General features: G+C 65.6%; 55 protein-coding genes and 1 tRNA gene (1 of these 56 running past the window's edge). 30 read left to right on the forward strand and 26 right to left on the reverse strand.

Annotation, left to right across the window (positions count from 1 at the left end; translation table 11 throughout):
- Positions 1-750, reverse strand: a 750-nt coding sequence (locus RPS27_RS14740) for an Hpt domain-containing protein (protein ID WP_313754092.1), incomplete at its 3' end; no start/stop codon positions are given.
- Positions 751-946: 196 nt separating this feature from the next.
- Positions 947-1,600, reverse strand: a complete 654-nt coding sequence (chpT, locus tag RPS27_RS14745) for a histidine phosphotransferase ChpT (protein ID WP_028134580.1) — start codon at positions 1,598-1,600, stop codon at positions 947-949.
- 204 nt (positions 1,601-1,804) lie between these two features.
- Between chpT and RPS27_RS14750 the strand changes: the two genes are divergently transcribed.
- Positions 1,805-2,626 (forward strand): 3'(2'),5'-bisphosphate nucleotidase CysQ, encoded by an 822-nt coding sequence (locus tag RPS27_RS14750; RefSeq protein ID WP_313754093.1) that lies wholly within the window; start codon positions 1,805-1,807, stop codon positions 2,624-2,626.
- Positions 2,627-2,635: 9 nt separating this feature from the next.
- Here the strand turns inward: RPS27_RS14750 and RPS27_RS14755 are convergent, their stop codons facing one another.
- On the reverse strand, positions 2,636-3,121 hold the full coding sequence (locus RPS27_RS14755; protein WP_211418335.1) for a YHS domain-containing (seleno)protein: 486 nt from the start codon (positions 3,119-3,121) through the stop codon (positions 2,636-2,638).
- Between the two features lie 139 nt (positions 3,122-3,260).
- Between RPS27_RS14755 and RPS27_RS14760 the strand changes: the two genes are divergently transcribed.
- From RPS27_RS14760 to RPS27_RS14770, 3 genes are all read left to right on the forward strand, one after another.
- The gene (locus tag RPS27_RS14760; RefSeq protein WP_194406285.1) at positions 3,261-3,866 is read left to right on the forward strand and encodes a DUF1134 domain-containing protein; all 606 of its coding nucleotides are present in this window, start codon (positions 3,261-3,263) and stop codon (positions 3,864-3,866) included.
- Positions 3,867-3,985: 119 nt separating this feature from the next.
- On the forward strand, positions 3,986-5,278 hold the full coding sequence (locus RPS27_RS14765; RefSeq protein WP_212068119.1) for a hypothetical protein: 1,293 nt from the start codon (positions 3,986-3,988) through the stop codon (positions 5,276-5,278).
- 161 nt (positions 5,279-5,439) lie between these two features.
- A tRNA-Val gene (locus RPS27_RS14770) sits at positions 5,440-5,514 on the forward strand.
- Positions 5,515-5,692: 178 nt separating this feature from the next.
- On the opposite strand, the gene RPS27_RS14775 is transcribed toward RPS27_RS14770, so the two are convergent.
- Entirely contained in the window at positions 5,693-6,025 is a 333-nt protein-coding gene (locus RPS27_RS14775; RefSeq protein ID WP_212068118.1) for a hypothetical protein, read from the reverse strand.
- A 155-nt stretch (positions 6,026-6,180) separates the two neighbouring features.
- Here RPS27_RS14775 and RPS27_RS14780 point away from each other — a divergent pair, with 155 nt between their 5' ends.
- Positions 6,181-6,954 carry an SDR family NAD(P)-dependent oxidoreductase gene (locus RPS27_RS14780; RefSeq protein ID WP_212068117.1) on the forward strand — a complete coding sequence of 258 codons (774 nt, stop codon included), beginning with the start codon at positions 6,181-6,183 and terminating at the stop codon, positions 6,952-6,954.
- Positions 6,955-6,971: 17 nt separating this feature from the next.
- On the opposite strand, the gene RPS27_RS14785 is transcribed toward RPS27_RS14780, so the two are convergent.
- From RPS27_RS14785 to RPS27_RS14800, 4 genes are all read right to left on the reverse strand, one after another.
- On the reverse strand, positions 6,972-7,649 hold the full coding sequence (locus RPS27_RS14785) for a hypothetical protein (protein ID WP_212068116.1): 678 nt from the start codon (positions 7,647-7,649) through the stop codon (positions 6,972-6,974).
- A gap of 129 nt (positions 7,650-7,778) precedes the next feature.
- On the reverse strand, positions 7,779-8,261 hold the full coding sequence (greA, locus tag RPS27_RS14790) for a transcription elongation factor GreA (RefSeq protein ID WP_212068115.1): 483 nt from the start codon (positions 8,259-8,261) through the stop codon (positions 7,779-7,781).
- A gap of 60 nt (positions 8,262-8,321) precedes the next feature.
- Positions 8,322-8,813 carry a hypothetical protein gene (locus RPS27_RS14795; RefSeq protein ID WP_212068130.1) on the reverse strand — a complete coding sequence of 164 codons (492 nt, stop codon included), beginning with the start codon at positions 8,811-8,813 and terminating at the stop codon, positions 8,322-8,324.
- Between the two features lie 184 nt (positions 8,814-8,997).
- Positions 8,998-9,333 (reverse strand): hypothetical protein, encoded by a 336-nt coding sequence (locus RPS27_RS14800; RefSeq protein WP_212068114.1) that lies wholly within the window; start codon positions 9,331-9,333, stop codon positions 8,998-9,000.
- Between the two features lie 260 nt (positions 9,334-9,593).
- Here RPS27_RS14800 and RPS27_RS14805 point away from each other — a divergent pair, with 260 nt between their 5' ends.
- Complete coding sequence (locus tag RPS27_RS14805; RefSeq protein ID WP_211418839.1) at positions 9,594-9,827, forward strand: DUF3551 domain-containing protein; 234 nt, start codon at positions 9,594-9,596, stop codon at positions 9,825-9,827.
- A 57-nt stretch (positions 9,828-9,884) separates the two neighbouring features.
- Here the strand turns inward: RPS27_RS14805 and RPS27_RS14810 are convergent, their stop codons facing one another.
- Positions 9,885-10,403 (reverse strand): hypothetical protein, encoded by a 519-nt coding sequence (locus tag RPS27_RS14810; protein ID WP_212068113.1) that lies wholly within the window; start codon positions 10,401-10,403, stop codon positions 9,885-9,887.
- Between the two features lie 40 nt (positions 10,404-10,443).
- Positions 10,444-11,991, reverse strand: coding sequence for an acetolactate synthase large subunit (locus RPS27_RS14815; protein WP_212068112.1), 1,548 nt, complete (start codon positions 11,989-11,991; stop codon positions 10,444-10,446).
- A gap of 257 nt (positions 11,992-12,248) precedes the next feature.
- On the opposite strand from RPS27_RS14815, the gene RPS27_RS14820 reads away from it, so the two are divergent.
- Positions 12,249-12,827, forward strand: a complete 579-nt coding sequence (locus RPS27_RS14820) for a L,D-transpeptidase (protein WP_194406276.1) — start codon at positions 12,249-12,251, stop codon at positions 12,825-12,827.
- Between the two features lie 209 nt (positions 12,828-13,036).
- Positions 13,037-13,852: a DUF2927 domain-containing protein gene (locus RPS27_RS14825; RefSeq protein ID WP_212068111.1), complete on the forward strand. Its 816-nt coding sequence runs from the start codon at positions 13,037-13,039 to the stop codon at positions 13,850-13,852.
- 45 nt (positions 13,853-13,897) lie between these two features.
- Here RPS27_RS14825 and RPS27_RS14830 read toward each other — a convergent pair whose 3' ends face one another.
- Both RPS27_RS14830 and RPS27_RS14835 read right to left on the reverse strand, forming a co-directional pair.
- Positions 13,898-14,716, reverse strand: coding sequence for a class I SAM-dependent methyltransferase (locus RPS27_RS14830; protein ID WP_212068110.1), 819 nt, complete (start codon positions 14,714-14,716; stop codon positions 13,898-13,900).
- A 106-nt stretch (positions 14,717-14,822) separates the two neighbouring features.
- Positions 14,823-15,947 carry a threonine synthase gene (locus RPS27_RS14835; RefSeq protein WP_212068109.1) on the reverse strand — a complete coding sequence of 375 codons (1,125 nt, stop codon included), beginning with the start codon at positions 15,945-15,947 and terminating at the stop codon, positions 14,823-14,825.
- Between the two features lie 42 nt (positions 15,948-15,989).
- Here RPS27_RS14835 and RPS27_RS14840 point away from each other — a divergent pair, with 42 nt between their 5' ends.
- From RPS27_RS14840 to upp, 5 genes are all read left to right on the forward strand, one after another.
- Positions 15,990-16,625 carry a hypothetical protein gene (locus RPS27_RS14840; RefSeq protein ID WP_313754094.1) on the forward strand — a complete coding sequence of 212 codons (636 nt, stop codon included), beginning with the start codon at positions 15,990-15,992 and terminating at the stop codon, positions 16,623-16,625.
- A 2-nt stretch (positions 16,626-16,627) separates the two neighbouring features.
- On the forward strand, positions 16,628-17,263 hold the full coding sequence (locus tag RPS27_RS14845) for a VOC family protein (RefSeq protein WP_313754095.1): 636 nt from the start codon (positions 16,628-16,630) through the stop codon (positions 17,261-17,263).
- A gap of 246 nt (positions 17,264-17,509) precedes the next feature.
- A complete protein-coding gene (locus RPS27_RS14850) occupies positions 17,510-18,766 on the forward strand; it encodes a GTP cyclohydrolase II (protein ID WP_212068106.1) in 1,257 nt (418 codons plus the stop codon).
- Between the two features lie 7 nt (positions 18,767-18,773).
- Complete coding sequence (locus tag RPS27_RS14855) at positions 18,774-20,012, forward strand: URC4/urg3 family protein (RefSeq protein ID WP_212068105.1); 1,239 nt, start codon at positions 18,774-18,776, stop codon at positions 20,010-20,012.
- Positions 20,013-20,171: 159 nt separating this feature from the next.
- The gene (gene upp, locus RPS27_RS14860) at positions 20,172-20,801 is read left to right on the forward strand and encodes a uracil phosphoribosyltransferase (protein ID WP_211418349.1); all 630 of its coding nucleotides are present in this window, start codon (positions 20,172-20,174) and stop codon (positions 20,799-20,801) included.
- 224 nt (positions 20,802-21,025) lie between these two features.
- On the opposite strand, the gene RPS27_RS14865 is transcribed toward upp, so the two are convergent.
- Positions 21,026-22,138, reverse strand: a complete 1,113-nt coding sequence (locus RPS27_RS14865) for a M48 family metallopeptidase (RefSeq protein WP_212068104.1) — start codon at positions 22,136-22,138, stop codon at positions 21,026-21,028.
- A 3-nt stretch (positions 22,139-22,141) separates the two neighbouring features.
- Positions 22,142-23,296, reverse strand: a complete 1,155-nt coding sequence (locus RPS27_RS14870; RefSeq protein WP_374762338.1) for a DUF898 family protein — start codon at positions 23,294-23,296, stop codon at positions 22,142-22,144.
- Between the two features lie 293 nt (positions 23,297-23,589).
- On the opposite strand from RPS27_RS14870, the gene RPS27_RS14875 reads away from it, so the two are divergent.
- Positions 23,590-24,855 (forward strand): cytochrome P450, encoded by a 1,266-nt coding sequence (locus RPS27_RS14875; RefSeq protein ID WP_211418351.1) that lies wholly within the window; start codon positions 23,590-23,592, stop codon positions 24,853-24,855.
- 61 nt (positions 24,856-24,916) lie between these two features.
- Complete coding sequence (locus RPS27_RS14880) at positions 24,917-26,191, forward strand: cytochrome P450 (protein ID WP_212068103.1); 1,275 nt, start codon at positions 24,917-24,919, stop codon at positions 26,189-26,191.
- A gap of 233 nt (positions 26,192-26,424) precedes the next feature.
- On the opposite strand, the gene RPS27_RS14885 is transcribed toward RPS27_RS14880, so the two are convergent.
- On the reverse strand, positions 26,425-27,345 hold the full coding sequence (locus RPS27_RS14885; RefSeq protein ID WP_211418353.1) for a LysR substrate-binding domain-containing protein: 921 nt from the start codon (positions 27,343-27,345) through the stop codon (positions 26,425-26,427).
- 125 nt (positions 27,346-27,470) lie between these two features.
- Between RPS27_RS14885 and RPS27_RS14890 the strand changes: the two genes are divergently transcribed.
- From RPS27_RS14890 to mdlC, 4 genes are all read left to right on the forward strand, one after another.
- Positions 27,471-28,640, forward strand: a complete 1,170-nt coding sequence (locus RPS27_RS14890; RefSeq protein ID WP_313754096.1) for an acyl-CoA dehydrogenase family protein — start codon at positions 27,471-27,473, stop codon at positions 28,638-28,640.
- A gap of 9 nt (positions 28,641-28,649) precedes the next feature.
- The gene (locus RPS27_RS14895) at positions 28,650-29,753 is read left to right on the forward strand and encodes a CaiB/BaiF CoA transferase family protein (RefSeq protein WP_212068102.1); all 1,104 of its coding nucleotides are present in this window, start codon (positions 28,650-28,652) and stop codon (positions 29,751-29,753) included.
- Between the two features lie 14 nt (positions 29,754-29,767).
- The gene (locus RPS27_RS14900) at positions 29,768-30,619 is read left to right on the forward strand and encodes a MaoC family dehydratase N-terminal domain-containing protein (protein ID WP_212068101.1); all 852 of its coding nucleotides are present in this window, start codon (positions 29,768-29,770) and stop codon (positions 30,617-30,619) included.
- A gap of 80 nt (positions 30,620-30,699) precedes the next feature.
- Positions 30,700-32,322 carry a benzoylformate decarboxylase gene (gene mdlC, locus RPS27_RS14905; RefSeq protein WP_212068100.1) on the forward strand — a complete coding sequence of 541 codons (1,623 nt, stop codon included), beginning with the start codon at positions 30,700-30,702 and terminating at the stop codon, positions 32,320-32,322.
- Positions 32,323-32,335: 13 nt separating this feature from the next.
- On the opposite strand, the gene RPS27_RS14910 is transcribed toward mdlC, so the two are convergent.
- On the reverse strand, positions 32,336-33,112 hold the full coding sequence (locus RPS27_RS14910) for an SDR family NAD(P)-dependent oxidoreductase (protein WP_211418358.1): 777 nt from the start codon (positions 33,110-33,112) through the stop codon (positions 32,336-32,338).
- A 78-nt stretch (positions 33,113-33,190) separates the two neighbouring features.
- Between RPS27_RS14910 and RPS27_RS14915 the strand changes: the two genes are divergently transcribed.
- Positions 33,191-33,646 (forward strand): MarR family winged helix-turn-helix transcriptional regulator, encoded by a 456-nt coding sequence (locus RPS27_RS14915; protein ID WP_212068099.1) that lies wholly within the window; start codon positions 33,191-33,193, stop codon positions 33,644-33,646.
- 186 nt (positions 33,647-33,832) lie between these two features.
- On the opposite strand, the gene RPS27_RS14920 is transcribed toward RPS27_RS14915, so the two are convergent.
- A complete protein-coding gene (locus RPS27_RS14920) occupies positions 33,833-34,627 on the reverse strand; it encodes an SDR family oxidoreductase (protein WP_212068098.1) in 795 nt (264 codons plus the stop codon).
- Between the two features lie 66 nt (positions 34,628-34,693).
- Positions 34,694-35,389 carry a PAQR family membrane homeostasis protein TrhA gene (gene trhA, locus RPS27_RS14925; RefSeq protein WP_313754097.1) on the reverse strand — a complete coding sequence of 232 codons (696 nt, stop codon included), beginning with the start codon at positions 35,387-35,389 and terminating at the stop codon, positions 34,694-34,696.
- A gap of 181 nt (positions 35,390-35,570) precedes the next feature.
- Here trhA and RPS27_RS14930 point away from each other — a divergent pair, with 181 nt between their 5' ends.
- A complete protein-coding gene (locus tag RPS27_RS14930) occupies positions 35,571-37,040 on the forward strand; it encodes a YcjX family protein (RefSeq protein WP_212068096.1) in 1,470 nt (489 codons plus the stop codon).
- Positions 37,037-38,065, forward strand: coding sequence for a TIGR01620 family protein (locus RPS27_RS14935; RefSeq protein ID WP_313754098.1), 1,029 nt, complete (start codon positions 37,037-37,039; stop codon positions 38,063-38,065). Before RPS27_RS14930 ends, RPS27_RS14935 begins: the two co-directional genes overlap by 4 nt.
- 65 nt (positions 38,066-38,130) lie before the next feature.
- Here RPS27_RS14935 and RPS27_RS14940 read toward each other — a convergent pair whose 3' ends face one another.
- Entirely contained in the window at positions 38,131-39,660 is a 1,530-nt protein-coding gene (locus tag RPS27_RS14940) for a glycosyltransferase family 39 protein (RefSeq protein ID WP_212068128.1), read from the reverse strand.
- Positions 39,661-39,904: 244 nt separating this feature from the next.
- Here RPS27_RS14940 and RPS27_RS14945 point away from each other — a divergent pair, with 244 nt between their 5' ends.
- The 4 genes from RPS27_RS14945 (at position 39,905) to RPS27_RS14960 (ending at position 43,789) form a co-directional block, all read left to right on the forward strand.
- Entirely contained in the window at positions 39,905-41,641 is a 1,737-nt protein-coding gene (locus tag RPS27_RS14945; RefSeq protein WP_212068094.1) for an adenylate/guanylate cyclase domain-containing protein, read from the forward strand.
- A gap of 218 nt (positions 41,642-41,859) precedes the next feature.
- A complete protein-coding gene (locus tag RPS27_RS14950) occupies positions 41,860-43,059 on the forward strand; it encodes a molybdopterin-dependent oxidoreductase (RefSeq protein ID WP_212068093.1) in 1,200 nt (399 codons plus the stop codon).
- Positions 43,060-43,071: 12 nt separating this feature from the next.
- Positions 43,072-43,380: a cytochrome c gene (locus RPS27_RS14955; RefSeq protein ID WP_194406251.1), complete on the forward strand. Its 309-nt coding sequence runs from the start codon at positions 43,072-43,074 to the stop codon at positions 43,378-43,380.
- 208 nt (positions 43,381-43,588) lie between these two features.
- A complete protein-coding gene (locus RPS27_RS14960; RefSeq protein ID WP_008563500.1) occupies positions 43,589-43,789 on the forward strand; it encodes a cold-shock protein in 201 nt (66 codons plus the stop codon).
- Between the two features lie 173 nt (positions 43,790-43,962).
- Here RPS27_RS14960 and RPS27_RS14965 read toward each other — a convergent pair whose 3' ends face one another.
- The gene (locus tag RPS27_RS14965; protein ID WP_018317238.1) at positions 43,963-44,424 is read right to left on the reverse strand and encodes an Lrp/AsnC ligand binding domain-containing protein; all 462 of its coding nucleotides are present in this window, start codon (positions 44,422-44,424) and stop codon (positions 43,963-43,965) included.
- 114 nt (positions 44,425-44,538) lie between these two features.
- On the opposite strand from RPS27_RS14965, the gene putA reads away from it, so the two are divergent.
- The 3 genes from putA (at position 44,539) to RPS27_RS14980 (ending at position 49,559) form a co-directional block, all read left to right on the forward strand.
- Entirely contained in the window at positions 44,539-47,538 is a 3,000-nt protein-coding gene (gene putA, locus RPS27_RS14970) for a bifunctional proline dehydrogenase/L-glutamate gamma-semialdehyde dehydrogenase PutA (RefSeq protein ID WP_313754099.1), read from the forward strand.
- A gap of 117 nt (positions 47,539-47,655) precedes the next feature.
- On the forward strand, positions 47,656-48,861 hold the full coding sequence (locus RPS27_RS14975; protein WP_212068091.1) for a CaiB/BaiF CoA transferase family protein: 1,206 nt from the start codon (positions 47,656-47,658) through the stop codon (positions 48,859-48,861).
- A 50-nt stretch (positions 48,862-48,911) separates the two neighbouring features.
- Entirely contained in the window at positions 48,912-49,559 is a 648-nt protein-coding gene (locus tag RPS27_RS14980; protein ID WP_313754100.1) for a glutathione S-transferase family protein, read from the forward strand.
- Positions 49,560-49,562: 3 nt separating this feature from the next.
- Here the strand turns inward: RPS27_RS14980 and RPS27_RS14985 are convergent, their stop codons facing one another.
- The 6 genes from RPS27_RS14985 to RPS27_RS15010 form a co-directional block, all read right to left on the reverse strand.
- Positions 49,563-49,727, reverse strand: coding sequence for a hypothetical protein (locus RPS27_RS14985; protein WP_194406246.1), 165 nt, complete (start codon positions 49,725-49,727; stop codon positions 49,563-49,565).
- A gap of 24 nt (positions 49,728-49,751) precedes the next feature.
- Positions 49,752-51,290, reverse strand: coding sequence for a hypothetical protein (locus RPS27_RS14990; protein WP_212068089.1), 1,539 nt, complete (start codon positions 51,288-51,290; stop codon positions 49,752-49,754).
- 93 nt (positions 51,291-51,383) lie between these two features.
- Complete coding sequence (locus RPS27_RS14995) at positions 51,384-52,340, reverse strand: hypothetical protein (RefSeq protein ID WP_212068088.1); 957 nt, start codon at positions 52,338-52,340, stop codon at positions 51,384-51,386.
- A gap of 228 nt (positions 52,341-52,568) precedes the next feature.
- Entirely contained in the window at positions 52,569-53,066 is a 498-nt protein-coding gene (locus RPS27_RS15000; RefSeq protein ID WP_212068087.1) for a TPM domain-containing protein, read from the reverse strand.
- Positions 53,067-53,071: 5 nt separating this feature from the next.
- On the reverse strand, positions 53,072-53,992 hold the full coding sequence (locus RPS27_RS15005) for a TPM domain-containing protein (RefSeq protein WP_212068086.1): 921 nt from the start codon (positions 53,990-53,992) through the stop codon (positions 53,072-53,074).
- 136 nt (positions 53,993-54,128) lie between these two features.
- Positions 54,129-54,737 (reverse strand): LemA family protein, encoded by a 609-nt coding sequence (locus tag RPS27_RS15010; protein WP_063197001.1) that lies wholly within the window; start codon positions 54,735-54,737, stop codon positions 54,129-54,131.
- 175 nt (positions 54,738-54,912) lie between these two features.
- Between RPS27_RS15010 and RPS27_RS15015 the strand changes: the two genes are divergently transcribed.
- Positions 54,913-55,559: the 5' portion of an enoyl-CoA hydratase gene (locus RPS27_RS15015; protein WP_211418375.1), read on the forward strand. It continues 205 nt past the right edge of the window; the window shows 647 of its 852 coding nt (coding positions 1-647); its start codon is at positions 54,913-54,915; the stop codon falls past the right edge of the window.

Here is a 55,559-nt window from a genome sequence, read left to right on the forward strand (position 1 = left end):
GATCGACTGGTTGGCGATGCGGTCGCCTTCGGAGGCGCCCTCGTCGGCCATCGACTTCTTCGGGGCGGCCTTCTCCTTGGCGGGCTTGGCCGCTTCCTTCGCAGCGGGCGCAGGAGCCGGGGCTTCAGCGGCCGGCGCCGGCGCAGCCTCGGCCTTGGCAACAGGCGCGGGCGCTTCGATCGCGGTCTCGCGGAAGGCGCGCTCGAGCTCGTCGAGCGAGACTTCGCCGGGGCGCAGCGGACGCTCCAGGGTCTGGTCGATCAGCGTGCCCGTGGTCATGTCTTTGGCGGGCGCGGCAGCCGCAACAGGTGCCTCCGGCGCGAGCGGCGGGGCCTCGGTGACAGGAGCAGCAGCACCCGCCGCCATTGCGGCCATGCCCTGCTCGACCATCGCTTCCAGCTTGTCGATGAGATCGCGGTCGTTCCCCTCGGGCTCGGCCTCGGTTGCCTCCAGGCCTGCCAAAATCTCCTTGATGCGGTCGATCGAGGACAGGATCACCGTGACCGCCTGGCCCGTCACCGGCATGCCGTCGCGGAATTTGCCCATCAAGGTCTCGCCGGCATGCGCCAGCGCTTCGAGCCGGGGCAGTCCGAGGAAGCCGCACGTGCCCTTGATGGTGTGGACCAGGCGGAAGATGTTATCCAGGATCTTGGCGTTGTTCGGCTCCTGCTCGAACTTCACCAACTGATTGTCCACGGTGTCCAGGCTCTCGCTGGTCTCCGTCAGAAACTCCCGCAACAGATCATCCATGAAAACAGGCCTTCATACAGCGAGGGCGCGCACGAGGCGTGGTGCGCCATTTCGGAATGAGGCCAGCTTCACCGCAAAGCGTTTAATATTGGTTGAGTATGTGCAAAAGAACGGAACCAACAAAGACATAAGGCGCTCCGGACAAGCCGAAGCGCCTCGTAAAGATTCGATTAAGAGGCCGGACGCGACGCGCCGTTTACGAAGCGGTAACGGTGATGGCTTCGCCTTCCGGCGCAAGCTTCACGGTGAGCCCGCAGGCCTGGGCCAGCAGACGCGTATAATAAGGCTGGATCGCGTGCGCATCCGCGGCGGGGCCGCGCTCGCCGCTCAGCAGCTCGGAGATGTTCTGCGGCAGGCGCGCATTGTGGCCGGTCGCGGTGATGCGAAAGCTCATCGTCTCGCCCTCGCCGATCGGGTCGATCGTCAGCATGCCGCCGCGCGGGATCGTGTGCTGGGCGACGACCAGCATGTTGAGCAGCAGCTTGACGCGGTTCTTCGGCAGGAGGAGCCGCGGCAGATTCCAGGTGATCGAGCACTTGCCGTCCTCGATGTGGCCTTTCGCCATGGTCTGGGCATCGCCGAGATCGATCTGCGCACCGGAGGAGCCGGCTGCGCCGAAGGCGAGACGGCAGAACTGCAGCCGGGCGGAGGCGGTCTTGGCGCTCTTGCGGATCAGGTCGAGCGCGAACTCGCGGTCTTCGGGCTTGGGATCGTCGTCGAGCACTTCGAGGCCGTTGACGATGGCGCCGACAGGGCTGATGAGATCGTGGCAGACCCGCGAGCACAACAGCGCGGCGAGTTCGAGCATATCGGGAGCAGTGGCGGTCGCGGGCGACGAGGCGTCAGACATATAAAGGGGTCCTGGAGGGTTCCTGGAATTGCACGGCGCTGGACGCCGCGAATCACGCATGCTTGACGGATGCTGCGGGTTCTAACATTCGCCAGCCCGCGGCAGCTAGCTTGCGATCACGTCCGGGCGGTCATAAGCCCAATCGAATCGTTCGGGGGCGAATCAGTCGAGAAGGAACGAATTGCCGATGATTGAGGCATCCAGGTGAAGCGGATCATCGACAGCGCGGCCGCATCCGGCCTGATGGAGCCGCTGACGGCCCTGGTGGTGAAGGCGGGCGAGGCGATCCTTGCCGTCAACCGCGCGGCGATGCGGGTCGACGGCAAGCAGGACGGCTCGCCGGTAACCGAGGCCGACCTTGCCGCCGACCGCATCATCGCGGAGGGCCTGGCGCAGCTCGCAGGCGACGTGCCGACGCTCTCGGAAGAGCGGACCGAGCTCGCTTCTGCGCCGTTCGAGGGCAGCTTCTTCCTGATCGATCCGCTCGACGGCACCAAGGAGTTCGTCGCCGGCCGCGACGAGTTCACCGTCAATCTCGCCCTCGTGACATCGGGCATGCCGCTGCTGGGCATCGTCAGTGCGCCCGCGCTCGGGGTGCTCTGGCGCGGCATCGTTGGTCGCGGCGCCGAGCGCGTGAGGTTTGACGGCGCGACCATCGGCCCGGCCGAGCCGATCCGCACCCGCAAGCTGCCGGCGCGGGGCGAGCCCTGGATCGCAGCAGTGAGCCGCTCGCATGGCGATTCCAAAAGCGAGGCGTTCATCGATAACAGGCCCAATGCCGTGAGAAAGACCTGCGGCTCGGCCGTGAAATTCGGCCGGATCGCCGAGGGCAGCGCCGACATCTACCCCCGCTTCGGGCCGACCTGTGAATGGGACGTCGGGGCCGGTTCTGCGGTCGTGACCGCGGCCGGCGGCAGGGTGACCGACGGCAAGGGCGGCGAACTCCGCTTCGGCCAGCGGCCCGCCAGTGGCTTCATCATCCCGGAGTTCATCGCCTGGGGAGATCCGCAGGCGGCAGAACTCTGAGGTAAGCCGCTACTGACCGAGCTGCTCCAGAAGCGCCGGCCAGCGCTTGCCCACCTCATAGAGGAACCGTTCGGGGTCGGCGGCGAAGGCGTCACGATTGGCTTCCCGGCTGAACAAATAAAGCCGCTGCGCCGCGATCACGAAGAAACGGGGATTGCCGGCGACGGTGACGCCGCGGGCGATATCGGCGGGATCGTAGCCGCCGAACTGCGGCCCATAGACCTCGGGATGCGCCAGGAAGGAGGCCCGGTTGCCCTCGTTGCGGAAGCGCCAGACCGCGCCCCAGAGGTTCGCCTCGAATTCCGCCGTCCCCTGCACCGCCTCGCCATCGACGAAATAGGCAACGGGGTCGAAGCCCTGGATGGCGACGCCGGTGAAGCGGTTGACGACAACCCGCTCGGTGGTGGCAGCCTCGGCCGGCAACCCCGAGCCCGCGATCCATATACCCGCCAGCAGGCAGACGAGGAGGCGGATCAAGGCAATTCCGGGGCGCAAAGGGCTATCTTCCTGCCGTTGTGCCGTCATAGTTGCTGCGGATAACATCCGAGTCGAGGGGACATCCGGCGCAACCTAGAGCCATGCCTGTTGGCGTCAGGTTAAGGAAGCGACCGGATTCGGTACCAGGGGTTCTTTCATGACTTTCGCATCACGCCTTGCTGCGCTCGCGCTTGCCGCGATGGTCGGCTGGATCGTGCCGGCTTCAGCGCAGACCGCGCCGCCGCCGGACCTGCCGCCGCCGCAGCGGACCCCAACGCCCAACACCTACGGGCCGGACGAACTCGTCGGTGCCGGACACCGCTTCTTCGGCAACGTCTCGCGCGGGCTTGCCTCCATCATCGAGAAGGCGATCAGCCAATGGGGCCTGCCCAATGGCTACATCCTGGGTGAGGAAGGTTCCGGCGCGTTCGTTGCCGGCCTGCGTTACGGCGAAGGCACGCTCTACACCAAGAACGCCGGCGATCTCAGGGTCTACTGGCAGGGCCCCTCGCTCGGCTTCGACTGGGGCGGCGACGGCGCGCGCACCATGACGCTGGTTTACAATTTGCCCGCCACCAACGCGATCTACCAGCGCTTCGCCGGCCTCGACGGCTCGGCCTACATCATCGGCGGCTTCGGCATGACGGCGCTCACCGCCAACAACATCGTGCTGGTGCCGATCCGCTCGGGCTTGGGCTTACGGCTGGGCGCCAATATCGGCTATCTCAAATACACGCCGCGCGCGACCTGGAACCCGTTCTAGGTCTCCTCCTCCCATCCTGTTAGGGATCAAGGTTAACGACAGGCCGGGGCTGGCTTTTTGCCGGCCCGCCATGGCATGGTCGTTGGTGAATTTTTCCTTAAGCTTGGGAGTTCTGCCCCATGGTCGAACCGATCATGTACCTGGCGATCGGTTTCCTGCTCTCGATGCTGTGCGGGCTCGCCATCGTGCCGCTGGTGCATAACCGCGCCGTGCGCCTGACCACGCGCCGGCTCGAAGCCGCAACGCCGCTGTCCATGGCGGAGATCCAGGCCGACAAGGATCAGCTCCGCGCCGAATTCGCCATGTCGGCGCGGCGGCTCGAGATGAGCGTCGATCAGCTCAAGAACAAGACCACGAGCCAGCTCGCCGAGCTCGGCAAGAAGAGCGACGCCATCAACCGCATGAAGATCGAGCTCGGCGAGAAGAACGCCACGATCTTCGCGCTCGAGGCGCGCGAGAAGGCGGTGAAGGAGCAGCTCCGCGCCACCGAAGAGGAATTCAACGCCAAGACCCAAGCCTTGCGCGAAGCCGAGATCGCGCTGACCGACAAGCAGGCCGAGCTCGCCAAGATCAATTCCGAACTGTCCGACCGCTCGATGATGGCGGAGAGCCGCCAGGTCGAGCTGGTCGCCGTGCGCGCGCAGATCGAGGAATTGAAGAATCGCGTCGGCGATGCCGAGAAGGAATTTGCGGCGACGCAGGCGCGCCTCGCGCAGGAGCGTCTGGAATCGGAGACCGCCTCGCGCGAGCTCGGCGATGCCCGCGGCCGGGTCGAGAATCTGAGCCAGCGCGTCACCGAGCTCGATCGCCAGCTGCTGCTGCAGGTCAAGGAAGCCGAGATGCTGTCGGGCCGCGTCGCCGACCTCGAAGGACGCCTCGCCACACAGGGCAAGCTGCTTGCCGAGCGCGACTATGAGAACAACCAGCTTCGCCAGGCCAATGAGGCCAATGAGCGCACCGTGAAGGAGCTGCGTGTCGAGATCGCGGGCCTCAGCGGCGGCAAATCGTCGGCGGCTGCGGAGGCGCTGCGCGCGGAAAAGACCGCGCTGGAAGAGCAGCTGCGCACCGCGCGCGACGAGCGCGCAAAACTGCAGCGTGACCTCAACGCGATCCAGCAGCAGGCCGAGAGCTCATGGGCGACCGAACGCATGGAGAATGCGCTGTTGCGCGAGCGCATCAACGACATTGCCGCCGAGGTGGCCAAGCTCGCGATGCAGCTCGAAGGTCCGAACTCGCCGATCGAGGCACTGCTGGCGGCCGAGGCCGGCCAGCCGCCGAAGCCGGCGCCGCGCCCGGCCAACGACGCCGCCACCAACGGCACGCCGAGCCTGCCCGAAGGCGGCGGAACGCTGGCCGAGCGGATCCGGGCGCTGCAGGCCCACGCCTCCCGCGCCCGCCAGCAGGGCGCGTAAGCGGCCCGAAACCGCCCTTTCCGCCGCGCATGGCGCGGTTGCCGCAAGCTTTTCCAGCTTCGAGCCACCTGGAAACTTGACACCTCAAGCCCGCACTTCTAAATCGCGGGCTCCGATGCGCCGGCCGGCCCACAAGGTCCGGCCGTTGGCATGATGGTCCCGGGCGCATAGCTCAGCGGGAGAGCGTTCCCTTCACACGGGAGAGGTCCAAGGTTCGATCCCTTGTGCGCCCACCATCCATCGTCCTGCTTGATCTGCCAGTTGCCGACGATCTCGCCTGACGGCTGTCGGCGACCGCCCGAACAAGAATCTCGAAAACAACCCCATGCACAGTAGCCGACGTCAGTCGGATCAACGGGTTACGGCTTTGCCGAAGTCATCGGACTCAGGGCCGGCCCATCATTGACGCGCGGCCTAATCCTCGGCCGGTTCGCTCCTCCGCCGGCGCAATCGTCGCGCGACGACTTCGCCCAGGGGACGGTCCGGCGATTTGCGAAAGGCGCTGAGCTTCTTGATCCGGCCTGTGCGCAAGACATCCGACTGCGCTTCGTCGGCGACTTCGTCCCGAACATCGCCCTGCGCAGGGATCAAGGCCTGGCGCACTGCCCGGCGCTCGTCCTGGTGCGAGAGCTGCTTGCTGCGCGGAATGTTCTTCCGGCTGCTTTTCTGATTCTCTCCATAGGTATTGCGCCGGTCGTGCTCATAGCTCAAGCGCTTCTTGTCCTGTGGAGTTTTGACCTTGCTCACACATGCCTCCAGATTGACCTGCCGCTGCGGGCGTTTCGCGGAACGCAGCTCAAGACTAAGTGTTGAGCGCGGTGACCTTGGTTCGATCGCCCAAGGATCGGAAGAGAAAAGCGGCACCAGAGAGCGCGTGCCGAGACATTCGCAAGGAGCAGCCCATGGCGACCATCTTCATCACCGGCAGCACGGATGGGCTCGGCCGGGCGGCGGCGCAATCGCTGCTTGATCAGGGACACCGCGTGGTGCTGCACGCGCGCTCGGCCGATCGTGCCAACGCGCTCGGCGAGCTGAGGTCACGAGCCCAGGGGATCGTGGTCGGCGATCTCAAGAGCGCGGCCGAGACCAAGGACATCGCCGACCAGGTCAACGCGATCGGACGCATGGACGCGATCATCCACAACGCCGGCGTCTACACGCGGCCCGGCCGCGGCACAACGCCGGAGGGCCATGCCGAGACGCTCGCCATCAACACGCTTGCACCGTACATGCTGACGGCGCTGATCGAGCGTCCCGGCCGGCTGGTGTATCTCAGCAGCGGATTGCACAGGGGTGGTGAGGGCTCGCTCGACGATCTCGACTGGACCAGGCGTCCCTGGGATGCCGCCAAGGCCTACGCCGAAAGCAAGCTGCACGTCGTCGCGCTGGCCTTCGCGCTGGCACGGCGCTGGCCCAACGTCCTCTGCAACGCCGTCGATCCCGGATGGGTGCGCACCAGGATGGGCGGCGCGGGCGCACCGGTCGATATCGACACCGGGCAACGGACGCAAACCTGGCTGGCCGCGAGCGAGGAGCCCGCCGCCCTGGTGACGGGGCGCTACTGGCATCATCTCGCGCAGCAGCAGCCGGCGCGTGAAGCGACCGATCCGACATTTCAGGAGGCGCTCATCGGTCAATTGAGCAAGCTGACGGGCGTTGAGCTGCCGGAGGCGTAAGGGCCGATGACGAAGCTTCACACCGCCCGCTGTGGCCGCCAGGCCGCGTAAAGACCGACCAACGTTCCAATGGCGACCAGTGCTGCCGCGAGCAGCACCTGCAATTCGCCGTCATCGGTGGGGCCGACGGACGAGACAAGCCTGGTCACGATGACGAACAGGATGCCGACGGCGGCCGCCGCACCCACGCAGAGATAAGCGAGCTCCCGCGTCAGATTGCGGCCGAGCAGTCCGAGCGCCGTGAAATACATCGCGCAGGCGTTGGGATGCACGAACAAGGCAATGCGCGCGTAAGGGCCGTAGGCGTCGAACAGGGACTCGCATCGGCGCAAGGCCGCCTTCGAGGCGACACGCTGCAGGAACGGCCTGAAGAAACGCGCCTGTCCGTAGCTGAGAACGGCGCCGAGGATGATGGCGAGCCACGCCACGGTGAAGACGGAGCCATCCACCGCCTTCGGATTGAGCGCCACCGACATCAGGATCAGGGCGGTGCCGGGAAAATAGCCGAAATACGGGAACACCGCTTCCAGCAGCACGCAGACGAACATGAAGGCCGGAAACCACGATGAACCGGTCGCGCCCTGAACGATCGCGTTCAGGTCGAACAGGCTCGTCCTGTAGAGAACGAGGTACATGCACATGGCAAGTCCCGCCAGCGCGTAGAACGGCAGCGCTCCCGACAGAAATCGTTTCATTCAACCATCGGGCTTTGTTCGGCGGAGACGACGGCCTCGCGCTGCTGCGGATCATGCTTTAGGCGAATGAGATTGCTCCTGTCGATAGCGCCCTTTGCCACGCGATCCTCGATGCGGCCCTGCGCCTTGCTACGCGATCGACAGGATCTCGATCTCCTGCGCGCCCGCCCCGACGACATCGCCGACCGCCTTGCCCATCAGCGATTTCGCGACCGGCGCGACGAACGAGATCGTCCCCGCCTTCGGGTCGGCTTCGTCCTCGCCGACGATGCGATAGGTCTGCACGCGGCCGTCAGCGCGGCTGAATGTTACCGTGCTGCCGAAGGCGACGACATCATTTGAGGCCGGATCGGGAACGAGCTGCGCGGTGCGCAAGCGCTCCGTCAGATAGCGGGCGTCGCGCAAGGGCACGGCCGATTGCCGGCGCTTCTCGTTGACGTCCTCGATGGCTTGCGCGGCTTCATAGGCCTTGCGGGCCTCCGCAAGCTGCGTTTGCAGCGCCTGCAGGCCGGCTTCCGTCACGAGGTTGGGATGCGGCGAGATCGGGCGATCCGGCAACAGCGTCTCGGACGCGGTCTCGGCGCTTTCTTCCTTGGTAAAGGCGACGCTCAATGCAGAAATCCTGTCGAACTGTTCCGGTTGGCGACGCCAGGCGCCGCCGCTTGTCCCGGATTATATCTCAAGTTCGACGAAACGACGGAGCTTGAAGACAATATCCGGCAGGGCCTGGCGGAACCGCGTTGCGTTCTGGAAATTGGTCGAGAACGGCGCGAAGGTGATCATCGCGTTCCAATGCCGGTAGCCATAGACCGTGACCGAGACGCCGGTTGCCGGAAAATCCTCCCGCTTGCGCAGCTCACCCAGCACGAGATCGGCAATCGCTTCGGCCGGCAGCAGCTGTTTGCCGTCCCGCGTGGTGACGATCTTTGCGGGCTGCTCGACCGGCTCCACGGCGGCCGGTGCAGCGTCGGACGCATCCTCCTGCTCTTGCCTGATCGGCGCTGCCTCGGCGGTCGGCGCCGAAACCGCATCCGCTCCGTTCGAGGGCACTGTCGGCGGCCCCTCGGTGAGCGGCGGTGGGACAACATTCTCTGCGCGCTTGTTGCCACCGAGGATGCTGCTGATCATGGCCACGAGGCCAGCATCCTTCACGTCGTCACTCATCATTCCCCCCACGCTTCGGCCTACTCTAGCATTGCGCTGGCAGACCGCCACCGGGGATCTCTGGCCGGACTCCGTCCGGCAGAGACGGTTCGTCGCAGGCGTTGGACGGAGGCCGCTTCGAGAGCCCGCTCCTCGAAAGCAGCAGCGGCGCGAAGCGGGGCGTCCCGCGCCGCCATGCGATCCGTCACTGCTTATCGAACGGAATATATTGCTGGTACTGCTTGGGCACCGAGCTGCGATAGCGCGCGGGCACGGTGCCGGTGTCGACGGAGTGATCGATTTCCTGCTGCCGCGTCATCTTCTTCTTCGCCGGCTTCTTCGAGGCACTCTTCTTGGAGTCGGTCGGCTGACTGGAACCGTCGGTGGTCGCAGCCGGCGCCGCCGTCGTTGCCGGCGCGGTGGTTGTCGCCGCAGGCGCAGCAGTTCCGCCGGCAGCGGGCGCGGTCTGGGCCAGCGCGAGCGGTGTTTGCATGATGAACGCCAGCGCCGCTGTCGCGGCCAGCAAGTATGACTTTTGCATCAGAACCTCCAAAATTGCCTGATCCGAACGAGGCCAACCTAGGCCCGCGGCATCGACGCGTGCAAGTCTGTCGACGTTAGGTCCGATCCCACGCGAGAACTGTGGCCGAGATCACATTGCTCGCCACCGGCTGCGTCACGATGTACCTCGCCTCGAACGCATCCGGTATCGCGAAAGACCAACACAACATGACCATGCGTCAGACAGGCCACGGGAACGCCAAGGCCCGGCGTTCCACCCCACAATCGAAGGAGACTGAAATGCGTCGCACCATCCTCACGCTTGCATCATTCGCAACCTTGATCGCCGCGTCGTTGTCGGCCGCCCCGGCCCAGGCGGGCAGCGACCGGTACTGCCTGCAAGGCCGCAGCTGGGGCTATCCCGGCAATTGCCAATTCGCCAGCTACCAGCAATGTGCGGCGACGGCCTCCGGCACCTCGGCCTATTGCGGCATCAACCCGCGCTACGCGTATTCGCAGCCGTACTCCTACTGACGACATCGCGGCTGAAGGTATGGCGGCGTGCGCAACGATCGCGCACGCCGCACAGCTCTAGACGGGGCTTCCGAGGCCGATCTCCTCGAGCCGCGACGAGAACCAGCGCGACAGCGCGTCGTCGACGGCGCCGCTGACATAGACCTCCGACATCGTCACCCGCTCCTTGTCCAGCACCAGCAGAACGCCGAGCCAGTAGGGAAACCAGACGTGGACGTCGGTCAGCGCTCGCAGCTTGTGCTGGTCGTGCTCCAGCGGCGTGTGATTGCTCGCCTTGCGGATTTCCACACTGAGCAGATTGTTCGGGATCTCGCGCTGATGCACGACGACATCGGGATAGATCGACTTCCCCAGATGATCGTCGGTCGAGATGATGGTGCCGTGCGGCAGATGCAGCGTGCGCTCGCCGAGCCGGTCGTAATTGCAGTCGACCGACCAGCCGGAGAACTGCTTTTCCAGATGCACGGCGAAGCGGTGCGTGACCGCGCGCTCGCCGATGTCCCTCTCGAACAGGAAGCCTTCGTGGGCGTAGAAGTCCCGGAGCGCCGCAATCACCTTGTTCAGCTCGGTCTGCATCGTGCCTCCGGGCTCTCGGCGCTCCGCGTTGCGTAAACCCTTACATCACGACTTCGATCAGCCGCGGGCCGGGCTCGGCGACGGCTTCGGCCAGCGCCTTGTTGAACTCGTCGGCATTGGTGACGGCGCGGCCGGGCACGCCCATGCCCTTGGCCAGCGCCACGAAATCCAGCGTCGGTCGGTCGAGCCTGAGCATGTCGTTGGCGCGCTGGCCGGGCTCGCCAGCGCCGACATTGTCGAACTCGCCGCGCAGGATCTGGTAGATGCGGTTGGCGAACACAATGGTGACGATGTTGAGGTTCTCGCGCGCCTGAGTCCACAGCGACTGGATCGTGTACATCGCGCTGCCGTCGCCGACCATGGTGATCACCTTGCGGTCCGGACAGGCGATCGCGGCGCCGATCGACAGCGGCGTCGAGAAGCCGATCGAGCCGCCCATGTTCTGCAGCCAGTCGTGCGGCGCGGCGGCCGCCGTCGGCGGGAAGAAGCCGCGGCCGGTGGTCAGCGACTCGTCGACCATGATCGCATTCTCGGGGATCGCACAGGCGATCGCCTGTGCGATCGAGGCGAAGGTGAGCGCGCCGGTCGGCTTGACCAGTTCCTGCAAAGCCTGCGGCTTGACGTCCTTGGCGCTGGCCTTCACCGCGCCGGCGAGCGCTTCCAGCGCTGCGACCGAGTTCTCGCCCCAGGAGGTCATGCGATGGACGTCGCAGCCCTCGGGCTTGAGCATGCTCGGCTTGTTCGGATAGGCGAAGAACGCCACGGGATCGTCAGACTCGACCAGCACGATGTGACGGAACTTGGCCAGCATCGGCAGCGCGTTCTCGATCACGTAATGGATGCGGTCGATCGAGAAGCGGCCGCGGCCGCGCGCCATCCTGGGGCGGAAGGTCGGGCCCATCACGGTGCAGCCGGTCTTGGCGGCGATGCGCTCGGCCAGCGCCAGGCCCTGCTCGCTGAGGGCGCTGCCGGTCATCAGGAGAAGCGTGCCCTCGCCGTCGCCATGCAGGATTTTTGCGGCCTGCTCGACCGCCTGCGGCGAATAGCTCGCGCGCTGCTGCTCGGCCGGAACCTCGGCGATGCCGTCGGCCTCGTTCCAGGCGGTGTCGGCAGGCAGGATCAGGGTCGCGATCTGCCCCGGTGCACTTTTGGCGGCGGCGATCGCCGCGGCGCCGTCAGCGGCAACCGACTTGGAATTCGGTGAGGTCCGGACCCAGGACGACATCGGCCGGGCCAGGCCCTCGATGTCGGAGGTCAGCGGCGCGTTGTAGTCGATGTGGTAGACGGCATGCTGGCCGACGATGTTGACGATGCCGGAATTGGCCTTCTTGGCGTTGTGCAGGTTGGCGAGGCCATTGGCGAGGCCGGGACCGAGATGCAGCAGGGTCGAGGCCGGCGTGCCCTTCATACGGTAATAGCCGTCGGCGGCACCGGTCACCACGCCCTCGAACAGGCCGAGCACGCAGCGCATGCCGGGGACGCGGTCGAGCGCTGCGACAAAATGCATCTCGGAGGTGCCCGGGTTGGAGAAGCAGATGTCCACCCCGCCCTTGACCATCGTCCGCACCAGGCTTTCCGCACCGTTCATCCCAAGCTCCCGCAGCATATCCAGAGTTCCGACCGATCAATCATTGTTCGCGCGTCCGGTCAAAGCAATAGCCGCCATCGCGGCCCTGCCCCGCGCGATGATGCGCCGATTTGGCTAACGCTTTTCGGCAAGCCGGCATGGTTGCCGATTTGATAACGCCTGTGCGGGATGATGTCCCTCACGGGCCCGTGGCTTGCGAAAAGCCCGCAAATATGGCCTGTGGCCTGTGTTGAAGCGATTTTTTGCTGGGGGAAACAATGATCCGGTTTTTTGCCGCGCCGATTGCCGCCATCGCATTGCTGTCGGCCGTTGCGGGCGGCGCGCTCGCCGAAGAGTTCGACTCGCGCGACATCATGGGCGGCGGCCCGAACTTCTTCCGTTCCGGCGCCAATCCCGTCCCCCGCACCACCGTCATGTATAACGGCAATTACGCCCCCGGCACGATCGTGGTGAACACCTCGGAGCGGCGGCTGTATCTGGTGCTCCAGAACGGCCAGGCGCTGCGCTACGGCATCGGCGTCGGCCGCGACGGTTTCCGTTGGGGCGGGGTGCACAGGATCACCGCCAAGAAGGAATGGCCGGACTGGACGCCGCCCTCGCAAATGCTGGCCCGCCGTCCCGATTTGCCGCGCCACATGAAGGGCGGCGTCGACAATCCGCTCGGCGCGCGCGCGATGTATCTCGGCTCGACGCTCTACCGCATCCACGGCTCCAACGAGCCGGAGACGATCGGCCAGGCGGTCTCCTCGGGCTGCTTCCGCATGACCAATGACGACGTCACGGACCTCTATAGCCGCGTTGCGGTCGGTACCACTGTGGTGGTGCTGAACAACTAGGGCGCGACTGCCGTAAGGTGGGCAAAGCCGGAGGATCGCGCGAAGGCGCGGTCCGCAGGCGTGGCCACGATCTTGAGATGGTGGGCACGCTCCGCTTTGCCTACCCTACGATACTGTCGCTCTCCTGCGACAGACAACGCAGGAACCCGCACGCCGCGTGAATCTGCGGCCTTGTGCGCGCCACGTGAATACGGCAGCGTCGCACGACGATGAGCGCATTGAATCCGTCCTCGACTGCCCTTCGCTCCGCCTTGCTGGCGCTCGCCGCGCTCACATGCGTGCCTGACACCGCACCCATCGCCGCCGCGGGCGAACTGCCCGCGATCTCCTCGCGCCAGCGCGCCGAGAAGAAGAGCTTTACCGACGGCGAGATCGTCGACGGCTTCCTGAAGACGGCGTTCGGCGCCGAATATCACCTTGCCGGCCGCGTCGACCGCATCCGCAAGTTCGACGGACCCGTGCGCGTGTACGCCGAGAGCGACCGCGCCGATCGCAAGGCGCAGCTCTCCAAGGTCGTGGCCGACATCGGCAAGCGCGTGCAGCATCTCGACATCGCCATGATCGACAGCAACGAGGCGGCGAATGTGCGCGTCAAGCTGGTGCGCGACCGCGATCTGTTCCGCACCATCTCGAGCTTCTACGGCGCGGAGAAGGCGCGCGAGATCCGCACCTCGCTCGACCCGCAATGCCTGTCCGGCTTCCGCAAGAACGACAATTTCGAGATCGAGCATTCCGACGTGATCCTCACCGTCGACAACGGCGATTTCACGTTCCTCGACTGCGCCTATGAGGAGCTCTTGCAATCGCTCGGGCCCATCAACGACACCGCGAGCGTGCCGTGGACCATGTTCAACGACAACGTCTCGATGGGCTATTTCGACGTCTACGACCAGTACATCCTCAACCTGCTGTACGATCCCCGCATCAGGGCCGGCATGACCGTCCAAGAGGTCAAGGCGGTGCTGCCCGAAGTGCTCGCCGACGTGCGGGCGTGGGTGAAGCAGGTGAATGATCTGAAGGAGTGAAGGCCTTCCTTCTCCCCTTGTGGAAGAAGGAAGAAGCAGTGGCGATTATGCCTTCCTCGCCTTCGTCATCAGGAATTGCTGGCGCATCACGTTGTTGCTTCCGTCTAAATATTCGGAGATCAGCGCCTCGAGCTCACTGCGAAGACTCCGCAGTCTGTCCGGTTCGTCCTTGTACTGGGCGACGAGCTTGATCAAAGGCCCGATCGTGGTTTCCATGGTGCGACGGAAATGCTGCGGGCTGAGCGCGGACGGCGTCATGATGTCCATCTCGAAGGAGATGTCCTTCGCCTTCCCTGCGAGACGTTCGGCGACGATCTTCGGATCGCCCCACGACACTGGCGATGCCACGCCCTCGGGCGGCGGCAGATGGCGGCCGATCAACGCGAACATCCGTCCGACATAGAGATGCGGCGGCCAGGTGGAGAAGGCGATGGTGCCGCCGGGCTTCAGCACGCGCAGCATCTCGCCGATGGCGACCTCCGGACGCGGCGCGAACATGTGGCCGAACTGGCTGAGCACCAGGTCGAACTCGTTGTCGCCATAGGGCAGGCTTTCGGCGTCGCCTTCGGCGAAGTCGACATCGAGGCTCGCCAACTGCGCGTGCTCGCGGGCTCGTTCGATCAAAACCGGAGACAGGTCGAGACCTCTGACCTTCGCACCACGGCGCGCCGCCGTGATCGCAGCGACGCCGGTACCGCATCCGACGTCGAGCAGCGCTTGGCCGGTTGCGACCCCGGCGAAACTTACGAGCTTGGCGGCCGAGGGTGTCGTGAACACCTCCATCGGCGTGAACAGCGACCAGGCTTCCTTCTGGACTGCCTTGAAACCAGCAAACGGGTCCTGCAACGGGGCTTGCGCGGTCATGGAACTCTCCCTTCGCTCGACGTCAGTTTTCATGAGGCTGACGACGAATGCCAAAGGTTCAACGCGGGCTCACGACGGCCACGGCAGCTTCGCAATCCTTGCGGCCCTACTGCACGAGATCGGCCACCGTGGTCGCCGCCTTCAGGCCCGTGCCGGTGAGAACCGCGACCGTGGTCTCATTTGCCTTGATCGCACCGGTCGCGGAGAGCTTGTCCAGCGCCGCGGCCGCGCTGGCGCTGGTCGGCTCGGCGAACAGGCCCTGGCGCGCAAGACGGCGCAAGGCAGTGACGATCTCATCCTCGGTGAGCGCGACCGTGCCGCCGCCGCTCTCGCGCAATGCGGCGATGATCTCGCGCAGACGCAGCGGATGCTTGATCGCGGTGCCTTCGGCGATGGTCTTGCTCACCTCGCGCGCGACGGGCGTGTCGACGCCGGCCTGAAAACTCGCATCGATCGGCGAACAGTTCAGCGGCTGCGCCGCGAACAGGCGCGGCAGCTTCGATATCTGACCGGCTCTCAACAACTCGCGGAAGCCGAAGGCACAGCCGAGCAGGCTCGAGCCGGCGCCGACGGGAACGATGACGTTGTCGGGCGCGCGGAAGCCGAAATCCTCCCAGATCTCATAGGCCAGCGATTTTGTCCCCTCGAGGAAGAACGGCTGCCAATTGTGGCTGGCATAGAAGATCTGGCTCGACTGCCGGATAGCCTCGGCCTCCGATTCCTCGCGCGGGCCTTCGACGAGCTGCACCTCGGCGCCGTAAGCGCGCACCTGTGCGATCTTGGCCGGCGAAGTCGAGGCAGGCGCCAGGATCTTCACGCGCATGCCGCCGGCAGCACCGAGCCCCGCCATCGACGAGCCGCCATTGCCGGAGGAGTCTTCGAGAATGGCGTCGACCCCGATCTGGCGCAGGAAGGACAGCATCACGGCCGAGCCGCGGTCCTTGAAGCTGCCGGTCGGGTTGAACCATTCGAGCTTGAACAACGGGCGCAGCTCGCCCCAGTCCTGCTGGACCAGCGGCGTGCAACCTTCCCCGAGCGTGATCGGATCCTTGATCTCCACGGGCAGCGCGGCCTTGTAACGCCACAGCGAGCGCGTGCGCGCATCGATATCGTCGCGCGAGATCCCCGCCCCCGGCGTCACCAGCAGCGGCGTGCGCTCGTCCGAGCACCAGCGCGGCTGGTCGAGGGGATAGAGCTGTCCGTTGCGGGGATCGATGTAGCTGGCGGGCATGGGGGTCTCCGGGGCGGGCCGATCCGGTCGATATGTCCGAATATGCAGGTTTTATCCAGTCACCGTTGTGAGGGTGTGAACGCGGCCAATTTGTGCAAGATGGACATCTCTTCGCAGGGAGTGTGCGGGCAGCCGATGACGGTTCAATGGATCGAGGGCTACAGTCGGGATGAGCTGGACCGTGCCCAGGAGCGATTCGGCCTGATCTTCCCACCCGACCTGGTCGCTCTCCTGAGAGAGAAACGTCCCGTCGAAGGACATGACTGGAATGACGACGTTGCAATCAGGCACGCCCTCGACCTTCCTCTCGCTCGGCTGCTCTCCTCCATCGAGCACAATCCGCACTGGTGGCCGGAGTGGGGAGAGAGGCCTTCCGACATAGACGCGCGCAAGGAAGTCGTGCGAGATGTTGTCTTGCGCGCCCCCAAACTGATCCCCTTGATCGGCCATCGATACCTGCCCGAAGAGCCGCACGAGGCGGGCAACCCGGTATTTTCCGTTTTCGGCTTCGACACGATCTACTACGGGACGGACCTCGATGACTATTTCGAGCGAGAAAATGCTCCATCCGATTTCCGGGAGCCGCTGAGCCAGTTCAAGCATATCCGCTTCTGGTCTGACCTCGTCGCGCGATATGGATGCAGCCTGGAAGAACTTCAGAAGAAATTGGACCGCTGACCATGCTCCGTCTCGACCACATCACCGTCGCCGCCAACGACCTCGCCGAGGGGGTGGCCTATGTCGAAGAGGCACTCGGCATTGCGCCGCCGGCCGGCGGCGCGCATCCGCTGATGGGGACGCATAATCATCTGCTGCGGCTGAGCGAGACGTCGTTTCTCGAAGTCATCGCCCCGGACCCGTCGGCGCCCGGGCCGGCCCGGCCGCGCTGGTTCGGGCTCGACGATCCGCGCACGCATGCGACGCTTGCGGCCTCGCCGAGGCTCATGACGTGGGTCGTGAACACCTCCGACATCACCTCGGCGCTCGCGAAGATTCCGCAGGCGGCGCGGCCAGCGATCACGGTGACGCGCGGCCATCTTGAATGGCTCATCTCGGTTCTACCCGACGGCTCGATGCCGTTCGATGGCGCGTTCCCGACTATAATCGAGTGGCCGAAGGGCCCGCATCCGGCTTCGCGCATGGCCGATTTCGGCTGTTCGCTGGTGGCGTTCGAGATCTTGCATCCCGAGGCGGACGCGATCCGCGCGGCGCTGATGGGCTTTCTGAACGACCCGCGGATCGGTTTCAGGCTCGCTTCTGAGCCCGCGTTTCGCGCAGTGATCCGGACGCCGCGGGGTGACCGGCAACTGGCCTAGCTTGAACGCCGCTGTCGCCTCTTCAAAAATACGAATGATTACATAGATATAAGTCCCACTCCGGGGCTGCGATCCGGTCAGGACGGGGCAGCGACTGCCCACGTGACCGGCACGATTAACTTGTCTGTCGCTGACGGCCGCTACAATATGTTGGATTGAGCTTGCGTCGCCTGTGTTCCGAAACGGTGCCGCAAGCGAGCCAGGCCCGTCCGAGCGGCGGGCCGTTGGCGTTTTGGGAGCCTGGACATGAGCCGCGCGAACCGTACCGACCACATCCGCCTCACCTCGCATCCGGAGCCGGGCAAGAAGTCCGCTTTCCCGATCCATTGGGGCGCGGCCGATGCGCGCGCGCGCGGGCCGATCATCGGCACGGTGTCGCGCGCGGGCGATCGCAACGTGATCGGCAGCCACGGCGGTTCCTACGCGATGTACCGCGCGCTCGCGGTGTCCGCCGGCGCGCTCGACCCGATTCGCAGGCCCGACCTCACCAACACGTTTCCGGCCGCGACCATCGGCCCGTTCGAGCAGTGGACCGATCCCACCAAGATCGTCGCGCTCGATCCCTGGGGGCATCTGGTCGCCGAGAACTTTGGCAAGGACATCGCCGAAGGCGTCGACATCCGCCCAAGCATCGCGGTGACGCGGGCGCGGCTCGACCTGCCGGAGATCCGCGAGGCGCTGGCGGCAAAGCGGCTGCGCGCCGACGGCGAGGTCGTGCACGCCAATGGCAGCGTGTCCGTGGTGAAGATCGCGATCGATCCGGTCTGGTACCTGCCCGGTCTTGCGGCGCGCTTCGGCACCGGCGAGACCGAGCTGCGCCGCACGCTGTTCGAGCAGACCGCCGGCATGTTCCCCGAGCTGGTCACGCGTCCGGACATGAAAGTGTTCCTGCCGCCGATCGGCGGCACCACCGTCTACATGTTCGGCGATGTGACGAAGCTGCCTGATCATCGCACCAGGATCACCTGCCGCGTCCATGACGAGTGCAACGGCTCCGACGTGTTCGGCTCCGATATCTGCACCTGCCGCCCCTATCTGATCCACGGCATCGAAGAATCCGCGCGCGGCGCGCAGGAGGGCGGGCTCGGGCTCGTGGTCTACAACCGGAAAGAGGGCCGCGCGCTCGGCGAGGTCACCAAATTCCTGGTCTACAATGCGCGCAAGCGCCAGGAGGACGGCGACGCGGCCGCGGCCTATTTCGAGCGCACCGAATGCGTCGCCGGCGTGCAGGATGCCCGCTTCCAGCAATTGATGCCGGATACGATCCACTGGCTCGGCCTCAAGCGGATCGACCGCTTCCTGTCGATGAGCGACATGAAATACGACGCACTGACTTCGCAGGGCATCGACATCGTCGAGCGCGTGCCGATCCCGCCGGAACTTATCCCGGCCGACGCCTATGTCGAGATCGCCGCCAAGAAGGCCGCCGGCTATTATTCGACCGACATCGCGCCCGAGAAGGACGTCGACGGCGTGGTCGGCCGCTCGCTGGAAAAATACTGATCGCGCGATGGCGGACGCTCTGGAACAACAGGCCCGCTCCCTGCTCAGCGCAGGAGCGGTTCGCGCGCGGGCCGGCAAGATGCTCGAACTCGGCCTTGCCGGCGGCTTGAGCCACTTCACTGTCGATCTCGACCGCATGGATGGCGTCGCCGAGGCCGTGCTCGCGGTCACGCGAAAAGCCTATCCGACGCTGGAGATTCCCTTCCATGCGCGCTGGCGGCATTTTGTGATCGGCGGCGTCGACCGCTGGGCGCGGCTTGCAGACGCGACATCATGGCCGGATCGCGCGGCACGGGCGCGCGCCGAGTTCGACCTCGCCATCGTCAGCGTGCTGCTCGATGCCGGCGCCGGCGCTGCGTGGCGATATCGGGACGCGGCGACGGGCGAAAGCATCGGTCGGTCCGAAGGACTTGCGATCGCGAGCCTCGACATGTTCGCGAGCGGGCTGTTCTCGGGCGACGCACACGCGCCGTTCAGGGCCGATGCCGAGGTTCTGGCAAAATTGTCGCTCGCCGCGCTTACATCGGCGTTCCAGGTGAACGATGGCAATCCGCTGCTCGGACTTGAGGGGCGCACCGATCTGCTGCGGCGCCTGGGCCAACTGGTTGCCGGACGTGCGGAGGTTTTCGGCCTGCGTGACACGCCGCGGCCGGGCGGCCTGTTCGATCATATCGCGGCGCAGGCGAAGGGCGGCGCTGTCGCTGCGCCCGTCATCCTGTCGGCGGTGCTGAACCAGCTCGGACCGATCTGGCCCTCGCGGCTCGAGCTTGCCGGCGTCCCGCTCGGCGATTGCTGGCGCCATCCCGCGCTCAAGACGGACGACGCAACGACAGGCCTCGTGCCGCTGCACAAGCTGTCGCAATGGCTGAGCTATTCGCTGATCGAGCCGCTGCAGCGCGCCGGCATCGATGTCACCGACATCGACGGCCTCACGGGCCTTGCCGAATATCGCAATGGCGGCCTGTTCGTCGATCACGAGGTGCTGCGCCTGCGCGATCCCGTCGATGGCGAGCGCGCGCATGCGGTGGATTCGCTGCTGGTCGTGGAATGGCGCGCGCTGACGGTGGCGCTGCTGGACCGGCTCGCCGAACTGGTTCGTGTCAAGCTCGGCCGCACGCCGAAGTCGCTCCCGCTCGCCAGCATTCTGGAAGGCGGCACCTGGGCCGCGGGCCGGGCCATCGCGTTTGCGCGCCGTCCCGACGGCTCGCCGCCGCTCAAGGTGATCAGCGACGGCACGGTGTTCTAACCCTCTCCCCTTGTGGGAGAGGGTGGCTTCGCGAAAGCGAAGCCGGGTGAGGGGTTGCTTCCGCGGGAGCATCTCTCACTGGAGTTCGCGGAAAGATACCCCTCATCCGGCGCTTCGCGCCACCTTCTCCCACAAGGGGAGAAGGAAGAAAGGCATCCCATGGAAGGCGTCACGATCGTCGATCATCCGCTGGTGCAGCACAAGCTGACGCTGGTGCGGGACAAGTCCATCTCGACAAAGTCGTTCCGCGAGCTGATCAAGGAGATCGGCATGCTGCTCTGTTACGAGGTGACGCGCGATCTGCCGCTCGCCGACACCGTGATCGAGACGCCGCTGGCGACGATGCATTCGGCCAAGATCGCCGGCAAGAAGCTGGTGTTCGTGCCGATGCTGCGCGCCGGCACCACCTTCGTCGACGGCATGATGGATCTGGTGCCGACCGCGCGCGTCGCCCATATCGGGCTCTACCGCGAGCCGCACAGCTTTGCCGCGGTCGAGTATTTCTTCAAATCGCCGTCCGATCTCAGCGAGCGCCTCGCCATCGTGGTGACGCCTGTGGTCGCGACCGCCAACACGGCGGTGGCCGCCATCGACCGGCTGAAGGAGCGCGGCGCGAAGGACATCCGCCTCGCCTGCCTGATCGCGGCGCCGGAAGGATTGGAACGGCTGCGCGGCTTGCACCCGGACGTGCCGATCTGGACCGCGGCGGTGGACGAAGGTCTCGACGACAACGGCTTCATCCTGCCTGGCCTCGGCGATGCCGGCGACCGCGCCTACGGGACGCGGTAATTCAAAGCATGATGCAGCAACAGAGAAGGTGCCCCCCCCTCTCCCGCTTGCGGGGGAGGGCTGGGGTGGGGGTGCCTCCGCTCGCGAGCCCCCAAGAGGCAAGAGCCCTCACCCGGCGCGCGGGACGATGCTTCGCATCGCCCGGACGCGCCGACCTCCCCCGCAAGCGGGAGAGGTTAGAGCGAGCCCGCGGCCGATAGCTTCGACTCAAAGCTCATCCCACCTCAAATCTTCCCGCTGCCGCAAATGCCCTTCAGCGACTGCCACTCCTTGTCAGTCAGCAGCGGCGGGCCGCTCACCGGGCGATCTTCCCGGGTCATGCGGGCGAGGCGGTCTTCGGTCAGCGGGTGGCTGGCGAGGATCGTCGTGAGCTTCGAGCCGCCCTCCTTGCCGGTGATGCGGAACATCAGCTCGAAAGCGGGCTTCGGCGAGCGGCCGAGCTTGTGCATGACCTCGATCGCGAACGTGTCGGCGGCGGTCTCCGCCTCGCGCGAATAGGAGGCTTCGACAACGCTGCGCGAGGCGAAGATCACCGCGGATGAGCCGGTGACGTCGCCGAACAACAGGCCGATCAGGAACGAGGTGCCGCCGTTGTAGATCAGCCCGCGCATGCTGTCGTAATGCTTGAGGTGGCCGAGCTCGTGCGCGAGGATGCCGGCGAGCTCGTCGGGACTTTCGGCCTTGTCGAGCAGGCCCTTCAGCACGAACACCTTGCCGCCCGGCAGTGCAAAGGCGTTCGGCACCGAGGTCGGCAGCACGCCCGCCATCATGGAATCGTCGTCGAGACCGGCGGCATCGCGCAGGCGGTTGACGAGCTTGGTGAAGGCGGCCTTGCCCGCGGGATCTTCGCACACATTGCGGCCGAAGATTGTCTTCATCTGCACTTCGGCGGCGTCGCCGATGCGCCGTTCGACGGGTTTCGGCACCAGCGGCGCGAGACGGTCGGCGGCGAGCGGCACACCGAACAGCACGACGCAAACGATGGAGATTGCGGCCGCCGCCGACCAGCCGACGATTTTTGCGACACCGCGGCGCGAAGTCCGGTGCTCGTCGAGCCGCAGGCAACGGGCGGTCACGTCGGCCGCAAGCGCCGCGTCGCGGATTTCCAGCCGCGCCAATGGCGGTGCGGTGATGCTCGAAAGGCGCAGGATCCCTGGCGGACTGTCGGCGCGGCGGATATCGGCATAGGACCAGCGAACCGGCGCCCCGCCCTCCTCCGCGATCTCGAGCGCATCACCGAGCGTCAGCATGACCTGCCGCCGGCGGCTTGAGGTGCCGTCGAAGAAGATGGTCGGCTTCGCGGACTGCGCCGGCGCCTCGGCAGATATGTCACTCACAGCTTAGAATCCCGCGACATCGAGCCCATCGGCAAAACCTTCGCCGAGCGCGCTGGCAAGCTGGCCGCTGCCGCGCACATCCGCCGCGGCCGCGATGTCGTGCACCTCGACGGTTTCCAGCACCTTGGCCCAGAGATCGCGCTGAAGATAGACGCGCATCACGATATTGATCGCGAGCGCCAGGGCGAGATAGCCGATGACCATCATCACCACCATCGGGATGCTCGTGACGGCATTGTCGGAGCCGAGCATCTGCTCCGCCGGAACGCCGCTCAGCTGGACCAGCAACAGGGCGCCGCCGCCCATATAGGCCGAGAAGGCCATCGTGAGCAGCATCCACCAGCCGATCATCTTCCAGTACAGGCCATAGAACGCGTCATGAGGCAGGTTCGAGGACAGGCTGACGCCGCCGATGCGGATGCCGTCGAGCCACCAGCGCCATTCGCGCGCCTTGAACTCGGCATAGAAGAACGGCGCGAGCGGAAAGATGAAAAGCGCGATCGGGCTGAGCAGCCACAGCCACCAGGCGCGCTTGAAGAAGGTCCAGCCGTCGCCCTCGAAATCGCCGCGGAGATCGCCGTAATGGCTGTGCTGCATCTTGTAGCGCTCGAGCGCGGCCTCGCGCCACGGCAGCGCCAGGCCGAGCGTCAGCAACACCAGCAAGCCCCACGCCATGGCGCGGAACGAATAGGCCCAGCCGGAGCCGTCCATCCAGAACCGCACGCCGCGCCAGACCGTGCGCGTCAGCCGATAGCGCCGCGCGCGAAAGATCGCGAACTGGCCGAAGGCGTAGAAGCCGATGAACAGCGGCGTCGAGGCAAAGCCCTGCCAGCGCTCGAACTCGATACCAACAAGGAAGTAGGCGAGGTAGATCGGCACCAGGATCGCGAGCGCGAACAGGAAGCCGACCAGAAGCTCCTTGGCCCGGCCGGTATATTCGGCGGCATCGCCGTCGATCGCAGTGTTCGCCCACAGATGGCGGCGGATGTCGGTGACGAGCCAGAACCGGTAGAAGCCGAAGGTGACGAGCTCCAACATGGCACCCTTGGTGACCATTCTCCGGAACTCGGAGCGATTGCCGGAAAAATCGACGCGCGTGGGCGGCAGCGGCGGCGGAAGCGGCTCGGAGCCGATCGGGGTCCATTGCATGTCGTTCACGGCGGCAACCTCGGGATGTCGGTCTGTTGCAATCAAACTATAGATCAGAGGCTTGGTCGACCCCCGGGACGGCCGGGTTCGATTTACCTCGATTCCAGTCGGTTTCTGTCACGATTCCACGACAAGCGATGTGCGGGGGATCACGCTCGCGGACGGCCCGCAGCGCTCTCGCGAAAGTTGGATGTGGCAAAACTCTCCCTTGCTCCGGCGCAGACAACCGGCTGTAATTGCAAATCAAATACCGCAGCGCAGAATTCAACGAGAACGCGCGGTTCATGCCAGGGAGAACGGTCATGCATGGGACCATCGAGAGCGCGGCCAAGCTCGACGCACTGCGCGAGCGCGCCAAGTCACTGCCGCTGGAGCAGTTCGATCCGGGTGACCCCGAGCTGTTCAGGACCGATACGTTCTGGCCGTATTTCGATCGGCTGCGCCGGGAAGACCCCGTGCATTATTGCAAGGACTCGATGTTCGGGCCGTATTGGTCGGTGACGCGCTACAACGACATCATGGAGATCGAGACCAACCACGCGGTGTTCTCCTCGGCCTCCTCGCTCGGCGGCATCACCATCCGCGATATCGACCCGGACCTGCGCCGCGAGAGCTTCATCTCGATGGACCCGCCGCGCCATGCGGCGCAGCGCAAGACCGTGGCGCCGATGTTCACGCCGACGCACCTGGACAATCTCGCGCTCAACATCCGCAAGCGCTCGGCCGAGTGCCTCGACAATCTGCCCCGCGGCGAGGTGTTCGACTGGGTCGACCGCGTCTCGATCGAGCTGACCACGCAGATGCTGGCGGTGCTGTTCGACTTCCCCTGGGAAGACCGCCGCAAGCTGACACGCTGGTCCGACATCGCCACCACGATTCCCGGGCCCGACGGCCTCGTCGCCACCGAGGACGAGCGGCAGGCCGAGCTGACAGAATGCGCGGCCTATTTCTCCCGCCTCTGGAAGGAGCGCATCGAACAGCCGCCGAAGAGCGACCTGCTCTCGATGATGGCGCATGGCGCCGCGACGCGCGACATGGATGCGAAGAACTTCCTCGGCAATCTCGTGCTTTTGATCGTCGGCGGCAACGACACCACGCGCAACACCATGTCGGGCTCGCTGCACGCGCTGAGCCAGCATCCGGAGCAATATCGCAAGCTGCGCGAGAACCCGGCGCTGCTCGACAGTTTCGTCCCCGAAGTGATCCGCTGGCAGACGCCGCTGGCGCATATGCGCCGCACCGCGCTCTCTGATTTCGAGTTCCGCGGCAAGCAGATCAAGAAGGGTGACAAGGTCGTGATGTGGTACGTCTCGGGCAACCGCGACGAGGAGGCGATCGACAAGCCCTACGATTTCATCATCGACCGCGCCCGCCCGCGCACCCACCTGTCCTTCGGCTTCGGCATCCACCGCTGCGTGGGCTTGCGCCTTGCCGAACTCCAGCTCAAGATTATCTGGGAAGAGATCTTGAAGCGGTTCGACCATATCGACGTGGTGGGCGAGCCGAAGCGGGTGTATTCGAGTTTCGTGAAGGGTCTCGAAGAGCTGCCGGTGAAGATTGCGGCGTGAGTTACTTCGCCTTTCCCCGCAAGCGGGCAGAGGCGAAGAAAGAACAAACGGAGCCACGACGATGAACATCCAAGCGCCGGTTAAGGTGGACAAGGCCGAACGCATCCGTCGGGCCCGCGAAGAGGCCTATGCGACGCCGCTGTCGCAATTCCACCCCGGCGCGCCCCGGCTGTTCCAGGACGACACGCTGTGGCCGTGGTTCGAGCGACTGCGCAAGGAAGAGCCGGTGCATTACTGCACCAACGCGCCGATCGAGCCCTATTGGTCGGTGGTGAAGTACAACGACATCATGCATGTCGACACCAATCACGGCATCTTCTCCTCGGATTCCACGCTCGGCGGCATCTCGATCCGCGACGTGCCTGAGGGTTACGACTGGCCGAGCTTCATCGCGATGGACCAGCCCAAGCACTCGTCACAGCGCAAGACGGTGTCGCCGATGTTCACGCCGACACATCTGGACGAGCTGGCGAAACTGATCCGCGAGCGCTCGCAGACCGTGCTGGACAATCTGCCGCGCAACGAGACCTTCAACTTCGTCGAGCGCGTCTCGATCGAGCTGACGACGCAGATGCTGGCAACCCTGTTCGACTTCCCCTGGGAGGAGCGGCGCAAGCTGACGCGCTGGTCGGACGTCTCGACCGCGCTGCCCAAGAGCGGCATCGTCGCCTCGGCCGAAGAGCGCCGCCGCGAGATGGACGAATGCTACGCCTACATGTCCAAGCTGTGGAACGAACGCGTTAACTCGGCGCCGCGCAACGATCTGCTGTCGCTGATGGCCCATAACGACGCCACGCGCCACATGGACCCCGACAATCTCATGGGCAACATCATCCTGCTCATCGTCGGCGGCAACGACACCACGCGGAACACCATGACCGGCTCGGTGCTGGCGCTGAACGAGAACCCGGAGCAATACGACAAGCTCCGCACCAATCCGGAGTTGATCGATTCCATGGTGCCGGAGGTGATCCGCTGGCAGACCCCGCTGGCGCATATGCGGCGCACCGCGCTGCAGGACACCGAGATCGGCGGCAAGCAGATCAAGAAGGGCGACCGCGTCGTGATGTGGTACGTCTCGGGCAATCGCGACGATGAGATGTTCGACAGGCCGAACGAGTTCATCATCGACCGCCCCCGGCCGCGCACGCATCTTTCCTTCGGCTTCGGCATCCACCGCTGCGTCGGCATGCGCCTTGCCGAGCTGCAGCTCAAGATCGTCTGGGAGGAGATGCTGAAGCGCTTCGACCGCATCGAGGTGGTCGGCGAGCCCAAGCGGATCTATTCGAGCTTCATCAAGGGCTACGAGACGCTGCCGGTGCGGATACCGGGCTGAGCTCTCATTGCCGGCGACAGCATCTTGTTCGCTCGTGTCGCGGACGCGTCGCAGCGCGTAGCGGTGCGGCGCAGAGCCGAGACCCAGCAAGCATCGGCCTCGCAGCGACATGGGCCCCGGATCTGCCGGGGCACGAGAGCGGTAGGGCACCGACCCAGCTATAAAATTCCGGCATGTCAGCTCGCGCCAGATGCGAAGGCAAGTCGGCGCCCGACTGTTCTACCACACCACATCTAACTCAACTTGATGTCCCAGACGCCGTCCTTGCGGCAGGCGGCGACCTCCTCGCGCAGGAGGGTCGTGACGGCCAGGGACGCCGTCGAGACCGGGCGGTCGATCGGAGAAGCGAAAATGAGCTCGCGCGTCATCGGCTTCGAGACGGCCGTCGTCTCCAGCCGCCCCTCCGCGACCTCGCCATGGACCGACGAGGGCGGCAGCAGCGCAAAGCCGAGGCCTTCCTCGACGAGACTGGTGAGCACGCGGAACGAATCCGCCTCGAGCTGGACGTTGAGCTTGATCTTGCGCTGGGCGGCCGCGTGCTCGATCAGCGCGCGGAGGCCGTGGGAATGAGAGGGCAGCACCAGCCGCTGCCGCAGCAGCCAGCCGATATCGACGCTCTTCTTGCGCGCGAGGCCGCAGCCGCGCGGACCGACGGCGACGATGTTGTCGCGACCGAGGCTCTCGACGTTGAGATGCAGATCGGCGGAACGCCCGTAGAGTATGGCAAGGTCCATCTCGCCGCGATGCAGCCATTCGACGAGATGGCCGCTGTAGCTCTCGACGATGCGCAGCGAGATGCCGGGAAATTTTTCGACGCAGCGCCGCGCAAAGCGCGCCGACAGCACGCAGCTCACTGTTGGAACGAGGCCGAGCACGACCTGGCCGGACGGCGGCCCCTGGGACGACTGGATGTCGTCGCGGATCTGGTCGATCTGCCGCACGATGCCGGAGGTGCGCGCCAGCAGCAGCCGGCCGGCTTCGGTCAGCACCATGCCGCGGCCGTTGCGGGTGAAGAGTTCGGTGCGCAGCTCGTGTTCCAGCAGCTTGATCTGCCTGGAGAGCGCGGGCTGCGCCACGCGCAACGTGTCGGACGCCTTGGACAGGCTGCCGAGCTCCGCCACGCAACTGAAGGTCCTGAGCTGCCGGAAATCCATGCTTGCCAATCCTGGAAGGCTACTTCATACGCTATAACAAATGAGCATAGGGGGCTGGCGTTGTTTTCACAACGCCGGAGGATTGACCGGCGTTATCTTAACTGCCGACCAGAACTGGAAACGCCATGAGTCAAGAACACCACACCGAAGATTTCGCCGACATCCGCGACGCCGTCGCAAAACTCTGCGCGCAGTTCCCCGGCGAATATTGGCGCAAGCTTGATCGCGAGATGGCCTACCCCAAGGCCTTCGTCGACGCATTGACCCAGGCCGGCTATCTCTCGGTGCTGATCCCCGAGGAATATGGCGGTGCGGGCCTGAAGCTGTCGGCCGCGGCGGCGATCCTGGAAGAGATCCAGCGTGCGGGCTGCAACGGCGGCGGCTGTCATGCCCAGATGTACACGATGGGCACCGTGCTCAGGCACGGCAATGCCGAGCAGAAGGCAAAATACCTGCCGAAGATCGCGAGCGGCGAATTGCGCCTGCAGGCCTTCGGCGTCACCGAGCCGACCAGTGGCACCGACACCTCCTCGCTGAAGACCTTTGCGCGCAAGGAAGGCAACGACAGCTACATCGTCAACGGCCAGAAGATCTGGACCAGCCGCGCCGAGCATTCCGATTTGATGGTGCTGCTGGCACGCACCACGCCGAAGGAGCAGGCCAAGAAGCGCACCGATGGCCTGTCGGTGTTCATCGTCGACATGCGCGAGGCCAAGAACAATGGCCTCGAGATCCGCCCGATCCGCACCATGATGAATCACGCCACCACCGAAGTGTTCTTCACCGACATGAAGGTCCCGGCGGAGAATTTGATCGGCGAGGAAGGCAAGGGTTTCCGCTACATCCTCTCCGGCATGAATGCCGAGCGCATCCTGATTGCCGCCGAATGCGTCGGCGACGCCAAATGGTTCATCGCCAAGGCCACCAATTACGCCAAGGACCGCACCGTGTTCGGCCGACCGATCGGCCAGAATCAAGGCATCCAGTTCCCGATCGCGAAGGCCTACGCCTCGATGCGCGCAGCCGAGCTGATGGTGAAGGAAGCCACGCGCAAATACGAGGCCGGGCTCGATTGCGGCGCAGAGGCCAACATGGCCAAGATGCTGGCGGCGGACGCATCCTGGGAGGCGGCGAATGCCTGCATTCAGACCCATGGCGGCTTCGGCTTTGCCGAGGAATACGACGTCGAGCGCAAATTCCGCGAGACGCGGCTCTATCAGGTGGCGCCGATCTCGACCAACCTCGTGCTGTCCTACGTCGCCGAGCACGTGCTCGGCATGCCCCGCTCATACTGAGGCCACGTCATGGGAGCACTGGACGGGATCAGGGTGATTGCGGTCGAGCAGGCGGTGGCGGCGCCGTTCTGCTCCTCGCGGCTGGCGGACGCCGGCGCAGAGGTGATCAAGATCGAGCGGCCCGAGGGCGATTTCGCCCGCGGCTATGACGCGGCGGCCAAGGGCCAGAGCAGCTATTTCGTCTGGCTCAACCGCGGCAAGCAATCCGCCGTGGTCGATCTCACGACCAAGGAAGGCCGCGACGAGCTGGAAACGCTGATCGCAAATGCCGACGTGCTGATCCAGAACCTGAAGCCGGGCTCGATGGACAAGCTGGGATTCTCGCGCGAGCGGCTTTTGAAGGACTATCCGAAGCTGATCTCCTGCACCATCACCGGCTATGGCGACGAAGGCCCCTACGCGCACCGCAAGGCCTATGATCTGCTGATCCAGGCCGAGAGCGGGCTTGCCTCGATCACCGGCAACCCTGATGGCGCCTCGCGTGTCGGCATGTCGATCGTGGACGTCGCGACCGGCGCCACCGCGCATGCAGCGATCCTGGAAGCGCTGATCGCCCGCGGACGCACCGGCAAGGGCGCCGACATCCGCATCTCCATGTTCGACGTGATGGCGGACTGGTGCACCGTGCCGCTGCTCAACTCCGAGGCCGGCAACCCGCCCAAGCGCATGGGCCTGCGCCATCCCTCGATCGCACCCTATGGCGTGTTCACCTCCAGGGACGGCAAGGACATCCTGATCTCGATCCAGAGCGAGCGCGAGTGGAAGACGCTCTGTGCCAAGGTGCTGGATCAGCCGGATCTGCCCGCCGATCCCCGTGTCGCCAACATGGTCGAGCGCGTGCGTAACCGCGACTTCACCGACACGACGGTCGCAAATATCTTCGGCAAGATGACGCGCGACGAGCTCTTGAAGCGGCTGTCGGACGCCGACATCGCCTTTGCCGAGGTCAACACCATGGCCGATCTCACCAACCATCCGCATCTGCGCCGCATCGAGGTCGACACGCCGAACGGGCGCGTCAGCTATCCTGCGCCGGCGCCGATCATCGTCGGCGAGACGCGCAGCTATGGCGCCGTGCCGGCGATCGGCGAGAAGCCAAAGTCGAAGAAGTAACAGAGCGAGGCGTCATGACCGAGAAGCTCGATATCGATCACTTGCGGCAATGGATCGGCCGCAGCACGGAGGCGACCGACATCGTCACCGCGCAGCTCGTCATGGGTTTGCGCGCGACGCTGTTCCAGGACGTCGGCGAACCCCGGAAGGGCGATGCCGCCCCGTTCACCGTGCATTGGTGCCTGGCCCAGCCGGTGTTTCCGATGTCGATGCTCGGGCCCGACGGCCACCCCACCCGCGGCGGCTTCCTGCCGCCGGTGCCGCTGCCGCGCCGGATGTGGGCCGGCGGCGAGATCGAGTTCCTGCAGCCGCTGCAGGTCGGCGATGAATCGACACGGACCTCGCGTATCGCCGATGTGCAGGTGAAGACGGGCTCGACCGGCACGCTGTGCTTCGTCTCGGTCGAGCACAGCATTTCCTCGCCGCGCGGCATCGCGATCCGCGAACGGCAGGACATCGTCTATCGCGAGATGACGAGCAGCGCACCCGCGAGCGGCAAGGCTCCACCTCCGCCGCCGCGGGCGCAGCACCGCGAGACCCATGTCTCCGATCCCGTGCTGCTGTTTCGTTACTCCGCGCTGACCTTCAACGGCCACCGCATTCATTACGACCGCGACTACGTCACCAAGGTCGAGGGCTATCCGGGCCTGATCTTCCACGGACCGTTGCAGGCCGCGCTGATCATCGAGATGGCGGCAAAACTGCGCGGCGGCAAGGCGCCGAAGAAGTTCACCTATCGCGGGCTGCAGCCGCTGTTCGAGGGCGGCGAGTTCTCGGTGAATGCCAACGAGACCGAGGCTGGCATGGAGCTGTGGACTGCGAACGCGGAAGGGCAGCCGACGATGAAGGGGACGGCGGTTTGGTGATAAATACACCGTCATTCGGGGGCGATGCGAAGCATCGCGCCGGAATGACGGCTCAATAAAAGCATTCGGGGACGGAAACCATGGCCAAGAACGGCAAGACCGGCAGCAAGTCCGTCACCGTCAAGCAGGCGACGCTCGACCTGCTGCGTGCCTTCGGCATCACAAAAGTGTTCGGCAATCCCGGCTCGACCGAGCTGCCGTTCCTGTCCGACTGGCCCGACGACATCGACTATGTGCTGGCGCTGCAGGAAGCGTCCGCCGTCGGCATGGCCGACGGCTACGCGCAGGCGACGCGCAATGCGGGCTTCGTCAATCTGCATTCGGCGGCCGGCGTCGGCAACGCGCTCGGCAACATCTACACCGCGCATCGCAACCAGACCCCGCTCGTGATCACCGCGGGCCAGCAGGCGCGCTCGATCCTGCCGCTGCAGGCGTTCCTCTATGCCGAGCGCGCCTCCGAGTTTCCGCGACCTTATGTCAAATACAGCGTCGAGCCGGCGCGGCCCGAGGACGTGCCGGCCGCGATCGCGCGGGCCTATTACACCGCGATGCAGCCACCGTGCGGACCGACCTTCGTGTCGATCCCGATCGACGACTGGGCGCATGCGACCGCGCCGGTGGAAGCGCGCAAGGTCAGCCGCGAGATCGGGCCCGAGCCTGACGCCATGAAGGCGCTGGTCGCGGCGCTCGCCGGCGCAAAGCACCCTGCCCTCGTCGTCGGCCCCGGCGTGGATCGCGCCGGCGCGGTGGACCTGATGGTGCGCGTCGCCGAGAAGGCCAAGGCCAGCGTCTGGGTCAGCCCGTTCTCGGCGCGCTGCTCGTTCCCCGAGCGGCATCCGCAGTTCGCAGGGTTCCTGCACGCCTCGCCCGCGCAGCTCTCCGACGCGCTGCGCGAACACGATCTCGTCGTCGTGATCGGCGCGCCGGTGTTCACCTTCCATGTCGAGGGCCATGCCGCGATCTTCGACGGCGGCGCGACCATCTTCCAGATCACAGATGATGCGGATGCCGCCGCGGTGACCCCGGTCGGCACCAGCATCATCGCCACGATGAAGCCGGCGCTGAGCCAGCTGCTCGAGCTGCTGCCCGAGAGCAAGCGCGCGGCGCCCAAGGGCCGCACGCTGCCGCCGGCGCCGCAAGCGGCCGATCCGCTGCCAGTCGAGTTCCTGCTGCACTCGCTGTTGCAGGCGATGCCGGAGAATACGTCGGTCGTCGAGGAGGTTCCCTCGCATCGGCCGGCGATGCAAAAATTCATGCCGATGCCGGGCCAGGATTCCTTCTACACGATGGCCAGCGGTGGCCTCGGCTATTCGCTGCCCGCCGCGGTCGGCATGGCGCTCGGCAAGCCGAAGCAGCGCACAGTCTGTCTGATCGGCGACGGCTCGGCGATGTATTCGATCCAGGCGCTGTGGACCGCCGCGCAGCGCAAGCTGCCGCTCACCATCGTCGTCATCAACAATTCCGGCTACGGCGCGATGCGCTCGTTCAGCCAGGTAATGCAGGTGCGCAACGTGCCCGGGCTGGAGCTGCCGGGGATCGATTTCGTGCGGCTCGCCGAGGGCATGGGCTGCCATGCCGTGCGGGTGACAAAGGCTGCGGAGCTCGGCGAAGCCCTCGAGCGCGGCTTGGCGCATGAAGGGACGAGCCTCGTCGAGGTCGTCGTGGATTCGGCGGTGCCGGTGCTGTACGGGCAGAAGCATTGATCATGTTGTCGCGCTACGACGCCAGGAATCCCCCGTCCGCCGCCAGCACGTGCCCGACCACATAGGATGACGCATCCGAGGACAGCCACACCACGGCTTCCGCCACCTCCTCCGGGCTGCCCATGCGCCGTAGCGGCAATCCCGCGCTGACCGTTGCGACGTCGCCGACGCCGGCGCGCAGCATCATGTCGGTGACGACGCGGCCGGGCGCGATGGCGTTGATGCGGATGCCGCGCGGGGCGTTCTCCAGCGCGGCCGAGCGCGTCAGCGAGATCGCGGCCGCCTTCGAGGCCGAATAGAGCGAGAAGCCGGGATTGGGATTGCGCACGCCGCTCACCGAGGCATTGACCACGATGCTGCCGCGCCCCTGCGCGAGCATGACCGGCAATTGGTGGCGCAGACACAGGAACAGCGCGCGGACATTGGTGTCGAACACGCTGTCGTAGATATCCGTGCCCTGCTCCTCCAGCGGTGCGCGGCGCTCCTGGAAGCCGGCATTGTTGAAGGCGACGTCGAGACGACCGCAACGTTCGATAGCGGTGCCGACGAGGCGTACGACCTCGTCCTCTCGGGTGATGTCAGTCCGACACGCGATTGCCTCCGCGCCAAGCTCGCGGCACGCTGCGGCGGTCGCCTCGATCTCGGCCTCGCGCCGGCCGGCGACGATGATCGCCGCGGCGCCCTCGGATGCCATCCGCAGCGCGGTGGCGCGGCCGATGCCGCTGCCGCCGCCGGTGACCAGGCAGACCTTGCCCGTCATCCGCATCCCCGTCGGCAAGGCTCCGCTCATGGTCCACTCCAAAAACACTTGCGCGCACCGTTGCGCACATATAGTTGTATGATACAACTATATGCCGGGAGTCAAGGGATGGCCGAGCTTGCGCTGATCGACGACATTCGCGCCGCCTCGCGCCTGATGGTGCGCGAGCTCGGCTTCATGGATGCGACGGTGGCGGCATCGGACTATCCGCCGTCGGCCGTGCACACCATTTTGGAGATCGGCATCCGCGGCCCCATGACCTCGGGAGAGCTCGGCGATTTCCTGCGTCTGGAGAAGTCGAGCGTCAGCCGCCTGGTGCGCAAGCTGATCGACTGCGGCGAGCTGCGCGAGACGCCGGATCAGAATGATGCCCGCAGCAAGCGGCTGTCGCTGACGGCGAAAGGCCAGCGCACGCTGGAGGCGCTGCACGCCTTCGGCCGCCAGCAGGTGCGCGGCGCGCTCGCGGCGCTGACGGAGGCCGAGCAGCGCAAGGTGCGCGAGGGGATGATGCTCTATGCGCGGGCGCTGCGGGCGAGCCGGGAGGAGGATGAGGCGATCGCCTAACCACCGGTGTCGTCCCCGCGAACGCGGGGACCCATACCGCGTGATCTATCGATAAGCGGAGGTGTGTGTACCGCGGGAAGTCACACTACCAGTCTTCGCCCAACTTCTCCCTGGGGTTATGGGTCCCCGCGTTCGCGGGGACGGACACCTGTTATGGGGCGACAGCGTGCCGGCAACTCCCCTATGCTACTTCCCGAACTCTTCCCGCATCCGGGCCTGGATCTTGGCCATGCCGCCGATCCAGCGATCGTAATTCTCGGTCTTCTTGCGCATGTAGCCGAGCACCTGGGGGTGCGGCAGGATCAGGAAGGTCTCCTGCTCGAGACCGGCGAGCACGTCCCTGGCGACCTGCTCGGGGGTGAGGTCGCCGTCGCCGGATTGCGGGCCCTTCGGGATCGAGCGCAGCATGTTGGTGTCGACGCCCTGCGGGCAGAGGATCGAGACCTTGATGTTGTCCGCCTTGTGCGAGATCGCGAGATTCTCGGCAAAGCCGACCGCTGCGTGCTTGGTCGTCGAATAAGCGGGGCTGCCGACCTGCGACAGCAGGCCCGCGGCCGAGATGGTGTTGAGGAAATAGCCGCCGCCGCGCGCCTTCATGCGCGGGACGAGATGCCGCGCCGCATAGACATGCGCCATGACGTGGATCGCCCAGCTGCGCTGCCACGGCTCGTCGGAGGCGCCGCCGGCATTGACCGACATCGGATCGAAGCCGCCGCCGATGCCGGCGTTCGAACAAAACAGATCAATGGGCCCGAACTGCCGCTCGGTCTCCTCGATGACGTGCGCAATGTCCTTTTCCTGCGCGACGTCGCATTTGAAGGCCGCGCCATTCACCATGGCCGCGACCGCCCGCGCATTGGCGGCGTCCATGTCCGCGACGACGACCTTGGCCGCGCCCGCATTGTAAAACGCCTCGCACAGCGCCTTGCCGATGCCGTTTGCGCCGCCCGTGACGACCACGACCTTGCCGGTCACCTGCATGCGACGTCTCCTCTCGTCTTATACCGCTTGAGACCGCGGCCGCTTATTCCGCGGCGCGGAGCCTGCTCAGCTCAACACGAGGTCGAGCACCGCGGTATAATGGCACGCCGCGCCGGCCAAGACAAAGCCGTGCCAGATCGCGTTCTGGAAGCGCAGCCGCCGCCAGGCGTGGAAGATCACGCCAAAACTGTAGAGCAGCCCGCCAGCCAGGATGAGGCCCAGCACCACCGCGGGCAACGCCTGGACCACGGCGTCGTAGAGCATCACGCCGCTCCAACCCATCGCAAGGTAAATGCCGACCGAGACGCGGTCGAACCGGCCGGGATAGAACAGCTTCAGCACGATGCCTGTCATGGCGACGCACCAGACGCCGGCGAGCAGCACCAGCGCGAACCCGCTGTCCTTCACTTCCAGGATGAACGGCGTGTAGGTCGCGGCGATCAACAGATAGATCGCGGAATGATCGAACCGCCGCAGCAGCCATTTGGCCGGCGACACCGGCCAGAGATTATAGGTCGCCGACAGCACCAGCATCGAGAGCAGGCCGGCGACGTAGATCGAGACACCGACGATGTCGGTCGCATCGGCGTAGATCGCCGTCAGCACCACCAGCACCGTCGCGGCAATGAGGCCGGAGAGCACGCCGATCGCGTGAATGATGCCGTCGGCAATGAGCTCGGCGCGGTCGTAGTGCCAGCCGATCACGTCGGCCGCGGCGTGGACAGAATTGGACGCAAGCTCTTTCAGTTGGAAGACGGTCATGGCAATCCGCAAAATGAGGTAATGCCCTCTTCTATGGGTGTTTCGGGACCGGCGCGTCGTTCAAACGGCTGATTTTCCGATAAAGACGGTGGAAGTATGGAGCTTGATTTTCCTCACGCAATTGCCACTTTTGTGATCGGTCTCACACATTTCCGCCCGCCTACGGTCCTTCAACGTTCACATGGCATTCAGTTTCCAGGATATGGTCGAAGAAGCGCGCTTGTCCGCGCAGGCGCTGATCGACTATGGCGAGCACTTCTTCAACCCGACGGTGCGGCTCGGGGTGACCGGCCTGTCGCGCGCCGGCAAGACCGTGTTCATCACTGCGCTGATCCACGGCCTCACACGCGGCGGCCGATTTCCGGTGTTCGAGGCCTATGCCTCGGGCCGGATTGCGCGAGCGCATCTGGCGCCGCAGCCCGACGATGCCGTGCCGCGCTTTGCCTATGAGAGCCATCTGCGCGCGCTGGTCGAGGAACGGCGCTGGCCGAACTCGACCGTCGACATCAGCGAGCTCCGCCTCGTCATCGACTATCAGCGCCCGAACGGCGCCGACCGCACGCTGACGCTCGACATCGTCGACTATCCCGGCGAATGGCTACTCGACCTGCCGCTGCTGCAGAAGAGTTTCGAGCAATGGTCGGCGGAAAGTCTTGCGCTGTCGCGCGAGGCGCCGCGCGCGCATCTTGCGGGCGAATGGCACGCGCATCTCGCAACGCTCAAGCCCGACGCGCGCGAGGACGAGCAGGCGACGCTCACCGCGGCGAAGCTGTTCACCGATTATCTGCGCGCCTGCCGCGACGAGCGCTTCGCGATGAGCCTGCTGCCGCCCGGCCGCTTCCTGATGCCCGGCAATCTCGCAGGCTCCCCCGCGCTGACCTTTGCGCCGCTCGACGTGCCCATCGGCGGGCAGGCTGGCGAGGGATCGCTGTGGGCGATGATGGTGCGCCGCTTCGAGGCCTACAAGGACGTCGTGGTGCGGCCGTTCTTCCGCGATCATTTTGCCCGGCTCGATCGCCAGATCGTGCTGGCAGACGCGCTGTCCGCGTTCAACTCCGGTCCCGAAGCGCTGCATGATCTCGAAGCCGCGCTCGCCGGCATTCTCGATTGCTTCAACATCGGCCGCAGCACGATCCTCTCCAGCCTGTTCCGGCCGCGCATCGACCGCATCCTGTTCGCGGCAACCAAGGCGGACCATCTGCATCATTCCAGCCACGACCGGCTGGAGGCGGTGCTGCGCCGCGCCGTCTCGGGTGCCGTCGCGCGCGCGGAGACGACCGGCGCTTCCATCGACGTGGTGGCGCTGGCCGCGGTGCGTGCCACGCGGGAGGCGCAGGTCGCGCGCGGCCGCGACAAACTACCGTCGATCCTGGGAACGCCGGCCGCGGGCGAAAGTGCCGGCGGCGAGTTCTTCGACGGCAATACGGAAGTGGCGACCTTTCCGGGCGACCTGCCGCTCGATCCCGAGCCGCTGTTCAACGGCCGTGATGCGTTCCGCGGCCTCTCCACCGAGACTGCCGGCAAGAGCGATTTCCGCTTCCTGCGCTTCCGTCCGCCAAGGCTCGAGCCCGAGGGACATAGCGAGCCCGCGCTGCCACACATCCGCCTCGACCGCGCCTTGCAGTTCCTGATCGGAGACAAGCTCGCATGAACGACCGATCCCAACCGCGGCGGCCGGCGACGTTCCGGCTCGACGATCCCGGCGTCGTCGTCACCGAAGCCGACGAGACCAGCCGGCTCAGCCGCGCCACCATCCAGATCACGGCGGAGCACGATCCGCAGGCGCTGCCCGTGCCGATCGCGGCCGCGCTGCCGGCGCGGCGTGGCTTTCCCTGGGGCACGCTGTTCTGGTCTGGACTTGCCGGTCTGACGCTGCTCGGCACCGGGCTCGGCGTGGTCCATCTGGTCGAGGATCTGTTCGCCCGCAGCGAGACGCTTGGCTTCGTCGGCCTCGCCTTCGCCTCCGTCACCGCGCTGGCGCTGGCCGTCGTGATCGGGCGCGAGGCGTTCGGCCTTGCGCGCCTCGCAACGATCGAGAAGCTGCATGCGCGCGCAGCGGCCGTGCTTGCCAACGACGACCGCAAGGAGAGCCGCGTCATCGTGCATGATCTGCTCAAGATTGCGCACCAGAACCCGCAACTGGCGCGCGCCCGCGCCACGCTTGAGAGCCACACCGGCGAGATCATCGACGGCGCCGACATGATCCGGCTCGCCGAGCGCGAGCTGATGTCGCCGCTGGATGCAGAGGCGCGGCGTCTGGTGTCGTCTGCCGCGCAAAAAGTTTCGATCGTCACCGCCGTGAGCCCGCGTGCGGCGATCGACGTGCTGTTCGTGTTCGTCGCCGCGCTGCGCCTGATCCGCCAGCTCGCCTATCTCTACGGCGGCCGTCCCGGCGCGCTCGGCATGATCCGCCTGCTGCGTCATGTCATCGCCCATCTCGCCATCACCGGCGGCATGGCCGCGAGCGACAGCCTGGTGCAGCAGATGCTCGGCCATGGCATCGCGGCGAAGCTGTCGCAACGGCTCGGCGAAGGCGTGCTGAATGGATTGCTGACGGCGCGGCTGGGGCTGGCCGCGATCGACGTCACGAGGCCGCTACCGTTTGCGGCGCTGCCGCCGCCGAAGCTGTCGGATCTGGCGAGCGATCTGCTGCGGAAGAAGGATGGGGAGGAGTAGCATCTCGCCACGCGCTCGCTGTCCCCTTTCCCCTTGTGGGAGAAGGGAAAGCGGAGTGTGCCGCTCTATCCGAGCGAACGCTCTTCGAACTCGCCCGCCAGCACCTTCCACTGGAACAGCGGCGAATCCTTTGGTGGTGACAAGTCCGGGGTCCAGCCGGAAAGCTTTTCAATCGCGTAGGTGTCCATCACGAGGCCGCGCCAGCGCCGTTCGACCTTACCGAGCTGTTCGCGTTTCGCCGGGATGTTCTCCCACAGCGACGACCGGTTGTCCGGCTCACGGCCGACATAGATGCCGGCGTGCCCCCTGATCCTGTCCATGCCGGGATCGGCAAAGTCCTGGAAGCGGCCGCGCTCGTTGATCTCGATGACGGGCACGCGCCCCCTGAACAGCCAGCGCATCATGGCATAGGTGCGATAATCCGTGGTGGCGATCCAGGTCGCGCCGGTTTCGTCGAGCGCCGCCTGCGCGCGCGCGGCGACCTGCTCATAGCCGGCCTCAGCGCCAATCGGATCCATCTTGCCGAGCAGATTCCACGGCGCGACGACGTAATAGATTAACACGATGACGACGAAGGCGATGCCGGTGGTGACGGCCGTCCTCGCCCAGAACAGCGACGATCTCAGCATGCGCGACGACCAATCCTCCTTCATCATCGCTGCGAGGTTCACGGCGGCAGCGGCGAAGCCGACCGGCCACATGAACATCGGCCAGGTATCGCCGACCCGCAGCGTGGTCGACTTGAAGAGGAAATAGAGGAATGGCACCAGCACCGCCGTCGACAGCAGGATCGCGGCCGGCTCGCGCGTGCGGGCGCCGCGCCATGCCGTCAGCACCAGTCCGGTCAGCACCACCGGCAACATGACGAAACCGACCAGGCCGAATTGCAGGCCGATGTAGTCGCCAATCGTCCGCAGAGAGATTCCGTAATTGGCGGTGGCGCGCACGCCCTGGAAACGGAACGAGGCCCAATCGTGCTGCACGTTCCAGATCAGCACGGGCGAGAACACCAGGATTGCGACCAGCACGGCGAGATAAGGATACGGACTGCGCAACCAGCGCCAGCGCCAACCCGGTACCAGCAGAAAGGCGGCAACCGCCGGCGCGAACATGATCGCCGTGAATTTCGACAGCATCGAGAGGCCGGCGAACAGGCCGGCCGCCAGCCACCAGCGTCCGTCGCCGCTCTGCGCCAGCCGTACCAGCGACCACATCATCGCCACCGCAAATGGGATCATGGCGACATCGGGCGCGACCTTGGCCATCAGCAGGCCGTAATAGAGCGCGGCCTCCGGCATCAGCACCGCGAGCACGATCGCGCGCACATCGTGGGTGAGGCGGCGGACGATGTCGGCCAGCAGCAGCTGCGTCAGCAGCATCGCGACGATCCCGCCGAAGCGGACCCCGAGCGGCGTGTCGCCGAAGATCGCGGTGCCGAAGCGGATCAGCCAGGCAATGCCCGGGGGGTGATCGAGGAAGCTGAGCGCGCCCTCCTTGGACCAGGTCCAGTAATAGGCTTCGTCGGTGCGCAACTCGATCGCGGAGGCGTAGACGATGCGCAGCAGCGTCATCGCGGCGATGACGAGCACGGCCATCAGGATGAGACGGCGGTCGGAGCCGCCGGGCTTCACGGAGATATCGGGAGCGATCGTCACGGCCGCGCTTTTCGCCAACCTGGGAGGGGGAGTCAATGCGGGGGCAGCACAGCGGTGGGTGTGGCGGGCGCCTTCACCCCCTACGGTTTCGTAACCTTGCGCGCATGTGATCCCGCCAGCTGTCCACCCCGGGAATTTAGCGCTACGCTGGCTGTTCTCCTTGGTGAACAGATACAACCGAATCATGGCCGCCACCGCATCTTCACGATTTTCCGAGCTTTCCCGCGCGACCAGCGTGCGGCAGGTGCGGCTCGTCTGCGGCTTGGTCCTGTTCTCTTATGTGATCAGCCATTTCCTCAACCATGCGCTCGGCAACATCTCGGTCGAGGCCATGGAGGCCGGGGTCTATTACCACACCGCCTTCTGGCAATTCCTGCCCGTTTCGATCGTGTTCTACTCCGCGGCGCTCACGCATATGGGCCTCGGCATCTACGCGCTGTACCAGCGCCGCCAGTTCCGCTGGCGGACGGTCGAGCCGCTGCAGCTCGTACTGGGCTTGAGCATCCCCGCGCTGGTCATGGCGCACGTGGTCGGGGTGCGGCTCGGCTACACGCTGTACGATCACCAGAAGCTCTATCCGCAGGAGCTGTATCTGTTCTTCGTCGCCGCGCCCGGCCGGCTCTGGCAGATGACGATCCTGCTGCTCGTTGCCTGGGTGCACGGCTGCATCGGCATTTTCTTCTGGCTGCGCCTCAAGCCGTTCTTCACGCGCGCGGCGCCCTATCTGCTCGCCGCCGCCGTGCTGATCCCGACGCTGTCGCTGCTCGGCATCTATCAGGGCGGCCGCAACGTCGCGTACGAAGCCGATGACGGGGAATGGCGCACGCACAATCTCACGCGCCGCCAGGTCGGCACCACGGCCGAGGCCGCGACGCTCGATCGCATCACCGGCGCCTTCACCATGACCTATTTCGGGCTGCTGGGCCTGGCGCTGGCGGCGCGCGGCGTGCGCGCCTGGCGCGAGCGGCGCGGCGGCATGATCGCGCTGTCCTACGGCAACGGCAAGACCGTGCGGGTCCCCAAGGGCCTTTCCGTGCTGGAAGCAAGCCTGCGCCACAATATGCCCCATGCCAGCGTCTGCGGCGGCCGCGCCCGCTGCTCGACCTGCCGCATCCGCGTCATCGGCGATCATGCCACCCTGCCCGAGCCGTCGCAGCGCGAGGCCTTCGTGCTGACCCGCGTCGGCACCAACGATCCCTCGATCCGGCTGGCCTGCCAATTGCGGCCGACGTCGGATCTCTCCTTCTTCCAGCTCTTCACCCCGCAGACATCGTCGGCGAGCGCGCACGCCTCGGCCCCGGCGAGCATCGGCCAGGAGCGCTATCTCGTCAGCCTGTTCGTGGACATGCGCGGCTCGACGCAGCTTGCCGAAAAGCGGTTGCCGTTCGACACCGTGTTCATCGTCAACCGCTTCCTCGGCGCGGTGTCGCAGGCCGTGATCGAGAATGGCGGCCAGCCGAACCAGTTCGTCGGCGACGGCATGCTGGCGCTGTTCGGGCTGACGGCCGATCCGCAAACCGCCTGCCGGCAGGCCCTGAAGGCGGCAAGCGGCATCGCCACCCATATCGACGAGCTGAACCAGCTCCTGAGCCATGACCTGCGCCAGCCGATCCGCTTCGGCATCGGCATTCACGGCGGCGAGGTCATCATCGGCGACATCGGCTATCGCGATCACATCGTCTTCACCGCGCTCGGCGATGCCGTCAACGTCGCCGCCCGCCTGCAGGACATGACCAAGACGCTGGCCTGCGAGGCGATCGTCTCGGACGAAATCCGAAGCACGGCGGGCCTCGCCGACGATGCGTTGCCGCACCAGGAGGTCGCGATCCGCGGCCGCGACGAGCCGATGGCGGTGCGCGTGGTGGCGGATGCGCGGGAGCTGGCAGCGCTGGTCGACCGCAGCGAGCGCGTCGCGGCGTGATGTTGGCCTCTCCCCGCAAGCGGGGCGAGGGAGCACACCGCCGTCGCGGCTATGCTTTCGTTCTGTCTCGGCACGGGCGTAACACCGGCCTGCTGCAACGCAGCGGCATGGGCCTGCTGCGAAAGCACGAATTGACTTCGCCGGGATCGTTGCGACAGATGAGCGCGGGTCCGCGGTGATGACCGCAGGCCGAAGAAAAGCTCCGGGAGGGGACGAGAATGTTCGACCGACGCGACCTGCTCAAAGGAGCGGGGCTTGCCGCCATGGCGGCCACACTGAATTCCACCAAGGCATTGGCCCTCGACACCGTCACGTTGCCCTTTGCCAATGGCGAACGACCGCTGGTGAAATATCCGCAGAAGCGGCCGATGATCGGCCTGACCAGCCGGCCGCCGCAGCTCGAGACGCCGTTTGCGATCTTCAACGACGGCCCGATCACGCCGAATAATGCGTTCTTCGTGCGCTATCACCTCTCCGACCTGCCCTACAATCTCGATCCCGACAAGTTCGCGCTCGAGGTCAAGGGCAAGGTCGACAAGCCGCTCAAGCTGTCGCTGAAGGACATCCGGAAGATGAAGGCGACGGAGATCGTCGCCGTCGCGCAGTGCTCCGGCAACAGCCGCGGCTTCTTCGAGCCGCGCGTCGCCGGCGGCCAGCTCGCCAACGGCGCCATGGGCTGCGCGCGCTGGCGCGGTGTGCCGCTGAAGGCGGTGCTGGAGATGGCCGGCGTGCAGAGCGGCGCCAAGCAGGTCACGTTCAACGGCATGGACGGCCCGGTCAGCGACAAGACGCCCGACTTCATCAAGGCGCTCGACGTCGACCACGCCCGGGACGGCGAGGTGATGCTGGCCTACGGCATGAACGGCGAGGACTTACCGTTCCTCAACGGCTTTCCGCTGCGCCTGATCGTGCCCGGCTATTACGGCACCTACTGGGTCAAGCATCTCAACGAGATCAACGTCGTCGACAACGTCTATGACGGCTTCTGGATGAAGTCGGCCTATCGCATTCCCGATACACCTGACAATTCGATCGAACCCGGCACCGCGCCGAAGGCGACGATCCCGATCAATCGCTTCACCATCCGCTCCTTCATCACCAGCGTGCCTGACGGCGCCAAGCTGAAGGCCGGCGCTGTGACCCTGCGCGGCATCGCCTTCGACGGCGGCAAGGGCATCAAGGAGGTCCAGGTCTCCACCGACGGCGGCAAGAGCTGGGTGAACGCCAAGCTCGGCAAAGATCTCGGCAAATACGCCTTCCGCGAATGGAAGCTGCCGGTGAAGCTCGCGGCGGGCAGCGTTGAGCTCAAGGTGCGCGCCACCGGCAATGGCGGCGAGACGCAGCCGGACACGCCACGCTGGAACCCGGCGGGTTATCTACGCAACGTCGTCGAAACCACCCGCGTGACCGTGGCCTGAGGGAGAATGATCATGCAGCGCACCGTTCTCCTCGCCGTCTCACTCGGCCTCGCCGCTTGGGTGGGTTCGGCACTGGCCGCGCCGGTCAATTACAAGACCCCTGACGAGGTTGCGGCGTTCAAGCCGGGCCCCGATCTCGAAGTCGTCAAAGGTAATTGCAGCGCCTGCCACTCGGCGGACTACATCAAGACGCAGCCGCCGATGAAGGACAAGAAGGGCTTCTGGCAGGCCGAGGTGACCAAGATGATCAAGGTCTACGGCGCGCCGATCGACGATGCCGATGTCGGCAAGATCGTCGATTACCTGGCCGCGACGTATTGACCGACGGCGCGCGGCCCTCCGGCCAATTGACCGCGAAACGGGCAAAACCGGCAAAAGCGCCGCGAAGTTGAGCGGAATTCGGCAAAATGCCGATGTGGTTTGAGCTACCAAGCCCGCCACATTCCGCGTATCCTGTTAGGACCGAACCGGCCGGTTGGCGGGGACTGGCGGTTCGCGATCTCGGAGGAAGACCCGCGGAGAAGTCGTGATGGCTAAAGGTACGGTCAAGTGGTTCAACCCGACGAAGGGTTATGGATTTATCCAGCCTGCGTCGGGTGGCAAGGATGTGTTCGTGCATATCTCGGCAGTGCAGAAAGCCGGTCTGTCGACCCTGAACGAGGGACAGACGGTGGAATACGAAGAGATCGCAAACCGGGGCAAGACTTCCGCAGAGAACCTCAAAGTATAAGCCCGCCAGCCTTTGCTGCCTCCCGGAGCACCTTCCGGGAGCGGGCCAAGAAAATTTCAGAAGACGGCAAGTGCATTCGACGACAGGCGTTGCGATTGCACGAGGATAGCTATTTTTCCTGAGAAGACCGCTTGTTCAACGCCCGCAGCAATGACAATCGCGACGACATGTCGTCAGCCCACCGGCAACGGTGCGTCGCGCTTGATCTCTTCCATCACCGCATAGGTCCGCGTCTCGCGCACGCCCGGCATCGACAGCAGGGTCTCGCCGAGAAAGCGTCGATACGCCGCCATGTCGGCAAGCCGCGCCTTCACAAGATAGTCGAAGCCGCCGGCAACCATGTGACACTCCAACACCTCGGGCGCGAGCTTCACCGCACGCGCAAACCGCTCGAAATTGTCGGGCGTGGTCTTGTCCAGCAGCACTTCGACGAACACGAGGAGGCCAAGGCCCAGGCGATGCGGGTTGAGCCGCGCGCCATAGCCTTCGACAAAACCCTCGCGCTGCAGGCGCTTCAGTCGCTCGCCGATCGAGGTCGGCGACAGCCCGATGCGCTCGGCGAGCTCGACATTGGCGATCCGCCCATCCTCCTGCAAAATCGAGAGGATTTTCCGGTCGATTCGATCGAGTTCCATATCTTATGAGGCCAATAGGTACTTGAACTTCATTTTTTAAGGTAAATTTGCTAGATTGTCTATCGAACTGCGGTAACGCGGGCTTTATCCTGGATTTCAGCCACAGGACACGCCATGCCGAACATCCCGCCTGCCTTCACTGCCCCCTACGCGCCAGACGATGCCGAGATCGCAGCCAAGCTGTTGCCGGCATCGCATCTCGGTCCGCCGCAGGAGGCGCGGATCGACCGCACCGCGACGCGGCTGATCGAGGCGGTCCGCAAGCGCGACGACCGGCTCGGTGGGGTCGAGGACATGCTGCGGGAGTTCGCGCTATCGACCAAGGAGGGCCTCGCCTTGATGGTGCTGGCCGAGGCGCTGCTGCGCGTGCCCGATGCGCACACCGCCGACCAGTTCATCGAAGACAAGCTCGGCGAGGGCGATTTCATCCACCACGAGACCAAGTCAACCGCGTTCCTGGTCAATGCCTCGGCCTGGGCGCTCGGCCTGTCGGCGCGGGTGATCCAGCCCGGCGAGACGCCCGACGGCACCATCGGCCGCCTCGTCAAGCGGCTCGGCGCGCCGGCGGTGCGCACCGCGACGCGCCAGGCGATGCGGCTGATGGGCAACCATTTCGTGCTGGGCGAGACCATCGAGCAGGCGCTGGAGCGGGGCCGGCCCCGCTCCGGCCAGAAGCCGCGCTATTCCTTCGACATGCTCGGCGAAGGCGCGCGCACGGCGGCGGACGCGAAGCGCTATTTCGACACCTATGCCAGCGCGATCGAGACCATCGGCAAGGCGGCCGGCGATCGCCCCCTGCCCGACCGGCCCGGCATCTCCGTCAAACTCTCGGCGCTACATCCGCGCTTCGAAGCGATTAGCCGCGACCGCGTGATGGCCGAACTGGTGCCGCTGCTGCTGGACCTTGCGCAACGCGCCAAGGCCCACGACCTCAACTTCACCGTCGACGCCGAGGAAGCCGACCGGCTGGAGCTGTCGCTCGACGTGATCGCGGCAACGCTCGCCGATCCCTCGCTTCAGGGGTGGGACGGATTTGGCCTTGCGATCCAGGCCTATCAGAAGCGCGCCAGCGCGGTGATCGACTATGTCGATGCACTCGCGCGCGCGCATGACCGCAAGCTGATGGTACGCCTCGTCAAGGGCGCCTATTGGGACACCGAGATCAAGCGCGCGCAGGAACGCGGGCTCATTGGCTATCCCGTGTTCACGCGCAAGGCGATGACGGATCTGAACTACGTCGCCTGCGCGGCGAAGCTCTTGGCCTTGCGGCCGCGCATCTTCCCGCAATTCGCCACCCACAACGCGCTGACCGTCGCGACCGTGCTGGAGCTCGCGAAAGACGGCGGCGGCTTCGAATTCCAGCGCCTGCACGGCATGGGCGAAGCGCTCTACGAGCAGCTCGCCAAGGATCATCCCGAGATCGCCTACCGCACCTATGCGCCTGTCGGCAGCCATCGCGACCTGCTCGCCTATCTGGTGCGGCGGCTGCTGGAGAACGGCGCGAACTCGTCGTTCGTGGCGCAGGCCGCCGATTATCGGGTGCCCGTGACGGCGCTGCTGCAACGTCCGGCGGATGCTGTTCTCCGGCCGCAAGCGGCGGCCCATCCCAAGATTCCGCTGCCCGGCGATCTCTTTGCGCCGGAGCGGCGCAATTCACGCGGCGTCGAATTCGGCGCACGCTTAGCGCTCGACCAATTGCTGGCAAGTGTCAGAGCCGAGCCGGCCGACCTCAAGCCGATCACCGACGCCACGCCGGATCAGGCCAACGCAGCGGTCGCCGCGGCACGCGCCGGCTTTGCCGCGTGGAGCCGGACGCCCGCAGGCACACGCGCGGCGGCGCTGGAGCAGGCCGCGCATCTTATGGAGAGCCGCAGCGCCCATTTCATCGCGCTCTTGCAACGAGAAGGCGGCAAAACGCTCGACGATGCGCTGTCGGAGCTGCGCGAAGCGGCCGATTTCTGCCGCTATTATGCTGCGCAGGGGCGAAAACTGTTCGGCGCTGATACCGCGATGCCCGGCCCGACCGGCGAGAGCAATGCGCTCGCGATGCGCGGCCGCGGAATCTTCGTCGCGATCTCGCCGTGGAATTTTCCGCTCGCGATCTTCCTCGGCCAGGTCACGGCCGCCCTGATGGCCGGCAACGGTGTGGTGGCAAAGCCGGCCGAGCAGACGCCGCGCATCGCGCGCGAAGCCGTCGCCCTGCTGCACGAAGCCGGCATTCCCAGGAGCGCGCTGCACCTCGTCACGGGCGACGGCAAGATCGGTGCGCTGCTGACGGCACACCCTGACATCGCCGGCGTCGTCTTCACCGGCTCGACCGAGGTCGCACGCCTGATCAACCGGACCCTCGCCGCCAAGGATGGACCGATCGTGCCGCTGATCGCCGAGACCGGCGGCATCAACGCCATGATCGCGGATGCCACTGCGCTGCCCGAGCAGGTCGCCGACGACGTCGTGACCTCCGCCTTCCGCTCCGCCGGTCAGCGTTGCTCGGCGCTGCGGCTGTTGTTCGTGCAGGAGGACGTCGCCGACCGCATGATCGAGATGATCGCGGGCGCCGCGCGCGAATTGAAGATCGGCGATCCCTCCGACATCGCGACCCATGTCGGCCCTGTCATCGACATGGAAGCCAAGCAGCGCCTCGAGGCGCATGTCGCGCGAATGAAGAGCGAGGCAAAGCTGCACTTTGCAGGCCACGCGCCGGACGGCTGCTTCGTCGCGCCGCACATCTTCGAGCTCCGAGAGGCCGGCGAGCTCACCGAGGAGGTCTTCGGTCCGATCCTGCACGTCGTGCGCTATCGTGCGGAGAACCTCGAGCGTGTGTTGCAGGCCATCGAACGCACCGGTTACGGCTTGACCCTCGGCATTCACTCCCGCATCGACGACACGATCGAAGCCATCATCGACCGTGCCCAGATCGGCAACATCTACGTCAACCGCAACATGATCGGTGCCGTGGTCGGCGTGCAGCCGTTCGGCGGCAACGGCCTGTCCGGAACCGGCCCCAAGGCCGGCGGCCCGCACTACCTCGCCCGCTTCGCGACCGAGCAGACGGTGACGATCAACACGGCGGCCGCTGGCGGCAATGCGGCCCTGCTTGCGGGGGAGGAGTGAGGCCCTGCGCCAGGCGCCGTTGCATCCCGGCAAAACATCGGTCTAATGCTCCCAACACCAGCCCCGCGGCAATTCCAGCGCGCGGGAAACGACCGAAGCCAAGGGAGCGACGCTGCGATGGATAAGGGCATTTTTGCCGGCCTGAAGGTTCTGGACTGCGCGAGCTTCATCGCAGCGCCCGCGGCCGCGACCGTGCTGTCGGATTTCGGCGCCGATGTCATCAAGATCGAGCCGCCCGGCTCCGGCGACCCCTATCGCAACCTGCCGAACCTGCCGGGCTATCCCACCGGCGAGCACAATTTCGCCTGGCTGCTGGAAGCCCGCAACAAGAAGAGCATCGCGCTCGACCTCGCCAAGCCAGAGGCACAGGCGGTCCTCTACAAGCTGGTGGCAGAAGCCGACGTCTTCATCACCAACATGCCGCCGCCGGTGCGCGCCAAGCTCGGCATCACCTATGACCATCTCGCCCATCTCAACGACCGGCTGATCTACGCCTCCTTCACCGGCTACGGCGAAAAGGGCGAGGAGGCCAACAAGCCCGGCTTCGACAGCAACGCCTATTGGGCGCGCTCCGGCCTGATGGATTTGGTCCGGGCCGACACCGACACCACGCCGGCCCGCTCGGTCGCGGGCATGGGCGATCATCCCTGCGCCATGGCGTTCTATGGCGCCATCGTCACCGCGCTGTATCAGCGCGAGAAGACCGGCAAGGGCTCGCATGTCGCCTCCAATCTGATGGCGAACGGCGTGTGGGCCGCGAGCGTGCTGGCCCAGGCAAAGCTCTGCGGCGCCAAGTTCGGCGAGCGGCGCCCGCGCGAGCGCGCGCTCAACGCGGTTGCCAATCACTACCAGTGCAAAGACGGCCGCTGGCTGATCCTGTCGCTGCTGAGCGAGGAGAAGCAGTTTCCGACGCTGGCCAAGTGCCTGGGGCGCGAGGACCTGGTCAACGACCCGCGTTTCGCCACCAAGGCCGACCGCCACGCGCGTTCGGTCGAGCTGATCAAGATTTTGGACGAGACGTTTGCCACCAGGGATCTTTCCGAATGGCGAAAGATCCTCGACGGCAATGGCCTCGTGTTCGGCGTCGTCGCCATTCTCGACGACATCCCGAACGACAAGCAGATGCTCGACAACGAGGTGCTGGTGCCGTTCGAGAACGACACCATGCTGACCATCAACAGCCCGATCTGGATCGACGGCGCTAAGAAGGTGCAGCCGCGCAAGCCGCCGGCGGTCGGCGAGCACAGTGACGAGATCTTGCGCGGGGCTGGATACGACGAAGCGGCGATCAGGAAGCTGAGGGGGTCAGGGGCGGTCGGCTAGCGCCGTCGCTTCGGCAAACCTTGTCAGCAACGATACGTCTTGCGAGTTCCATGCCCGTCTACCGCCTGCACTACTTCCCCGAATCCGGCAACAGCTACAAGCTGGCGCTGATGCTGACGCTGTGCGGCGAGAGGTTCGAGCCGATGTGGACCGATTTTGCCGGCGGCGTCACGCGCACGGCGGAGTGGCGCAAGGCGGTCAACGAGATGGGCGAGATTCCCGTGCTCGAGATCGACGGCGTGAAGATGACGCAGACCGCACCGCTGCTGCTCAAGCTCGCCGAGCAATATGGCCGCTTCGGCGCCGAGACCGAGGAAGAGAAGTTCGAGCTGCTGCGCTGGCTGTTCTGGGACAACCACAAGCTCACCGGCTACATGGCGACCTACCGCTTCATGCGGGCCTTCACCGAGAACAGCGACCCGCAGGTGCTGAAGCATTTCCGCCGCCGGCTCGAGGACTTCCTCGGCATTCTCGACGGGCATCTCCAACACAACGCCTTCGCGATCGGCGCAAAGCCGACGGTCGCCGATATCTCGATGATGGCCTATCTGCATTATCCGAGCGACGAGCACGGCTTTGACTTCGCCGTGAGCCATCCCGCCATCCACGCTTGGCTCGGCCGCATGGCCGCGCTGCCCGGCTGGAAGCCGGCGTACGAGTTGCTGCCGGGCAAGCGGATGACGAATTACGCGAAGTGAAAGCTACCGGAGCGACAGCCAGCCCAGCGTGAACAGGACACCGCCGACGATGACGGCCATCGCGATCGCCCAGATGCTGACGCGGGCGCTGCCGGTGACCTGCTTGGCTTCCTCATTCTGCGCGATCTCGCGATTGCGCGCTTTGTTGGCGTTGCCCGTGTCCGTCATGGATCATCCAAATGTTGGTTAGGTCTAACGCGTCTTGATGAAGCACATGCCGATGCGGCGCGAGGCCGCGGCGGCCTGACAGGTGAGACCGTTAGCACAGGTCCATGACGTAAAACTCACATCTCGCGTTCCCGATCCCGCATCGGCCAAAGAACAATGCGCGCCCCAGCCATCCTGATACTCGCTTCCGGCGAGCTCGCTGCTGCCGCGGGTCTGCGGCCGGCTGGCAAATCCGCGTGAGAAATCAGGGCGTTTGCCCGTGGCGAAGGCGGCCAGGATGTCGCGGCGGCGGAGCTGATCGCCCAGGAAATGCGGCGACGCCGGCACGATGGTCGAATTGGACGGCTTGTCCGCCAGCCAGTCGACACCAGGGAAATGGAAGCCGCCGATGCCGCGGGTCTGGTGGCAGCCTGAGCAGGTGACATCGTTAAGACGGCGCTGGAAGCCTGCGACCGAGCGAATGTTCTGGAAGTCCCCGCGCGCGAAGGCCTGCTTCAGCGCGCCGACCACGTCGTTGTCGGCGAAGACGGAATCGTTGCTGCCCTCGCCTTTTCCCTCTCCCTGCATCATGCCGAACTCCGGCTGCAGCGCGGAGGCATCGAGGCCGGCGGGCGTCGGCACCACCGCGGCCCTGGCCAGGAATCTTTCCGGGATCAGCACCGTGCCGCGATCGAATTCGCGCAGATTCTCGGGTGCGAGCAGCCAATCCCTAAAATCGCGCCGCAGCGCTTCGCTGGCGAGGATGCGATCGCGGTCGATCTGATTTTCCAACGTCCCTTCCGCGAACGTCTTCGTCGCGGCGTCGTATTTGAACACCTTGAGCAGATAGTCGGAGCGGAAATCGTGCAGCGGCGATTTCGGCGCGATCGAGATCTGGATGTTGGTCTCGATGCGATCGAGCGTGGCATCGTCCTGGCCGCCGATCAGCTCCTGCCATTTGCCGTTGTCGAGCCAGCGCCGCGCGATCTCGGCGCAGCTGATCGGCTTGCCGTTCCCATCCCTCTGGCGCGGATCGCGCGCCCTCATCACCAGGTTGAGCGTCATCGGCAGCCGCGTTGCGGTCTTGCCGCCGTCCGGCTTGTTGTCGAAACGCGCCAGGCGATAGATCAGCCGGATCTCGCCGCAGGCTTCTTCGGCCGCGTAGGCACGGTCCATGCGGTTGACGATGCCGACCAGCACGAAACGCGCGTCGGGGGAATTCAGGTTGGCTCGATCGAACAGCTGCACGTCAAAGCCTTCGCCGACGCCGATGGTCTCGGTCGGCCAGGCCGCCTTCTGCTTGCCGACATAGCGCTCGAACTCCGCCTCGATCGCCGGCGGAATGTCCTTGAGCTGCGACAGCTCCGAAAACAACAGGTCCGTCGTCAGCGGACGATCCGCCTTGCGCTCCGGCGCAACCAGGCGCGAGATTGTGAGGACGTCGCTCTCATCGAGCCGGCGCAGCAGATCGGGATCGGTGATCGCCGTGCCGCGCATCAGCTGCGTCGTCTCCGCGGCCCGAAGCGAAGGAGCACCGCCGAACAACACGGCGGCAGCAACGAGAATTCGCAACGCGCGGCTCATGCCTTAGGTAACACCGCGCCGGCATGCCTATTCAAGCAAAAAGGCGCCTCACATCGTGGTGAAGCGCCTCTTCGAAAGTCGGATATCGAACGCTCAGCGCGAGACGATCAGCCCCTTGCTGGTGACGACGACCCAGCGGCCGTCCTGGCGACGGATCGCATCGACGCGACCGACGCCGGGGATGGGATCGCCGGGATAGACCTCGTAGAGCCCGTCGCGGCCCTCGATCAGCGCACCGCCATTGGCGGCGTTGCGCAGCCGCCAGCCTTCGACTGTCGGCAGACGGCCGACCTCGGTCTTGGGCGCGGCGGCCACCGGGGCCGGTGCGGCGGCAGCGGTCGCAACCTGGGTCGGCGCGATCGAGCCGGTGGTTTCCTTCGCGGGCGCAGCAGCGGCCTGCGCGGGAGCGGCGGGCGGCGTGGCGCGGAGCTTGTCGACGGCCTCCGACAGCTTTGCGATCTTGGCGAGCGGCTCGCCTTGCGCCTTCTCGAGCTTGTCGAGGCGGTCATTGGCCCGGTTGAACTGGCTGACGCCCGTCTTGGCGCTGTGCTCGACATTGGCCTTGAGCGCGACGAGATCGGCGTCGATCCGCGCGACCGACACATCGAGCGCGCTGGTGTCGGCGACCTGGACCGGCGCCTGCGCCGGGCTTGCGAAATGCATCATGCCGGCGGTTGCGAGCGCGCCGCTGATGGCGCCGACGCTGGCGGCGATCGCCACCACCGCGGCCATCGCCGACAGACGCCGCTTGCCAGCGGCTTCGCGCGGCTCGTCCGCCTTCACATGCGGGGCGAAATTCTCGCGGTCCCAGTTGCGCTCCGAGGGCGCCATGACGATGAGCTTGCCGGGCTTCGGCTCGGGCTGGGTTTCAACCTTGGGCTCAACCCTGGCTTCGATCTTCGGCGGCTCGACCTTCACCGGGTCGGGCTTTGGCGGCGCCTCGTGGTCGGGCGCGATCGAGGGGGCGTCGATCCCGGCAGCCTCGACAGCCTGCGGCGCGGTCGTCTCGGCTTCGACGACGCTCTTGTCCTGGGCAGCCTGCTCAGCCATTGGTTCGCTCACAGTTCAAATACTCCGCTCTGGATTGACCTTTTGGTAACTTTCATTGCTTGCGAAATCCTTACCTTGGGACCCGCTTACCGAAATTTTAGGAAGTCATCCGGGGCCGAATTGAGCCGGGAAGATGGAACCGGTGTGGCGGGCGTGAAACAATTTGTAATCGGGGCAAGATGAACGGCGGCGGAATGCGAGCCAGACGCCGTTACACATCACACTCCGTCACATCACGACCGGCGCATCCGGCAGCTCGTTCGGATGCGACGTGCTCGGCGGAAAGTGCCGCGCCAGCTCGCGCGACACTGCCTCAATGCCGGTGATGACGCCGCGCTCGAACTGGCCGGCAGCGAACTCGGCCTCCATGGCGCGGCAGATGCTTTCCCAGCCCGCAGCGCCGACCTTCGCGTCGATGCCGCGATCGGCGACGATCTCGACATCGCGGTCGGCGAGCAGGAGATAGATCAGGACGCCATTGTTGTGCGTGGTGTCCCAGATGCGCAAATGCGAGAACACATCGAGCGCACGCGCGCGCGCCGGCTGGTTGCGGAACAGGGGGCGGCCGTCGAGCGCGCCTTCGACGACGAAGCGAACCTGGCCGGAATGGGTGGCTTCGCCAAGCTCGATCGCCTGCTCGATGCGGGCGAGCACGGCTGGCGGAAAGATCTGTTTGGCCCGCCAATGATGCTGCACGAGATGCTTGGCGATGCGTTTGATGCTCATGACCGCTACCAGCTCCCCGAGGCGCCGCCGCCGCCAAAACTGCCTCCGCCACCGCTGAAGCTGCCGCTGTCACTGCTGCTCGACGAACCGCTGCTCCAGCCGCCTCCCGAGCTGCCGCTCGACCAGGCGCCGCCGCGCGAGCGGCCCGTGCCCGGCGTGATCGCCGAAAACAGATCGGCGATGAAGCCGATGATGAAGCCGAGACCGCCCAGCGCGAGGGCCAGACCGAAAGATCCGAGAATGAACCAGGTCAGCGTCGCAATGATGCCCCCGGTCACCAGCGATCCGAGCAGCCGTCCCAGCATGGCGCGGAAAGCGCCGCCGATGCCTACCGAGACGAACAGCGTGACGATAGCGAGCGGTGCGAGATCGTCGAGGTTGCCGAAGTTCACGGTCGGCGAGGGAACCGGCAAGGGTTCACCGTCGATCACCCGGATCATCCGCTCGACGCCATCCGAGATGCCGCCGGTGAAATCGCCGTTCCTGAATTTCGGCGTGATGATCTCGTCGATGATCCGCCGCGAGGTGACGTCGGTGAGCGCACCTTCCAGGCCGTAGCCGACCTCGATGCGCAAATGCCGGTCGTTCTTGGCGACGACGAGGATGGCGCCGTCGTCGATTTTCTTGCGGCCGATCTTCCAGGCCTCCGCGACGCGGATCGAGAACTGCTCGATCGTCTCCGGCTGAGTGGTCGGCACAATCAGGACCGCGATCTGGCTGCCCTTGCGCGTCTCGAAGTCGCGCAGCTTTTGCGACAGCAAGGCGATGTCGCCGCTGGAGAGCGTGCCGGTCTGGTCGACGACGCGGCCGGTGAGCTGGGGAACGGCGACGTCGGCGAAGACGGGGAACGCGAGGGCGAGGAGGAGTGCGAGGGTGAGGACGCACGAGGCGAGCACCGAATACGCCCGCCACAATCTCGCTGTCATCGCCCGGCTTGACCGTGCGATCCAGTGTTCCAGAGACGCCAGCGGGATATGGAGAAGCCGCGGCGTACTGGATTCCCCGCCTTCGCGGGGAATGACTGCGGTGGGTGAGGCCTGGCGCATTCGTGAAGCGGCGCGCTTACTTCGACGGCGCTGGCGCCGGATTGAAATCCACCTTCGGCGCGGTCGAGATCTCCTTCTCGTTCGCCACCGAAAAATTCGGCTTCTCCTTGTAGCCGAACATCATCGCGGTGAGGTTGCTCGGGAACGAGCGGATGGTGACGTTATAGTCCTGGACCGACTTGATGTAGCGGTTGCGCGCCACCGTGATGCGGTTCTCGGTGCCTTCGAGCTGCGACATCAAATCCTTGAACAGCGCGTCGGACTTGAGCTGCGGATAGTTCTCGGTGACGACCAGCAGCCGCGACAGCGCACTGGAGAGCTCGCCCTGGGCAGCCTGGAACTTCTGGAAGGCGGCGGGGTCGTTAAGCACCTCGGGCGTTGCCTGGATGCTGCCGACCTTGGCGCGCGCATTGGTGACGCCGAGCAGCACGTCCTTTTCCTGCTGCGCAAAGCCCTTCACCGAATTGACGAGGTTGGGCACGAGGTCGGCGCGGCGCTGATACTGGTTCACGACCTCGGACCAGTTGGCCTTGATCTGCTCGTCCTCGCTCTGGATCGCGTTGTAGCCGCAATTGGTGAGGCTCAGCGAGGCCAGCGCCGCCAGCACGGTCAGGATCTTGCGCATCAAATTTCTCCCGGTGGAATCCGGCGCAAACTACCAGATGCGACCCGCAAGGCGCCAGACATCTTGCATCCTTCCCAAGGCGCGAAAAGCAGCCGACTGACGCAAGCCTCTTGCCTATCCCTGACCGACATAGTCAACTTGGCGAAACAATTAAGACAGAACTGGGGGAAGCGCGATGACCTCGTTCGAGACCATCCTCGTGGAGCGGCCCGAGCCCGCTATCACAAGGGTCGTGATGAACCGGCCCGAGGCGCGCAATGCGCAGAACCTGCAAATGACCTACGACCTCAACGCCGCCTTCGACGCGGCGGTGCAGGATGATGCGGTCAAGGTGATCATTCTCGCCGGCAGCGGTCCGCACTTCTCCTCCGGCCACGATCTGCGTCCCGGGGGCAAGAACACCGCCGGGGTCGATTTCCCGCCGATCGGAAATTGGGGCGGCTTTGCCGAGCCGAATGCCCATGGCCGCTTCGCGCGCGAGCAGGAAATTTATCTCCAGATCACGCGGCGCTGGCGTAACCTCGCCAAGCCCACCGTCGCCGAGGTCCACGGCAAGTGTATCGCCGGCGGGCTGATGCTGGCATGGGCCTGTGACCTCATCGTCGCCAGCGACGACGCGCAGTTCTGCGACCCTGTCGTCACCATGGGCGTCTGCGGCGTCGAATGGTTCGTGCATCCCTGGGAGCTCGGCCCGCGCAAGGCCAAGGAGTTCCTGTTCACCGCCGACAGCTGGAGCGCTCAGGAGGCGCACCAGCTCGGCATGGTCAACCAGGTCGTGCCGCGCGCGGAGCTGTCGGCACGCGTGCTGGACCTGGCGCGCCG

It is taken from the genome of Bradyrhizobium sp. WYCCWR 12699 (genome assembly GCF_032144035.1).
In the GTDB taxonomy this organism is placed as follows: Bacteria; Pseudomonadota; Alphaproteobacteria; order Rhizobiales; family Xanthobacteraceae; genus Bradyrhizobium.

Excerpts from the sequence above, each read along its gene's own strand:
- chpT (WP_028134580.1), bottom strand. The coding sequence starts at position 1,600 with ATGTCTGACGCCTCGTCGCCCGCGACCGCCACTGCTCCCGATATGCTC.
- RPS27_RS14760 (WP_194406285.1), top strand. The coding sequence starts at position 3,261 with ATGACTTTCGCATCACGCCTTGCTGCGCTCGCGCTTGCCGCGATGGTC.
- RPS27_RS14765 (WP_212068119.1), top strand. The coding sequence starts at position 3,986 with ATGGTCGAACCGATCATGTACCTGGCGATCGGTTTCCTGCTCTCGATG.
- RPS27_RS14780 (WP_212068117.1), top strand. The coding sequence starts at position 6,181 with ATGGCGACCATCTTCATCACCGGCAGCACGGATGGGCTCGGCCGGGCG.
- RPS27_RS14785 (WP_212068116.1), bottom strand. The coding sequence starts at position 7,649 with ATGAAACGATTTCTGTCGGGAGCGCTGCCGTTCTACGCGCTGGCGGGA.
- RPS27_RS14795 (WP_212068130.1), bottom strand. The coding sequence starts at position 8,813 with ATGAGTGACGACGTGAAGGATGCTGGCCTCGTGGCCATGATCAGCAGC.
- RPS27_RS14800 (WP_212068114.1), bottom strand. The coding sequence starts at position 9,333 with ATGCAAAAGTCATACTTGCTGGCCGCGACAGCGGCGCTGGCGTTCATC.
- RPS27_RS14805 (WP_211418839.1), top strand. The coding sequence starts at position 9,594 with ATGCGTCGCACCATCCTCACGCTTGCATCATTCGCAACCTTGATCGCC.
- RPS27_RS14810 (WP_212068113.1), bottom strand. The coding sequence starts at position 10,403 with ATGCAGACCGAGCTGAACAAGGTGATTGCGGCGCTCCGGGACTTCTAC.
- RPS27_RS14815 (WP_212068112.1), bottom strand. The coding sequence starts at position 11,991 with ATGAACGGTGCGGAAAGCCTGGTGCGGACGATGGTCAAGGGCGGGGTG.
- RPS27_RS14820 (WP_194406276.1), top strand. The coding sequence starts at position 12,249 with ATGATCCGGTTTTTTGCCGCGCCGATTGCCGCCATCGCATTGCTGTCG.
- RPS27_RS14825 (WP_212068111.1), top strand. The coding sequence starts at position 13,037 with ATGAGCGCATTGAATCCGTCCTCGACTGCCCTTCGCTCCGCCTTGCTG.
- RPS27_RS14830 (WP_212068110.1), bottom strand. The coding sequence starts at position 14,716 with ATGACCGCGCAAGCCCCGTTGCAGGACCCGTTTGCTGGTTTCAAGGCA.
- RPS27_RS14835 (WP_212068109.1), bottom strand. The coding sequence starts at position 15,947 with ATGCCCGCCAGCTACATCGATCCCCGCAACGGACAGCTCTATCCCCTC.
- RPS27_RS14840 (WP_313754094.1), top strand. The coding sequence starts at position 15,990 with ATGCAGGTTTTATCCAGTCACCGTTGTGAGGGTGTGAACGCGGCCAAT.
- RPS27_RS14845 (WP_313754095.1), top strand. The coding sequence starts at position 16,628 with ATGCTCCGTCTCGACCACATCACCGTCGCCGCCAACGACCTCGCCGAG.
- RPS27_RS14850 (WP_212068106.1), top strand. The coding sequence starts at position 17,510 with ATGAGCCGCGCGAACCGTACCGACCACATCCGCCTCACCTCGCATCCG.
- RPS27_RS14855 (WP_212068105.1), top strand. The coding sequence starts at position 18,774 with ATGGCGGACGCTCTGGAACAACAGGCCCGCTCCCTGCTCAGCGCAGGA.
- upp (WP_211418349.1), top strand. The coding sequence starts at position 20,172 with ATGGAAGGCGTCACGATCGTCGATCATCCGCTGGTGCAGCACAAGCTG.
- RPS27_RS14875 (WP_211418351.1), top strand. The coding sequence starts at position 23,590 with ATGCATGGGACCATCGAGAGCGCGGCCAAGCTCGACGCACTGCGCGAG.
- RPS27_RS14880 (WP_212068103.1), top strand. The coding sequence starts at position 24,917 with ATGAACATCCAAGCGCCGGTTAAGGTGGACAAGGCCGAACGCATCCGT.
- RPS27_RS14885 (WP_211418353.1), bottom strand. The coding sequence starts at position 27,345 with ATGGATTTCCGGCAGCTCAGGACCTTCAGTTGCGTGGCGGAGCTCGGC.
- RPS27_RS14890 (WP_313754096.1), top strand. The coding sequence starts at position 27,471 with ATGAGTCAAGAACACCACACCGAAGATTTCGCCGACATCCGCGACGCC.
- RPS27_RS14895 (WP_212068102.1), top strand. The coding sequence starts at position 28,650 with ATGGGAGCACTGGACGGGATCAGGGTGATTGCGGTCGAGCAGGCGGTG.
- RPS27_RS14900 (WP_212068101.1), top strand. The coding sequence starts at position 29,768 with ATGACCGAGAAGCTCGATATCGATCACTTGCGGCAATGGATCGGCCGC.
- mdlC (WP_212068100.1), top strand. The coding sequence starts at position 30,700 with ATGGCCAAGAACGGCAAGACCGGCAGCAAGTCCGTCACCGTCAAGCAG.
- RPS27_RS14910 (WP_211418358.1), bottom strand. The coding sequence starts at position 33,112 with ATGAGCGGAGCCTTGCCGACGGGGATGCGGATGACGGGCAAGGTCTGC.
- RPS27_RS14915 (WP_212068099.1), top strand. The coding sequence starts at position 33,191 with ATGGCCGAGCTTGCGCTGATCGACGACATTCGCGCCGCCTCGCGCCTG.
- RPS27_RS14920 (WP_212068098.1), bottom strand. The coding sequence starts at position 34,627 with ATGCAGGTGACCGGCAAGGTCGTGGTCGTCACGGGCGGCGCAAACGGC.
- trhA (WP_313754097.1), bottom strand. The coding sequence starts at position 35,389 with ATGACCGTCTTCCAACTGAAAGAGCTTGCGTCCAATTCTGTCCACGCC.
- RPS27_RS14930 (WP_212068096.1), top strand. The coding sequence starts at position 35,571 with ATGGCATTCAGTTTCCAGGATATGGTCGAAGAAGCGCGCTTGTCCGCG.
- RPS27_RS14935 (WP_313754098.1), top strand. The coding sequence starts at position 37,037 with ATGAACGACCGATCCCAACCGCGGCGGCCGGCGACGTTCCGGCTCGAC.
- RPS27_RS14940 (WP_212068128.1), bottom strand. The coding sequence starts at position 39,660 with ATGGCCGTGCTCGTCATCGCCGCGATGACGCTGCTGCGCATCGTCTAC.
- RPS27_RS14945 (WP_212068094.1), top strand. The coding sequence starts at position 39,905 with ATGGCCGCCACCGCATCTTCACGATTTTCCGAGCTTTCCCGCGCGACC.
- RPS27_RS14950 (WP_212068093.1), top strand. The coding sequence starts at position 41,860 with ATGTTCGACCGACGCGACCTGCTCAAAGGAGCGGGGCTTGCCGCCATG.
- RPS27_RS14955 (WP_194406251.1), top strand. The coding sequence starts at position 43,072 with ATGCAGCGCACCGTTCTCCTCGCCGTCTCACTCGGCCTCGCCGCTTGG.
- RPS27_RS14960 (WP_008563500.1), top strand. The coding sequence starts at position 43,589 with ATGGCTAAAGGTACGGTCAAGTGGTTCAACCCGACGAAGGGTTATGGA.
- RPS27_RS14965 (WP_018317238.1), bottom strand. The coding sequence starts at position 44,424 with ATGGAACTCGATCGAATCGACCGGAAAATCCTCTCGATTTTGCAGGAG.
- putA (WP_313754099.1), top strand. The coding sequence starts at position 44,539 with ATGCCGAACATCCCGCCTGCCTTCACTGCCCCCTACGCGCCAGACGAT.
- RPS27_RS14975 (WP_212068091.1), top strand. The coding sequence starts at position 47,656 with ATGGATAAGGGCATTTTTGCCGGCCTGAAGGTTCTGGACTGCGCGAGC.
- RPS27_RS14980 (WP_313754100.1), top strand. The coding sequence starts at position 48,912 with ATGCCCGTCTACCGCCTGCACTACTTCCCCGAATCCGGCAACAGCTAC.
- RPS27_RS14985 (WP_194406246.1), bottom strand. The coding sequence starts at position 49,727 with ATGACGGACACGGGCAACGCCAACAAAGCGCGCAATCGCGAGATCGCG.
- RPS27_RS14990 (WP_212068089.1), bottom strand. The coding sequence starts at position 51,290 with ATGAGCCGCGCGTTGCGAATTCTCGTTGCTGCCGCCGTGTTGTTCGGC.
- RPS27_RS14995 (WP_212068088.1), bottom strand. The coding sequence starts at position 52,340 with ATGGCTGAGCAGGCTGCCCAGGACAAGAGCGTCGTCGAAGCCGAGACG.
- RPS27_RS15000 (WP_212068087.1), bottom strand. The coding sequence starts at position 53,066 with ATGAGCATCAAACGCATCGCCAAGCATCTCGTGCAGCATCATTGGCGG.
- RPS27_RS15005 (WP_212068086.1), bottom strand. The coding sequence starts at position 53,992 with ATGACAGCGAGATTGTGGCGGGCGTATTCGGTGCTCGCCTCGTGCGTC.
- RPS27_RS15010 (WP_063197001.1), bottom strand. The coding sequence starts at position 54,737 with ATGCGCAAGATCCTGACCGTGCTGGCGGCGCTGGCCTCGCTGAGCCTC.